Annotated in this window: 48 protein-coding genes (1 of these 48 only partly in view); 19 read left to right on the top strand and 29 right to left on the bottom strand. The window is 62.2% G+C overall.

The annotated features are described in order from the left end of the window. Nucleotides 1–380 carry the 3' portion of a CHASE domain-containing protein gene (locus GM668_RS23645; protein ID WP_155441426.1) on the top strand. Its footprint begins 2,698 nt before the window's first position, so the window shows 380 of its 3,078 coding nt (coding positions 2,699–3,078); its start codon lies beyond the left edge, outside the window; the stop codon is at nt 378–380. 49 nt (nt 381–429) lie between these two features. Here the strand turns inward: GM668_RS23645 and GM668_RS23650 are convergent, their stop codons facing one another. Then, a complete protein-coding gene (locus GM668_RS23650; RefSeq protein ID WP_155441427.1) occupies nt 430–810 on the bottom strand; it encodes a hypothetical protein in 381 nt (126 codons plus the stop codon). 574 nt (nt 811–1,384) lie between these two features. Between GM668_RS23650 and GM668_RS23655 the strand changes: the two genes are divergently transcribed. Beyond that, nucleotides 1,385–1,879, top strand: a complete 495-nt coding sequence (locus GM668_RS23655; protein ID WP_155441428.1) for a hypothetical protein — start codon at nt 1,385–1,387, stop codon at nt 1,877–1,879. Nucleotides 1,880–1,990: 111 nt separating this feature from the next. After that, nucleotides 1,991–3,949 (top strand): GAF domain-containing sensor histidine kinase, encoded by a 1,959-nt coding sequence (locus GM668_RS23660; RefSeq protein WP_155441429.1) that lies wholly within the window; start codon nt 1,991–1,993, stop codon nt 3,947–3,949. Nucleotides 3,950–4,015: 66 nt separating this feature from the next. Here the strand turns inward: GM668_RS23660 and GM668_RS23665 are convergent, their stop codons facing one another. From GM668_RS23665 to GM668_RS23675, 3 genes are all read right to left on the bottom strand, one after another. Then, on the bottom strand, nt 4,016–5,656 hold the full coding sequence (locus GM668_RS23665) for an FKBP-type peptidyl-prolyl cis-trans isomerase (RefSeq protein ID WP_155441430.1): 1,641 nt from the start codon (nt 5,654–5,656) through the stop codon (nt 4,016–4,018). Nucleotides 5,657–5,765: 109 nt separating this feature from the next. Beyond that, on the bottom strand, nt 5,766–7,271 hold the full coding sequence (locus GM668_RS23670; RefSeq protein WP_155441431.1) for a response regulator: 1,506 nt from the start codon (nt 7,269–7,271) through the stop codon (nt 5,766–5,768). A gap of 238 nt (nt 7,272–7,509) precedes the next feature. After that, entirely contained in the window at nt 7,510–9,489 is a 1,980-nt protein-coding gene (locus tag GM668_RS23675) for a PhoX family protein (protein ID WP_155441432.1), read from the bottom strand. A 156-nt stretch (nt 9,490–9,645) separates the two neighbouring features. Between GM668_RS23675 and GM668_RS23680 the strand changes: the two genes are divergently transcribed. Then, on the top strand, nt 9,646–10,140 hold the full coding sequence (locus GM668_RS23680) for a DUF3016 domain-containing protein (RefSeq protein ID WP_155441433.1): 495 nt from the start codon (nt 9,646–9,648) through the stop codon (nt 10,138–10,140). A gap of 24 nt (nt 10,141–10,164) precedes the next feature. Here GM668_RS23680 and GM668_RS23685 read toward each other — a convergent pair whose 3' ends face one another. Together GM668_RS23685 and GM668_RS23690 are read right to left on the bottom strand one after the other, a co-directional pair. Next, on the bottom strand, nt 10,165–10,908 hold the full coding sequence (locus GM668_RS23685) for a substrate-binding periplasmic protein (protein ID WP_170305787.1): 744 nt from the start codon (nt 10,906–10,908) through the stop codon (nt 10,165–10,167). A gap of 28 nt (nt 10,909–10,936) precedes the next feature. Beyond that, a complete protein-coding gene (locus tag GM668_RS23690) occupies nt 10,937–11,458 on the bottom strand; it encodes a winged helix-turn-helix transcriptional regulator (protein WP_155441435.1) in 522 nt (173 codons plus the stop codon). Nucleotides 11,459–11,626: 168 nt separating this feature from the next. On the opposite strand from GM668_RS23690, the gene GM668_RS23695 reads away from it, so the two are divergent. Then, on the top strand, nt 11,627–12,427 hold the full coding sequence (locus GM668_RS23695; RefSeq protein WP_155441436.1) for an SDR family NAD(P)-dependent oxidoreductase: 801 nt from the start codon (nt 11,627–11,629) through the stop codon (nt 12,425–12,427). A gap of 49 nt (nt 12,428–12,476) precedes the next feature. Here the strand turns inward: GM668_RS23695 and GM668_RS23700 are convergent, their stop codons facing one another. Next, nucleotides 12,477–13,175 carry a dienelactone hydrolase family protein gene (locus tag GM668_RS23700; RefSeq protein ID WP_155441437.1) on the bottom strand — a complete coding sequence of 233 codons (699 nt, stop codon included), beginning with the start codon at nt 13,173–13,175 and terminating at the stop codon, nt 12,477–12,479. Between the two features lie 143 nt (nt 13,176–13,318). Here GM668_RS23700 and GM668_RS23705 point away from each other — a divergent pair, with 143 nt between their 5' ends. Further along, the gene (locus tag GM668_RS23705; protein ID WP_170305788.1) at nt 13,319–16,189 is read left to right on the top strand and encodes a bifunctional diguanylate cyclase/phosphodiesterase; all 2,871 of its coding nucleotides are present in this window, start codon (nt 13,319–13,321) and stop codon (nt 16,187–16,189) included. Nucleotides 16,190–16,203: 14 nt separating this feature from the next. Continuing rightward, nucleotides 16,204–17,238, top strand: a complete 1,035-nt coding sequence (locus tag GM668_RS23710) for a class I SAM-dependent methyltransferase (protein ID WP_155441438.1) — start codon at nt 16,204–16,206, stop codon at nt 17,236–17,238. Between the two features lie 9 nt (nt 17,239–17,247). Here GM668_RS23710 and GM668_RS23715 read toward each other — a convergent pair whose 3' ends face one another. The 3 genes from GM668_RS23715 to GM668_RS23725 form a co-directional block, all read right to left on the bottom strand. Next, complete coding sequence (locus tag GM668_RS23715; RefSeq protein WP_155441439.1) at nt 17,248–18,006, bottom strand: FecR family protein; 759 nt, start codon at nt 18,004–18,006, stop codon at nt 17,248–17,250. Between the two features lies 1 nt (nt 18,007). Further along, nucleotides 18,008–19,666 carry a ShlB/FhaC/HecB family hemolysin secretion/activation protein gene (locus tag GM668_RS23720; RefSeq protein WP_155441440.1) on the bottom strand — a complete coding sequence of 553 codons (1,659 nt, stop codon included), beginning with the start codon at nt 19,664–19,666 and terminating at the stop codon, nt 18,008–18,010. 103 nt (nt 19,667–19,769) lie between these two features. Next, nucleotides 19,770–21,404 carry a M28 family peptidase gene (locus GM668_RS23725; RefSeq protein ID WP_155441441.1) on the bottom strand — a complete coding sequence of 545 codons (1,635 nt, stop codon included), beginning with the start codon at nt 21,402–21,404 and terminating at the stop codon, nt 19,770–19,772. A 139-nt stretch (nt 21,405–21,543) separates the two neighbouring features. Between GM668_RS23725 and GM668_RS23730 the strand changes: the two genes are divergently transcribed. Continuing rightward, nucleotides 21,544–22,371, top strand: a complete 828-nt coding sequence (locus tag GM668_RS23730; RefSeq protein WP_155441442.1) for an SDR family oxidoreductase — start codon at nt 21,544–21,546, stop codon at nt 22,369–22,371. Between the two features lie 14 nt (nt 22,372–22,385). Here the strand turns inward: GM668_RS23730 and GM668_RS23735 are convergent, their stop codons facing one another. Continuing rightward, a complete protein-coding gene (locus GM668_RS23735; RefSeq protein ID WP_229499796.1) occupies nt 22,386–22,790 on the bottom strand; it encodes a nuclear transport factor 2 family protein in 405 nt (134 codons plus the stop codon). Nucleotides 22,791–23,001: 211 nt separating this feature from the next. On the opposite strand from GM668_RS23735, the gene GM668_RS23740 reads away from it, so the two are divergent. Then, a complete protein-coding gene (locus GM668_RS23740; RefSeq protein WP_155441443.1) occupies nt 23,002–25,203 on the top strand; it encodes a DEAD/DEAH box helicase in 2,202 nt (733 codons plus the stop codon). A gap of 4 nt (nt 25,204–25,207) precedes the next feature. On the opposite strand, the gene GM668_RS23745 is transcribed toward GM668_RS23740, so the two are convergent. Then, nucleotides 25,208–25,906, bottom strand: coding sequence for an aspartate/glutamate racemase family protein (locus GM668_RS23745; RefSeq protein ID WP_155441444.1), 699 nt, complete (start codon nt 25,904–25,906; stop codon nt 25,208–25,210). Between the two features lie 76 nt (nt 25,907–25,982). Between GM668_RS23745 and GM668_RS23750 the strand changes: the two genes are divergently transcribed. From GM668_RS23750 to GM668_RS23760, 3 genes are all read left to right on the top strand, one after another. After that, nucleotides 25,983–26,762: a helix-turn-helix domain-containing protein gene (locus GM668_RS23750; RefSeq protein ID WP_229499798.1), complete on the top strand. Its 780-nt coding sequence runs from the start codon at nt 25,983–25,985 to the stop codon at nt 26,760–26,762. A gap of 181 nt (nt 26,763–26,943) precedes the next feature. After that, nucleotides 26,944–28,755, top strand: a complete 1,812-nt coding sequence (locus GM668_RS31810) for a TnsB C-terminal domain-containing protein (protein WP_170305789.1) — start codon at nt 26,944–26,946, stop codon at nt 28,753–28,755. Nucleotides 28,756–28,801: 46 nt separating this feature from the next. Then, nucleotides 28,802–29,671 (top strand): alpha/beta hydrolase, encoded by an 870-nt coding sequence (locus tag GM668_RS23760; protein WP_229499800.1) that lies wholly within the window; start codon nt 28,802–28,804, stop codon nt 29,669–29,671. Nucleotides 29,672–29,699: 28 nt separating this feature from the next. Here the strand turns inward: GM668_RS23760 and GM668_RS23765 are convergent, their stop codons facing one another. Further along, a complete protein-coding gene (locus GM668_RS23765) occupies nt 29,700–30,059 on the bottom strand; it encodes a nucleotide pyrophosphohydrolase (RefSeq protein ID WP_155441446.1) in 360 nt (119 codons plus the stop codon). Beyond that, a complete protein-coding gene (locus GM668_RS23770) occupies nt 30,056–30,508 on the bottom strand; it encodes a GNAT family N-acetyltransferase (protein WP_155441447.1) in 453 nt (150 codons plus the stop codon). Before GM668_RS23770 ends, GM668_RS23765 begins: the two co-directional genes overlap by 4 nt. A 198-nt stretch (nt 30,509–30,706) precedes the next feature. Between GM668_RS23770 and GM668_RS23775 the strand changes: the two genes are divergently transcribed. Both GM668_RS23775 and GM668_RS23780 read left to right on the top strand, forming a co-directional pair. Next, on the top strand, nt 30,707–31,117 hold the full coding sequence (locus GM668_RS23775) for a hypothetical protein (protein ID WP_155441448.1): 411 nt from the start codon (nt 30,707–30,709) through the stop codon (nt 31,115–31,117). Between the two features lie 195 nt (nt 31,118–31,312). After that, a complete protein-coding gene (locus GM668_RS23780) occupies nt 31,313–33,376 on the top strand; it encodes a S9 family peptidase (RefSeq protein ID WP_155441449.1) in 2,064 nt (687 codons plus the stop codon). A gap of 74 nt (nt 33,377–33,450) precedes the next feature. Here GM668_RS23780 and GM668_RS23785 read toward each other — a convergent pair whose 3' ends face one another. After that, complete coding sequence (locus tag GM668_RS23785) at nt 33,451–35,691, bottom strand: putative bifunctional diguanylate cyclase/phosphodiesterase (protein ID WP_371868772.1); 2,241 nt, start codon at nt 35,689–35,691, stop codon at nt 33,451–33,453. Between the two features lie 223 nt (nt 35,692–35,914). Between GM668_RS23785 and GM668_RS23790 the strand changes: the two genes are divergently transcribed. Both GM668_RS23790 and GM668_RS23795 read left to right on the top strand, forming a co-directional pair. Next, nucleotides 35,915–37,315: a M16 family metallopeptidase gene (locus GM668_RS23790; protein ID WP_229499802.1), complete on the top strand. Its 1,401-nt coding sequence runs from the start codon at nt 35,915–35,917 to the stop codon at nt 37,313–37,315. A 1-nt stretch (nt 37,316) separates the two neighbouring features. Beyond that, nucleotides 37,317–38,756, top strand: coding sequence for a M16 family metallopeptidase (locus tag GM668_RS23795; protein ID WP_155441452.1), 1,440 nt, complete (start codon nt 37,317–37,319; stop codon nt 38,754–38,756). Between the two features lie 12 nt (nt 38,757–38,768). Here GM668_RS23795 and GM668_RS23800 read toward each other — a convergent pair whose 3' ends face one another. The 7 genes from GM668_RS23800 to GM668_RS23830 form a co-directional block, all read right to left on the bottom strand. Continuing rightward, nucleotides 38,769–39,701: an alpha/beta fold hydrolase gene (locus tag GM668_RS23800; RefSeq protein WP_155441453.1), complete on the bottom strand. Its 933-nt coding sequence runs from the start codon at nt 39,699–39,701 to the stop codon at nt 38,769–38,771. Between the two features lie 91 nt (nt 39,702–39,792). Continuing rightward, on the bottom strand, nt 39,793–41,124 hold the full coding sequence (locus GM668_RS23805) for a DUF58 domain-containing protein (RefSeq protein ID WP_155441454.1): 1,332 nt from the start codon (nt 41,122–41,124) through the stop codon (nt 39,793–39,795). Then, nucleotides 41,121–42,116: an AAA family ATPase gene (locus tag GM668_RS23810; RefSeq protein ID WP_155441455.1), complete on the bottom strand. Its 996-nt coding sequence runs from the start codon at nt 42,114–42,116 to the stop codon at nt 41,121–41,123. Before GM668_RS23810 ends, GM668_RS23805 begins: the two co-directional genes overlap by 4 nt. Further along, nucleotides 42,094–43,395, bottom strand: a complete 1,302-nt coding sequence (locus GM668_RS23815; protein WP_170305790.1) for a DUF4350 domain-containing protein — start codon at nt 43,393–43,395, stop codon at nt 42,094–42,096. The genes GM668_RS23810 and GM668_RS23815 overlap by 23 nt, the downstream gene beginning before the upstream one ends. Next, on the bottom strand, nt 43,392–44,975 hold the full coding sequence (locus GM668_RS23820) for a DUF4129 domain-containing protein (protein ID WP_155441457.1): 1,584 nt from the start codon (nt 44,973–44,975) through the stop codon (nt 43,392–43,394). Before GM668_RS23820 ends, GM668_RS23815 begins: the two co-directional genes overlap by 4 nt. Continuing rightward, nucleotides 44,965–45,930 carry a stage II sporulation protein M gene (locus GM668_RS23825; RefSeq protein ID WP_155441458.1) on the bottom strand — a complete coding sequence of 322 codons (966 nt, stop codon included), beginning with the start codon at nt 45,928–45,930 and terminating at the stop codon, nt 44,965–44,967. Before GM668_RS23825 ends, GM668_RS23820 begins: the two co-directional genes overlap by 11 nt. Further along, complete coding sequence (locus GM668_RS23830; protein ID WP_155441459.1) at nt 45,927–46,604, bottom strand: RDD family protein; 678 nt, start codon at nt 46,602–46,604, stop codon at nt 45,927–45,929. Before GM668_RS23830 ends, GM668_RS23825 begins: the two co-directional genes overlap by 4 nt. 183 nt (nt 46,605–46,787) lie before the next feature. On the opposite strand from GM668_RS23830, the gene GM668_RS23835 reads away from it, so the two are divergent. Next, nucleotides 46,788–48,257 carry a M61 family metallopeptidase gene (locus tag GM668_RS23835; protein ID WP_155441460.1) on the top strand — a complete coding sequence of 490 codons (1,470 nt, stop codon included), beginning with the start codon at nt 46,788–46,790 and terminating at the stop codon, nt 48,255–48,257. Nucleotides 48,258–48,277: 20 nt separating this feature from the next. On the opposite strand, the gene GM668_RS23840 is transcribed toward GM668_RS23835, so the two are convergent. The 5 genes from GM668_RS23840 to GM668_RS23860 all read right to left on the bottom strand — a co-directional run bounded on the left by GM668_RS23840 (nt 48,278) and on the right by GM668_RS23860 (nt 53,152). Next, a complete protein-coding gene (locus GM668_RS23840; RefSeq protein WP_155441461.1) occupies nt 48,278–49,096 on the bottom strand; it encodes a substrate-binding periplasmic protein in 819 nt (272 codons plus the stop codon). After that, complete coding sequence (locus tag GM668_RS23845) at nt 49,093–49,845, bottom strand: substrate-binding periplasmic protein (protein WP_155441462.1); 753 nt, start codon at nt 49,843–49,845, stop codon at nt 49,093–49,095. Before GM668_RS23845 ends, GM668_RS23840 begins: the two co-directional genes overlap by 4 nt. 8 nt (nt 49,846–49,853) lie before the next feature. Then, nucleotides 49,854–51,080, bottom strand: coding sequence for a TIGR04552 family protein (locus GM668_RS23850; protein ID WP_155441463.1), 1,227 nt, complete (start codon nt 51,078–51,080; stop codon nt 49,854–49,856). 147 nt (nt 51,081–51,227) lie between these two features. Continuing rightward, nucleotides 51,228–52,619 (bottom strand): sensor domain-containing diguanylate cyclase, encoded by a 1,392-nt coding sequence (locus GM668_RS23855; RefSeq protein WP_155441464.1) that lies wholly within the window; start codon nt 52,617–52,619, stop codon nt 51,228–51,230. A 167-nt stretch (nt 52,620–52,786) separates the two neighbouring features. Further along, on the bottom strand, nt 52,787–53,152 hold the full coding sequence (locus GM668_RS23860; RefSeq protein WP_155441465.1) for a hypothetical protein: 366 nt from the start codon (nt 53,150–53,152) through the stop codon (nt 52,787–52,789). A 186-nt stretch (nt 53,153–53,338) separates the two neighbouring features. Between GM668_RS23860 and GM668_RS23865 the strand changes: the two genes are divergently transcribed. After that, entirely contained in the window at nt 53,339–54,439 is a 1,101-nt protein-coding gene (locus GM668_RS23865; protein WP_155441466.1) for an ATP-binding protein, read from the top strand. 7 nt (nt 54,440–54,446) lie between these two features. On the opposite strand, the gene GM668_RS23870 is transcribed toward GM668_RS23865, so the two are convergent. After that, on the bottom strand, nt 54,447–55,208 hold the full coding sequence (locus tag GM668_RS23870; RefSeq protein WP_155441467.1) for an SDR family oxidoreductase: 762 nt from the start codon (nt 55,206–55,208) through the stop codon (nt 54,447–54,449). A 100-nt stretch (nt 55,209–55,308) separates the two neighbouring features. Between GM668_RS23870 and GM668_RS23875 the strand changes: the two genes are divergently transcribed. Beyond that, nucleotides 55,309–56,190: a LysR family transcriptional regulator gene (locus GM668_RS23875; protein ID WP_155441468.1), complete on the top strand. Its 882-nt coding sequence runs from the start codon at nt 55,309–55,311 to the stop codon at nt 56,188–56,190. Between the two features lie 5 nt (nt 56,191–56,195). On the opposite strand, the gene GM668_RS23880 is transcribed toward GM668_RS23875, so the two are convergent. After that, nucleotides 56,196–57,416: an erythromycin esterase family protein gene (locus GM668_RS23880; protein ID WP_170305791.1), complete on the bottom strand. Its 1,221-nt coding sequence runs from the start codon at nt 57,414–57,416 to the stop codon at nt 56,196–56,198. Between the last annotated feature and the right edge of the window lie 255 nt (nt 57,417–57,671).

Genomic DNA, 57,671 nt, shown 5'->3' on the forward strand with positions numbered 1-57,671 from the left:
CGGTATTGCGCCACCTGGCAGCGCAAATGCGCGATTGCCAGCGCAAGATCGACATGCTGGGCCGCGTCGGCGGCGAGGAATTCGCCGTGCTGCTGCCCGGTGCAGACGTGCCGGCCGCGATGGCGTTTGCCGAGCGGCTGCGCCAGCGCATAGCCAGCACGCCGCTGGAAATCGATGGCCACGTGCTGGCCGTGACGGTCAGTATCGGCATCGCCGCCATGCATGCGCGCGATCCGGGCGGCGATGCGGCATTGATCCGCGCCGACAAGGCGCTGTACCGGGCGAAGCGGGGAGGGCGGAACCGGGTGGAACTGGCCGGCGAGGGAAATGATCCGGACCTGGAAGACAAGCCGGAGGCGGTGGCGCCCCCGGCCTTTTAATTCTATGGGTGCAGGGCCTTCAGGCCGGGCATCCACATTTTTCAGCTGATCACACAGCGTGTTCGTACGCAGCTTTTTCGCGGTGCTTGCGGTTGCGCGACATGATGAACCAGACAATCGCGGCAGGGATCAGCAGCGGCAGCGTGAAGGGGGCAATCACGGCTGCCAGGATGATGCCCACCAGCGCCAGCGCTACCACCATCAGCACGCCCAGGCCGGCAAACACGCAGCCCACAAAGACCGCGGCGCACGTGACGGCAATCGCGGCAATCACCATGCCCAAGCCGCCGAAGACCAGGCCCAGCAAAGCGCCCAGCGGGCCGTGAATTTCATCGCCATCGATGTTGACGGTCATGCCGTTGGTGTCGATGGCATTCCATGCGCAGATGGCCAGGATAGCAAGGATCGCGATGGCAATAAACTTTTTCATTTTGGTTCCCTCGTTGTAGTGGTTTGTTCGGTGATTCGTTTTGGTATGGTGAAACTGTACGCTTCACCCCTTTGCGCGGCCACAAACGTGCGATAAACGGTGGAATTGACGGGATAAATGGGGCGCTGGCGCGGATGGGCTGCGGCCATGGTGGGGGCTGCTGAAAAACTAGGCAATTTTTCCTTGAAATAAAGTCATGATTACCTATACTAACTACCTAACCTGCACTTGGAGGGCTATATGGCTTGGCTTGAAATTAGCGAGGGTCAATCGATATCCTCGGGATTCGGCAGTGAAATGCGCCAGCGCAGCGCACAGTGCTCAGGTGGACCCAAAGGGCCGCCGTCTGCACCGCCCAGTATCCCGCCGATCATCATCAACCCGTTTACCTACCATATGCCGGAACCGGCAATTGATCCGCGCCGCACGCCGCTGGGGCCGCCTATAGCGCCGCCGCCCCGGCCAGCATGCCGTTTGTGATCAAACAAAGCCCGCTCACGCAGCGGGCTTTTTGTTTGCCAGGTAAAAATAACTGTATATAATTACAGTATTCTCAGCCAAGCCGGAGTTTTGTATGACCGATGATTTAATGGAATTTGCAGACGAAGAAGTACTGGTGCAGGAAGACCGCGTGTGGCAGGGCAATGGCTGGACTGCGCGCGTCATCAAGAATGAAGAAGATGAAGGCTGGGCCGTGGCCATGATCAAGGATGGCGAGCCGGAACCGGCGCTGGTGGGGCCGTGGACCATGGGGCGCGACAAAAAAAATCCCAAGCCGCTTGATATCAATGCCTTCAATACGCTGGTGAAAACCGCCAGCGAAGTGATCCGCCGCCACGAACAGCAATTGCACGCGCAATTGCACAAGAGCGTGCGGGTGCATACGGTAGGCGCAGCCTACATTACCGTCAATCTCGACATTACCGCCGATGAAGATGATCCGTATGCGACGCTGACGGCGTTTGACCCGTATGGCGAAGAACAGGCGCAAGTACGGGTGGCGCCAAACTTCAAATTGACGGTGGCGTCGGCCACGGCCTGGATGGAATCGGGCTACCGCAAGCCGTGATGGGGGGATGGGAAGGCATCCGGGTGTTGCATCGGGGTGCAATCCGCTGGCCTGGACAGTTGCCGCCTGCTAGTATTTCCTATGCGCATTTTGCCCAATAGGAAATCATAGATGGAAAGCCGCCTCAGCCGCCTGGAAGCCGTACAAAGCATGTTGCTCGAAATCGGGCAAAAATCAAGCACTTGCACCGACATCGCAGAATTCCTGCAAGCCGTTCACGCGTCGCTGGGCCGCATCATGTATGCGGCCAATTTCTTTGTCGCGCTCAGCGACCTGGACGGCAAACCCAATGCTGTGCGCTTTGTGTATTTTGTCGATGAGCTCGACGAAGCGCCGGGCCGTGGCGAACTGGTGACCTTGGCGTCGCCGGACCAGTCGCCCACCGCCTGGGTCATCTTGAACCGCCAGCCGCTGATCATGACGGCGGAAGAACACAACCAGCATGAACAGGATGGCAACACGTGGGGCTGGGGCACGACAGCGGAACACTGGATGGGCTTTCCCTTGCTGGACCAGAATCACCAGGCGCTGGGCGCCATCGTGATCCAGAGCTATGACAAGGAACACACCTTCAATGAAGAAGACCAGGCGCTGTTTTCTTTGATTGCCAATTACGTGTCCAGCGCACTGCAAGGCTTGCAAAGCATGGACCGGCTGGAACGGGCCGTGCACGAGCGCACGGCCGCGCTGGAATTCGAAGTGGCGGAACGCCGCCGCGCGGAAAGCTTGCAGCGCGCACTGTATGAAATCGCCAGCCTGTCGGCCGGCGCGTGGGATACGGAAACCATCTGGGGCCAGCTGCATGAAGCCATCAGCGAAGTGGTGACGGCGCCGAATTTCCTGATTGCGCTGTACCAGTCCAGTTCCAACGAAATCACGATCCCGTATTTTGCCGACGAAAAAGATGCGGATGCGCCCGTTAAGCGGTTCAAGTATGGCATCGGCATGAGTTCATACATCCTCAAGCAGCGCAAACCGTGCCTGCTGGACCGCGACAGTTACCGTGAATTGCTGGCGCAAGGCGCGATTGACCACCCGCTGGGCAATGAAGAGATTGCCAGCTGGATGGGCGCGCCCATGATGCTCAACGATTACGCGTATGGCGTGCTGATCGTGCAGAGCTATGACGACAATGTGATTTATGGCCAGTCGGACCTCGACATCCTGGCCTTCATGGCGAACCACGTGGCCGTGGCGATTTCCCGCCTGCAAAACGAGCGCGCCATCCGTTTGGCCAAGGAAACCTTGGAAGAGCAAAACGTGTCGCTGAACAATGCGCTGCACCAGTTGCAGGAAGCGCAATCGGAATTGGTGCGGCAAGAAAAGCTGGCGTCGCTGGGGCGGCTCGTGGCCGGTGTCGCCCACGAAATCAATACGCCGCTGGGCATCTGCGTGACGGCCACCAGCCATCTGGTGCAGGAATTGAAACTCACGCGGGAAGACTTGGCGGCGGGCACGCTGGACGAAGAAGGGTTAAATCAATTCTTCGACATCATCGACCAGTCGCTGCGCATCATGACCACCAATACGCAGCGCGCGGCCGCGCTGGTGCGCAGCTTTAAGCAAGTGGCGGTGGACCAGTCATCGGACAGCGTGCGCGCCTTCAACTTGCGCAAATACCTGGATGAAGTGCTGCTGTCGCTGCAGCCCAAATTGAAGGGCAAGCCGATCAAGGTCGATGTCGACGTGCCGCCCGATATTCAAATGGAAAGCTTCCCCGGCGCCGTATCGCAAATCATCACGAACATGGTGGTCAATTCGCTGGTGCACGGTTATGGCGACGGGCAGGAAGGCACCATCAAGATCAAGGGCCGCGTCGATGGCGAGCATGTGCTGTTTGACTACAGCGACGACGGCATCGGCATGGACCAGACTACCTTGGCGCAACTGTTCGACCCATTTTTCACCACCAAGCGCGGCTCGGGCGGCAGCGGGCTGGGGGCGCACATCTTGTATAACCTCGTGACAGGCGCGCTGGGCGGCACCGTCAAAGCCATCAGCGCACCGGGGATGGGGCTGCATTACAGCTTGAAGTTCCCGAAGGTGCAGCATGGGAAGATTGCCGCGTGATGCCGGCTGGTTTCATCGATCCGCAAGCGCATGTGTCGGGACGGCATGGCCGCCCCTCATGGCGTATTACCTCACGCTGATCAGCTCCACATCGAATACCAGCGCCGTATTCGGCTTGATGATGCTGTTCGAACCGTATGCCCCGTAGCCCAGCGGGCTCGGGATGACCAGCGTGCGCTTGCCGCCCGCGCGCATGCCCAGCATGCCCTGCTCCCAACCGGAAATGACCTTGCCAGCGCCGAGCTGGAATTCGAAGGGCTGACGGCCGACGGATGAATCGAATTTCTGGCCTTTCAAGTCGGGCGCTTTCGGGTCGTACAGCCAGCCCGTGTAATTGACGGTCAGCGTATTTTTGTTTTGCGCGACGGCGCCCGTGCCCGCCACGGTGTCCGTCACGATCAGCTTGGCTGGCTGGACTATCGTTGGGTCTGGCGTGTACACCAGGTACGCGCCATCGCCATAGCGCTCATCCACCGTCAGCAATTGCAGCGTGCCATCCGTGCCTGCGCGGTAGCGGGTGGTGCGGGTCAGCGTGGTTGCATTGCTTGTGTCCGTGTGCACGGCCGTCAGCGTCAGGACCGCCTTGTCGAACGCGTCGCCATCCGCATCCAGCGCATAGCTGAGTGTCCGCTTGCCGGCATAGATTTTCTTCGTGCTGTCGGCATACGCGGTTTGCGTCGCATACACACCCTTGTCGCCTATCCTTGCCGCTGCCGGCAGGCTGCCGCCGCCCACATCGTATTCCCTGTTTTGGCGGAAGAAGCCCTGCAATACCGCGTTGCTGTCGTAGTAATCCGTTTGCGTCCAATACAGCCGGACCTGGCACGCGTTCAGGCCGACATCGACAGTCGTGGCCAGCGCCGTGCTGGCCTGGTCTTCAAACGTGGTGGCAACGGGCGCCGCATACGTCAGCGCCGCATTGCCCGGGCATGTACCGGCGACAGTCAGGAAATCCGTGTGTTCCGCCGACATGCTTTGCTGGTAAGCCGCGCGCAGCGGATACGTGGTGGCCGGATAGCGCACGCCATATTCCACGTAGCGGACACCGGCAGCAATGGCGGCCGCTGTGCCATTCTTGTTTTCCTCGCCTTCACTGAAATAGCGTAGTACGCCGCTCGGCGTTTCTCTCTTGTCGTCCAGAATGCCGGTCCAGTAATCCATGCCGCTCTGTTCGCCCTGCCGTTTCAGCACATTGACGTAATATCGGCTGATGATGTCGCGGTTGGTTTTGGCGCCCGCATACAGGTTTTGGAATTCTACGGAATTGGTAAAGCCGCCCGCCACGTCATACAGGCTGGCGCCGTGGTCCAGCGCGCCGATCCAGTAGCCCAGCCCGCCCGCATCCGGTTCGCGTGCAAAGGCTGCGCGGTACAGGCGGTAGGCTTGGCCGGGTGTGCCCTCGACATCGAACGCCATCGACATGTCGGCAAAGCGCAGGCGCGCCGTGGCCGCCACCGTGCGTGGCGCATCCGCGCCCGTGCTATCCGTGACAACGTAGCCGGCATCGGTTTTCGTGACGGTGTAATTGGCGATGACGCCGCTGAAGATCACCGGCTGCACTGTTTCGGCAGCGGTAGCCGCCACAGCGGCGCCCATGTGCGCACGGCCGGACGGCGCTGCGCCATTTTGCCCATCGCCGCAGCCCGTGATAACAAATGCCGTCAGCAGGCTGGCGCAAATGAGGGAACGGCGGAGGGTAGGGCGCATGGCAGGGCTTTCACAAGTTGAAAGCCGACGAGTTTAGCGCATTTTCAATGCAGAAATATGTCGCGGATTTGTAACCGCAACAGTCTGTTACGCAGCTGGCCAGTTCAGCTTAATCCGGGAAGCGGTCGTTAATGGCCAGCGCTTTATCGATGTTATTGACCAGCACTTCCACGTACGCCGGATCCAGGTGCTTGCCCGCCACTTCGCGCAAGTGCGCGACGACTTGCTGCACCGGCCACGCATCCTTGTAGCAGCGCTTGTGCATCAGTGCATCGAACACGTCCGCCACGGCAACGATGCGCGCATACTGGTGGATGTCTTTGCCTTTCAAGCCTTGAGGGTACCCGCTGCCGTCATATTTCTCCTGGTGCTGGTGCGCGATCACGGCCGCCGCTTTCAGGATGGGACGCTGCGAACCATCAAGGATCGACAGGCCGACCGCCGGGTGCTGCTTCATGATTTCCCATTCCGCTGCGTCGAGCTTGCCCGGCTTCAGCAGCACGGCGTCCGGCGTGGCGATCTTGCCGATGTCGTGCATTGGCGCGGCATGCTTGAGGACGGCGGTTTCTTCTTCCGGCATGCCCGACTCGATGGCCAGCATATGGCAGATTTCCGACATGCGGCGGACGTGGTTGCCCGCTTCGTTGGAGCGCGATTCCACCACGTCGCCAAGGCGCAAGATCAGTTCGGCCTGCGTATCGGTAATTTCCTGCGTCAACAGGATATTGTCGAAAGCGATGGCCACGCCGGAGCAAAACACTTCCAGCAGTTTCGCATCGATTTCAGAAATTTCTTCCACGCCTTTCAGCACCAGCAGGGAAATCTTGCCGCTGGCATTCGGGAAGTAGCCGACATACGTGTCGCCTTCCAACTTGGAAATGCGGTTGCTCTGCGCCGCATGCAGCTGGTTCAGCAATTCCGGCGTCAGGATGGAATTGCCTTCATCGCCGATTTGCGCCAGCACTTCGTAATCATTTTCTCCGCTGATGGCAGTGGCGGCGCGCAGGCGCAGCAGCATGCTGTTTTCCAGGCGCAGCAGCGCCACCACTTGCTGCAGCAAGCCATTGGCAAAGTCTTTCAGGTTGCGCTGCTGGAAAATGTGCGCGGAAGCGGCAATCACGCGCTCCAAGCCTTCGCGGTAATTAGCCTGGGCGATGCGCGCTTCTTCGACTTTCATGATGTCGCGGTAAGCGCGCAGGGCGGCAAAGGTGGTCGTAAACAGCTTGGTGCGGTCCAGTTCCGTCTTTTCCTTGTAATCGTTGATGTCGTAATTGACGATCACGCGTTCTTCGGGCGCCTGGCCCGGCTGGCCCGTCCTGAGGACGATGCGGGTGAACTGGTTATTTAATTCCTGGCGCATCCAGCGCGCCACTTCCAGGCCGCTGTCTTCCTGTTCCATCACCACGTCGAGGAAAACCAGTGCAATGTCTTTTTCACGCGCCAGCACTTCCTTGGCCTCGGCGCCGCTATAGGCGTGCAGGAAGGTCAATGCGCGGCCGTCCAGGCGGAAGCGGGTCAGCGTCAGCTTGGTAACGTCGTGGATATCTGGTTCATCGTCTACCAGCAATACCTTCCAGGGTGCGAGTTTGGGCGACGCAGAAGACAAAAAAGACATAGGGACCAATTTCCGAAATGTGGCATTGCAACAAAGACTTACGCGCATTTTTTAGGCGCACTTTTTTGATTGTAGACTCAGCTTCGTTGAATTAACAACTGGCAACAGTCTTTGCGCGGACGCTAAACAACAAACTCAAGCGTTTGGCTGATTTTTGTAACCTTTTTGCAAATATTTCAATGCAAAACGCCCGTGCAAGGCGGGCAACCTTGCACGGGCGTCATGGGAAAAAGACGAATTATTTCAGCGCTGGCAGGCCGGTCAGGTAACCCACTGCGGCGCCAAAGCGGTCGCGGTAGTTGGCGCGGATCAGCGGATCCAGCGTGGTCACGACTTTCGAGTGCAGGCCGCCGGTCACGTTGCCGCTGGCATCCTTCGTCAATTCCCAGTCGCCCGGGTGCTGGAAGTTGCTCATGATGTAAGCAAAGCCATTGATGTCATCGACAGCATGCAAGCCGGTCGATTCCGCGCCCGACGGCGTCGACAGCAGGCGGGTCAGGGTTTTCGTGTCGACGTTATACGCCCACAGGAAGTTATTCACGTGCAGGCCGGAATCTTCGCCGACAAACAACGTGCGCAGCTTTTCCGAGAACTTGATGTTGTCCGGATTGGCGACTTTTTCCGGATTGGCCAGGTTGCCCAGCGCATCCGGCGCCGCCAAATCTTCGCCCGTCAGGGCCGCCACGGCGCCCATATCGACCGGCACCCATTCGCTGTCGATGGCAGCGCCCGTGTCATCCTTCTGGCCGCCTTTCAAGTTCAGCGCGTACACGGCGCCTGCATTCGGCCCTTTGACGGCGATGCCGCCGGAACCGTTGGTCATGGCGGTGGCAATGTAGCTGATGGCCGAGTAGGCGATCTTGTCTTTGGCGTTGACCGTCGTGCCTTCCATTTTCGTGAAGCCCATGCTGCCGCCTTTCAGCGCAGCGTAGCGGTGGGTTTCCAGGAAGGCCGCAGCTTTTTCCTGGCCTGGCAATACTTTGACCCAGTTGGTTTTGCCGCTGAACGGGATCTTCGTGTAGCTGGCATCGGCCGGGTCTGTAGTTTTCACGGAAATAATGTCGGCCGCTTTCAGCGTATCGGCCAGCGCCTTGATTTCCGCGCTGGTGGCTTTGCCCAGCTTGATCCACGCCAGGTCAGCGGAGCCGCCGTTTTCCGTGGTTTTTTGCGCCCACTTGGCCACGTACAAGGTACCGCTGGACAAGTCGCGCGCCTTGTCGGCCACGAACATGAACAGGCCGCCGTTGGTGGCGTCGTCGCCCATCAGCGCGGTGCGCTCGTCCGGCATCACTTGCACCAGTTCGTGCGAGATACGGCCCATGCAATAGTGCTTCTTGATGCTGCCCGTGCCGTCCGGGTTGACGGTGATTTCCGGCAGATGGCCATAGTGGTAGGGGTTGGCCTTGGCGGCGTCGCCATACAGGTTTTGGCTGAAGTTCTGGAATTGCGCGTTGGTGGCAATGGTGGTGGCGTCCGGCTCATATTCTTCGGACGACAAATGCGTGTTCCACGGCGAGCGGGACGCGCCGCACGTGATCCACAGGCCGTTGACGCCGGACGTATCGACGTTGTGGTATTTGACCAGTTTCAGCGCGCCCGTGGTTTTATCCTGGTCCAGCGTCAGCACGGCGATCGGCGACGGCAGCATGCCGTACATGGAATCGCCCTTGACGTTGCGGGTCGTATATTCAAACTGGACCACGGCAAACACGGTATTGCCCGTGACACCGGCAACAGCCGGGTTATCCAGTTTCAGCAGCGACGTGCCATCCGGGCAGTCGGAAAAGAATTGGCGCTTGCCGGCATCGGTGGTGTCCAGGATCGGCTTGTTGTTGATATCGTAGTAGCCGCCGGACAGGATGGTGCCGCCCGAACCATTGGGCACCTGGGCGCCCGTAATGAAGAAGGTTTCGTATTTCAGCGCATAGGCTTGTTTGCTGCCGTCGCTGAAGTTGGCCGTCAGCGACGAGCCCACTGTGGTGGTCGCCATTTTTGCCGCGTCAGCCAGACTGGGCGCCGCCATCGAAGTAAACGTGACCGATGCCAGCGTGGGGGGGACCGGCGTCGGCGTCGGGGCCGGCACGGTGGCTGGCGTTTCCGTGCTGCCGCACGCGGACAGCAGCATTGAAGCGGCACTGCCGCCCGCCAGCGGTAACAAAGGAGCGCCCGTCAGGTACTTGATCAGGCGGCGGCGGGAAGCGTCGAAGGACTCGGTCATGGTGTTCCAGTTATTCAAGGGTTAACAATGGCCGACATGCTAGATGATGGTTATGACAACCATGTGACACACAATCGTAAGCAACTATTTCAAACCTGTATGACGCGGATCAAGCGGCGTATATTATTTGCATCAATCCTTGAAAGGAATTCCATCATGCGTGCCTTGCCCTTTTTGATTGCTGCCGGAGTGGCAGCGCTGACGGCAGGCGCCGCACATGCCGGCGCCACCGTGACGTATATCGAGCCGGACAAATTCATCGACGTGCCGCTTTCCCCGATTGACCGGGAGCGGGTATTGAAAGAATTGACGCAGCACTTCGAACAGCTGGGCAAGCAATTACCAGCCGGGCAAGACGTGAAAATCGAGGTGACGGAAGTGGACTTGGCCGGGCGCATTGAACATACGCGCCGCACCGGCAATGAAATCCGCTTGCTGACGGGCGGCGCGGACTGGCCGCGCATGCATTTGCGCTACACGTTGACGCAAGATGGCAAGGTCATCAATAGCGGCGAAGCGGATCTGGCCAGCATGAATTACCTGAGCGAGATGAACCAATATGGCGGCGGCGAATCGCTGCGCCATGAAAAGCACATGATCGATGACTGGTTTGGCAAAACGTTCCACGTCCAGGTCAAGCGGCACGTCTGATGGTTGCGGAGCCGGCGCTTCGGGTCACCGCTTCATATATTGCTCAAGAAACGCTTTGAACTGGTCATTGGCAAACGCGGCGGCGGCTGCCTTGTCGAACCGGGCGACGGCCTCCTTGTCGGCTTTGGAGGAATACGCCATCGCGAATTGCCGCTCCGGCATCGGCAATTTGACGAGGTGGATTTCCAGGTTTTCGCTGGCCGCGTAATAGCGGGGCGAATATTCATTTTCAAAAAACACGGCCTGGATGCGGCCCAGCTTCAGCTTGCGCAAATTTGCCGTCTGCCAGTCTTGCACGGTCAGGAATTGCCACTGGATGGGGATATCCGCCAGAGGGGGCGGCACCAGCGTGCCGCCAGCCCAGCCGATTTCCATGCCGGCCAGTTGCTGCAATGATTGCACGGCTTGCAGCGGCGACGTTTTCAGCACGGCCAGGTGGGGCTGCGTGCGCAGGTAGTGCCAACTGGTAGCGGTGGCGCCGGGCGTATCGATGCGGCCGCTGGTCAACAGCAAAATATCAATGGCGCCCGTGCGCAAATTTTCAAACGCGCGGGGTACGGTGGTCGGGGCGGTCCACACCAGCGCGATGCCGGCACGCTTCACGACTTCCTGCTCCAGGTAATCCCGCAGCGCCCCCTGCAGCGGCGCCGTGGGGTGGCCCGTGACCAGCGGCGCCACGACAAAACCACCCACTTTCAAGGGCGCGGCCGGTAAGGCCAGCGGCCATGCGGCAGCGGCAAGTAAGGCTGTGAGTTTCCAGAATGACATGTGCGGCATTGTAACGCACAGCTGAAGCTCAGGAATCGCTGGCAGTCCCGTGCTTTTTCGCCGCCTGGAATGCCTCCATGCGCTCGCGGCGTTCCGAGACGAATGATGCGCTGAACGTGGTGTCCACGTCGGCCCGTGTAAATGGTTCGCCGCAGGCAAGGCACGCCAGTCCCGTTTCCACTTCATGGCCGCAATGCCGGTGCGTGAGGTTCAGGGCAGGGGGCAGGCCATCCAGCCCGCCCCATTTGCGGCCCCAGCCGGCCAAGGTCATCAGGACCGGATACAAATCATGGCCGCTGTCCGTCAACACATATTCGTGGCGCGGCGGTTTTTGCTGGTAAGCGTGGCGCGCCAGCACCCCATCCGCTTCCAGCCGCTTCAGCCGCGTGGACAGCAAATGCGGCGACATGCCGGTCTGCGCCTGCAAACCGTCAAATCGGCTATTGCCGAAAAACAATTCACGCATGATCAGCATGGTCCAGCGGTCGCCGACCACGGCCAGGCAGCGTGCAATGGGGCACTGCGATGCCCCGCTTTCAGACCAGCTCATACCCTCACCCCGCGCGATTCTATCGATGAGGGCATCGTAGTCCAAATACCGAAAAATAACTACAAATTTTGAACTTATTACTTTTCAATCGCTGCCATGAATTTACAGATTCAAAATTTGAAGTTACATTGAAGCCCATGCCCACCCCACTAGAAAAGGAACTTCACCATGGCAACTTCGAATAGCAACGGCACGGCCCTGATCACGGGCGCTTCGACCGGCATCGGCGCAACGTACGCAGACCGCCTGGCCCGGCGCGGCTATGACCTGGTGCTGGTGGCGCGCGACCGGCAGCGCCTTGACAGCGTGGCGGTGCGGCTGCGCAGCCAGTACGGCGTGCAAGTGGATGTGCTGCAAGCGGATTTGACGGACCGGGCATCGCTGGCGCACGTCGAGCAGCGGCTGGCCACGGACAGCCGCATCAGCCTGCTGCTGAATAATGCCGGCAATACTGTCGAAGGCAGCTTCGTCAGTTCGGATATCGACAAGGTGGAAAACATGATCACGCTGAACGTCATTGCCCCGACCCGGCTGGCCAAGGCTGCCGCTGCGCGCATGGCACAGGAAGGCAAGGGCGCCATCATCAATATCGGTTCCGTGACCGCCATGATGGCGGAAACGTTTTCCGGCACGTACAGCGGCACCAAGGCTTACATGCTGAACTTGACGCAAGCCATGCAGGTGGAACTGGCGCCGGCCGGCGTGCGCGTGCAAGCCGTGTTGCCGGGCGCGACCCGCACGGAAATCTGGGAACGGGCCGGCATCGACATCAATGCGCTGCCCAAAGAAATGGTGATGGCCGTCGATGACATGGTCGATGCGGCGCTGGCAGGTTTCGACCAGGGCGAAACCGTGACCCTGCCTGCGCTGCCGGACATGGCCGACTGGCAGGCATTTACTGCCGCGCGGCTGGCGCTGCAGCCAAACTTATCGCGCAGCACGGCGGCGCCGCGCTATCTGACGGCCTGAGTGGCGGCCTGAGCCTGAGGCCGGAGCACCGGTGCTCCGGTAACGCTGGTTACAGCATCTGGCTCAGGAACAGCAGTGTATAGCCATGCGCCAGCGCCGCGGATTGCTGGTGGTACGTGGAACGGTGCGAGCAATTGAATCCATGTTCCGCTTCCGCATACAGGTGGATTTCCACGTTGTCGTTGTCATGGAAGCGTTCCACCACTTTATCGATGGCGTCGCGTGGAATGTGCTTGTCTTTGCCGCCGTAGTGCAGCATCAGCGGGATGCGGATATCGTCCGCGCGGCTCAGCGCATTTTGAATGCCGCCGCCATAGTACGCGACAGCCGCATCGACCAGGTCATCGGCTGCCGCGTGATACGACAGCAGGCCGCCCCAGCAGTAACCTATCGACGCGATTTTCGGTCCCACTCCCTGCAGTGCGCGCAATGCCTTGGCGGTTGCGCGGACATCGGCTTGCGCCTGGTTCAACGTGGTGGCTGCCTTGAGTTCGGTTGCACGCTTCCAGTCGGCGTCGCCATAACCCAGTTCGATACGGTGGCCCTGGCGCCAGAACAAGTCGGGCGCCAGCACGACATAGCCGTCGGCAGCGTACTGGTCGGCCACGCTGCGGATATGTTCATTGACGCCGAAAATTTCCTGCAGCAATACGATGCCGGGACCACTGCCGCTGCGCGGCAATGCCAGGTAAGCGCCAAACGCGCCATCATCGCCATCGATCTCGATCCATTTGGAAGTGCCGTTCATTGCGTGTGTCCTTGCGATGGGAAGAAAGGACGCCATGCTACCGCAGATAAGTGGCGGGTGCTGCACGGATGGCAACGATGCTTGCATGTTGAAATCAGCGTTTTCACTGTAGGGGGCAGGCCAGTATCGTCCGCGTGGTTTCCATGCTAACCTTGCGTTCTTCTTATATCGTTACGCCTGTGATTTCCATTCGCGCTGTTCCTGCTGTCCCGCCTGCTTCACTGCGCCTGCGCTCGATGGCGCTGGCGCTGATGTGCGGCCTGGGATTGACGGCGCTGCTGTTTGCGGGCGCCAGCCGGCTGGAACACGATAAGGCCGCGCTGAGTTTTGAACAGCGCGCCCATGCCCGCCTGTTCCTGCTGCAGCAAGGCGTGGCCAATACGGTCGGCAGCCTGGCCTCCGTCAACCATTTGTTTGCCAGCCGCGAGGCAGTGAGCCGCGCAGAATTCCATTTGTTCACGAAACCGCTGCTGGAGCGCTATCCCTATGTGCAAGCCATCAGTTACCTGCGCGTGCTGCCCCATGAAAGCCGGGCCGCCTACGAGCAGGCGCTGGCGCAACTGAAGCCGGGCGCCGTGATGACGGAGATGCGCGACGGCAAGCCGGTGCCAGCCGGCGTGCGCGCGCAATACCGCGTGGTGCAATATATCGAGCCGCAAGCGGCCAACGAAGCAGCGCTGGGCCTCGATACCGCGTACCCGGCGCAAGACGGCAATGCGCGCCGGATTGCTTATGCGACAGGGCAGCCGATGGCGGGACCGCTGGTGCCGCTGGCGCAGCAGCAGGGCCAGCCGGCGTCCGCGCGGCGCGGCGTCATTATTTCCATGCCGGTGTACCGCTTTGGCGCAACGCTGGGCAGTGAAGCGAGCCGCCTGGCTGCGCTGCAGGGCGAAACGGCAGCCGTGCTGCGGCCGTCCGACATGATGGCGCGCATCCTCGATGAAGAAGGCAGTCACGCCGATGGCCTCGCCATGCGCGTGTATGCAGCCGCGGCAGCCGATACGGCCAGCCTGGTGTATCAATCCGCAGCGACGCCAGGGAGCGGCCGTATGGTCTTGCCGCCATGGCTGGCGTGGCTGTACCCGCAGCGTCCGCTGACGTTCCAGAGCCACATCGATGTGGCGGGCCAGACGTGGCTGATGGCTGCCGATGTACCGCCCGCCACGTATGCGGGCGACCATCTGGCGTCGCTGTTCACGCTGGTGCTGGGAACGCTGGTCAGTGCGCTGGGCGCGGCGTGGGTGCATGCGCTGGCGTCGCGCAACCGCTATGTGCGGCGGCTGGTCGACGAACGCACGGCGGAATTGCGTGAACTGTACCGCACCAGCCATTTGCGCGAACGCGCCATTGAAGCCAGTGTCAATGCCATTTCCATTACAGCCGCCACGAAAGGCACGCCGGTTGTATACGTCAATCCCGCGTTTGAACGGTTGACCGGCTACACGCGCGCCGACATGCTGGGCCAGAGCCCGCGCCTGCTGTATGGCGGCGACCTCGACCAGCCTGGCGTGCAAGAAGTGCGCGCCGCCCTGCGCGAACAGCGCGACGTGCATACGGTGGTGCGCTGCTACCGCAAGGATGGCGCGATGTTCTGGAACGAGTTGTCGATTTCGCCGGTGCGCGATGAACACGGGACTGTCACGCATTACGTATCGTTCCAGCATGACATCACGGCCCTGAAAGCGTATGAATCGGAATTGCGCCACCAGGCCACGCACGATGCGCTGACCGGCTTGCCGAACCGCGCGCTGCTGGCAGACCGGCTGCTGCAAACCATCCACCATTCAGAACGCAAGGGCCACATGCTGTGGCTGGTATCGTTTGACGTGGACCGCTTTAAATTCACCAACAGCCGCCTGGGCCACAAGGGCGGCGACCGCTTGCTGCAAGCGGTGGCTGAGCGCGTGCAATTGGCTGTGCGTCCCGTTGACACGGTGGCGCGCATGGGTGGTGATGAATTTGCCCTGATGCTGTTGCCGGAGCCGGGCGCCATGAGTCCCCGCGCCGACCAGCTGCAGCGCGTGCTCGATTGCCTGGCGGCGCCGCTGCACATCGATGGCCAGGAATTGTTCCTCACCTGTAGTGTAGGCATTGCGGTTTATCCGGATGACGGCCGGGATCCGGGCGTGTTGATGGAGCGGGCCGACATCGCCATGTTCCGCGCCAAGGAAACAGGCGGCGACAACGTGCAGTTTTATACGGCTGCAATGAATGACCGCCTGGGCGAGCGCATGCTGATCGAAGGGGCGCTGCGCTCGGCGCTGGAGCGCAATGAACTGGTGCTTCACTATCAGCCGCAAACCGACATCACCGCAGGCTGCATTGTCGGCATGGAAGCGCTGATCCGCTGGCAGCATCCGGAACTGGGCATGGTAGCGCCTTACCGCTTTATTCCGCTGGCGGAAGAAACAGGTTTGATTGTGCCGATCGGCGCCTGGGTCATGCGCACTGCGTGCGAACAGCTGGTGGCGTGGCGCCAGCTTGGCCATGACGGCTTGCGCATGGCGGTCAATGTGTCGGCGCGGCAGATGACGGAAAAAGATTTCGTGCAATCGGTGGCGCAAGTGCTGGCCGATACCGGGCTGCCGCCGCACTGCCTGGAACTGGAATTGACGGAAAGCCAGGTGATGAATGATGTCGAGCATGCGATCGCCGTCATGCACGAATTGAAAAAACTGGGCGTGCTGCTGGCCATCGACGATTTTGGCACCGGCTATTCCAGCCTCTCGCATTTGAAGCGCTTTGAAATCGATGTGCTGAAAATCGACCAGACGTTTGTGCGCGACTTGACGGTGGACCCGGACGATGCAGCCATCGTCACGACCATTCTTGCGCTGGCGGCCAACCTGGGCCTGGAAGTGATTTCCGAAGGGGTGGAAACAGCGGAACAGCTGGAATTCCTGCGCCAGCACGGGTGCCGGCAAATGCAGGGTTATTATTTCAGCCGTCCCGCACCGGCAGGCGCCATTGAAACCATCTTGCGGGACGACGCGGCGCACACGGCTGCCGTTTAAAGACAGGAGAGAGCATGGCCGGATTGGCGGATGTACTGGAAGCGCTGCAGCGCACGATTGAAGATGGCGAGCTTCACCGGCGCCAGCATCTGGAAGCGGAAATGGGCTCGCAGTTTGGGCGCCACGTGGAAATCGGCCTGGCGCTGCGCGAAGCGTTTGAACAGCCTGAGTTGCGCGACAAATTTATCCGCCGCCTGAAGCCCTTGCGCCGCCTGATCATTGGCAACCTGCCGGCCGGCGTGCAGCGCCAGGGTTTGCTGCCGGAATTGTCGCCGCAGCAGCGGACCGCGATGGGACACCGCCGCCTGGACGATATTCCAGACAGTGAACTGGAACAATGGCTGATCGATGACGGCCGCATGATTTATGGCGAATTCAAGCCGCATGAATTGCACCATTACTTTACGGCGATCGCGCCCTATGTGAAGCCGGGCAGCGCCATGATCGACCTGGGCAGCGGCTTGGGTAAAGTCGTGCTGTCGGCGGCGCTGTCGCTGCCGTTTGGTTCGTGCACGGGGGTGGAATTGCTGCCTTACCGGCACGCCATGGCGCAGCAGCGTTTTGACGCCATGCTGGCGGCGGGCGACGCGGCGCTGGCAGCGCTGCCAGGTCCGCCAACGCCGGACGAAGTGGTGGCGCTGCCATATGGCGGCCACGCGGACGCCAGCCACGTGCTGCGCTTAAAAGAGCGGGTCCGCTTCATCAATGGCGACTTGTTTGACGCGGACGTCAGCCAGGCTGGCTTGATCTTCATGTATTGCACCTGCTTTGCGCCGCTGATGGACCGCATCGGTGAAAAACTGGCGCGTGAATTGCCGCAGGGATGCCTGGTCTCCACTACCACATTCCAGTTGCGGCATCCGGCGTTCCAGGAAGTGGCGCATTTCCCGTCCGGGACCGTGGCCTGGACTTCCGTGTACCTGTATGTGCGCGCCGGGGAACTGGAGGGGTTGCCGCCGGCGCCGGCATCGTATTTATATGAGCCGCCGGAGGAGCAGTGGGAAGCAGCCGTGCGGGAGCAGATGGCGGCGCTGGATGCCGGCGCCTGACGTGGCAGCTTACTGCACCACACACTCTGGCTCGGAATTGCGCCCCGCCGCTCCCGCCGCCGGCGTGTTCTGGCTGATCGACGCCGGCATGCGCACTTGCGGCGCCTGATTGGGCGGCACCAGGATCATCGGCGGCTGGATACCGTTTTGCGTGGGCGGCAAGAAGCCGAATTGGCCCGCATTTAAAATCGCCGGCTGCATCGGCGGCGCACCGGGCGGCGTCACGGGCGTAACGGAAATCCCGCCTGCCGCCACGTCGAGGTGCAAGCCATTGGCCGGCGTCTGCCCGCTTGGCGTCGGCACGCCGCCGCAGTCATTCTGGCAAAACAGTGCGCCCAGATGCGTGCCACGGATACCGATGGTGGCCGTGGGCAGGCTGAAACTGACGGATTCCCGGCTGCGTTTCCCGACCATGCCGGACACGGCGCGGAAACCGCCTTTCAGCATTTCCAGCCGCACCTTGTCGCCTTTGGGATCCGGTTCGCGGAACGTGAATTCTGAAATCTTCAGCACGGAATTCGGCCGCAGCACCATTTCCGAATGGTCGATGAATTTCAGCCGTGCGTACGCTTCATTTTCCGTCGTCAGCACGTCGCCTTCGCGCACGGGTGATTTCACGGACAGCATTTTGGTATTGCCATCGGCCTGCCTGGCCGTCAGCACGCCGGACAAATGCGTGACTTGCGCCACCGTGTCGCCGGGGGAAGCCCAGACGGCGGACCATGCGCATCCGCACAGCAGCAAAGAGTAAATTTTCAGGGGCGCCATGTCAGTACCCGACCGTCACGAAAATATGGGCGCGGGTGTCGCCGCGCGCAATGCCCAGGGCGTGGCCTGCATCGAGTACGCGCGCCACATCCACCCTGATAGTAACGCTTTTTCCCAGCACTGCGCGCAAGCCGATGCCCGCACCGGCGGCCGACACGCTGCCCGGCACGGGACTTTGCGCGGCCCGGTTCTGGCCATAAGACGCGTCGATAAAGCCCAGCAAGCGCACACTGCCATCGACGCCGATGACGGCGGCCAGATCCGGCCCATATAGTTCGCCATTGGCGATAATGCCGCTGTCGGCCGACAGCGCCCGTTCATCAAAGCCCCGCACGGCATTGGCGCCCGTCAGGCCAAAGCTTTCCGCCGATACCAGCGGCTGCAAGGCATATTGGGCGCTGCCTGCCACGCGCGCCTGCCAGTCATTGCTGAAACCCTGCATCCAGCTGGCGGCGCCCCGCACGATGACGAGGCGGTCACGCGTGTCGCGGTTGCCGCTGGTCAGATACGAATAACGGTCGCTGCGTCCCGTGATGTTGGTGTAGCTGGCGCCGCGCGGCAGGTTGACGGCCAGGCCCACGCTGGCGTCCAGCTGCGACAGGCCGCTGCGGGCCGACATCGAATACGTGGCCGACAGCGGCATCACCGTGTAAGGCACACAGCTGGCCAGCGGCGGCGTGGGCGGCGCCGTGCTGACTGGCGTGCCATCGACCGCCGTGCAGCGCGCATCGATGGCTTTATAGTCAATTGCCGCCACCAGCTTGCGCGTGGTTTCGCCGGCGCGGGGGAAGTTGTGGTTCAGGCGCAGGCCAGCCACGTCGCCCTTGCCGACAATATTCAGCGAGCCGCCCAAGGTCGGCGTGGAGCTGGGCGTATTCGAGCTGGATTTGCCGTAAATGACGTCGATGCTGTCGCCCCACGCGTACAGGGGCAGCCGGTAGCCGATGCTGTAGTTATGGATTTTCACGCCGGCCGGGCTGTCCGGCGACGTCGTGTACGCGATGCTGGCGGCGTGGTCGCGGTCAAACAGGTTGGCATACTGGTAAAACACGCCGGTACGCCATTTGCCGGTGGCGTCCGTGCCGGTATTATCAAAGGAAATGCCGCCCTGGTGCGGGCTGCGGTCCGTCACGCGCACGTTGGCATCGACCACGTAATCATCGTCGCTGGCCGCCAGCGACACTTCCACCTGCTTTGCGCCGTTTTCATTCGACAGCTGCACGTTTTCCGACAGCCGGCGCAAATTCGGCGTCGTTCCCTGCTTCAGCGCGGGCAAGCCGCGCCGCACGTTATCGGCGCTGTAATAGCGGTTACCCAGCACGTTGACTTTGCCGATTTTCGCTTCCATGACGTCGAAGCGCACGGCGCCGGATGTGGCTTCCTGTTCCGGCAAGCCCACTTGCACGGCGCCATAGCCGGCCGCGCGGTAAGCATTTTCCAGCGCATCGAGCGCGCGCTGCACATCGGCGAAATTGCGGCGGCTGCCCGTGTAGGGCGCCAGCAGCGCCTGTATTTGCGCATCGGGCAGCAGGGTATTGCCCACCACGTCGAAGCGGGTGATGTCGAAGCGCTGTTCCTCGGCCCGCACACCGGCACATGCGGACGCCAATGCCGACGCCAGCACCAACGCGTTGCACGCTGCGGGCAGCCGAGTCGTCATGATGCCAAAAGGAAAAGGGAATAACCTAGAGTAGTCTGATCCGGCCTTCCCGGCAAGCCAATGTGGGGACCTGGCCACAGGCCCCACAGGGCTGTTCGGGCGCTTAACGCTTGACATTGGCGAACGGGTCACCCTTCTTGAAACTCGCCATTTTCGCGTCATTGGCCACGGCATAGCCCAGGTTCAGCGTGAATTGCGCCTGCTGCACCATGCCGGACAAATCCCAGTCCGCGTGGTATTCATCCGTTACCTGGTGGTAATCCTTTTTGAAGGCCACCAGCTTGTCGCTGGACGCTTGCTGGTTTTTCTCAAACGTGAAGTGGCCGTCGCCGGAAAACACGGCGGAACCCACGTTGAAGGCAGGGATGCCTGCCTTGGCAAAGTTGAAATGGTCGGCGCGGAAGTAGGCGCCGGACAAGTCCGGGATCAGGGGCGCCAAGGTCAACCCCATTTTCTTTGCCACCACGCCGGCGGTTTCATACAGCGAACTGCGTTCCGCGCCGGCCACGCCGATATCCCTGGTGCGGCCCACGAAATTCATGCTGTCCAGGTTCAAGTCCGCGCTGGTTTGATTCAGCGGCCAGGCCGGGTTGGCGACGTAGGCGGCGCTGCCCAGCAAGCCCTGTTCTTCGGCGGCCGGCCACAGGAAAATTTGCGTGCGCTTGGCCGGGGATTTGACGGCTGCCGCCGCCATGGCCAGCAGGGCGGCCGTGCCGGACGCATTGTCGATGGCGCCATTGTACGTATGGTCGGTCTTGCCTTCGCGGCGCACCCCTTCGTCGATGCCCAGGTGATCCCAGTGCGCGGAATAGATGACGGCCTGCTCTTTGAGTTTCGGGTCAAGGCCGGGCACGATCCCCACCACATTGAATTGTTCGACCTGGCGCACGGCGCTGCGCAATTCCACATGTGCCGTGGTTTTCAAGTCGACCGGGCGGAAATCGCGCGATTCCGCTTTTGCCCGTAACTCGTCGAGGTCGAAACCGGCGGACTTGAACAAGTCGCGCGCCGTGTCTTCATGCAGCCAGCCTTCGACCTGGTTGCCTTCTTTATTCAAGTGGAAGCGTTCATGGCCGAAGCCATTGGCCGGCACGCTCCACGGATACGATGCGGACGGTGTCGTGTGGATCAGCAGCGCACCGGCTGCGCCACGGCGCACGGATTCTTCGAATTTGTACAGCCAGCGGCCGTAATACGTGTAAGCCTTGCCGGCGAAGCGGTTCGGTTCTTCCGCGGTCGGCTGCGGGTCATTGACCATCATGACGAGGATTTTGCCTTTGACGTCCACGTCCTTGTAGTCGTCCCATTTTTCTTCCGGCGCCGTTGCGCCATAGCCGACGAACACCAGCGGCGCATCAAAGCTCAGCGATGCCTTGCCGCTGCCGGTGCCGATCAGCACACCCTCGCCGACGATCGGTGTCATGCGCGTATTGCCGGTCCTGAACGCGATCGAACTGCCCGGCAGCAGTTTGGTGCCACGGAAGTGCACGGGCTGGCGGTACGATCCGTCTTGCAGCGGCTTTAACCCCATCACGGCAGCCTGGGTTTCCAGGTAGTGCACGGCCAGGTCGCCGCCGCGCTGGCCCGTGCCACGGCCTTCCAGCAAATCGTCGGCCAGGAAGGACAGGTGGGCGCGCAGCGGACCTTCCGTCACGACAGGCGCCTGCTGGGCACGGGCAGGGACGGTGTGGAAGGCGGCTGCGATGGCGGCGGTGGTGACTAACAGTCGAGTGCGCATAGGGGCTCCGTAGTGAAAAGGTGACAGGTTCGGTGGCCGTACCGCTCGAAGCAGGCGGTGCGAGGCGCCTATCTTACTCTTGCTGTAGAGAACATGTTAGCCTTTGCTGGAACGATAACAACAAGTAGCAGGAACGAACATGCGGGTCATTATCATCACGGGGGCATCGGACGGGATCGGTGCGGAAATGGCGCGCCAGCTGGCGCAGCGCGCAGCTGGGAAAATAGACCAGGATGGCCACCTTGCGCTGGTGCTGGCCGCGCGCAACCGTCCCATGCTCGATGCGGTGGCGGCCGAATGCGCCACCTATGGCGCCCGCACGTTGACCGTGCCAACGGATGTCTCCGACCAGAACCAGTGCAAGCAACTCGTGCAGGCGGCTGCCGATGTGTTTGGCCGCATCGATGTGCTGGTCAACAATGCGGGCCGCTCCGGCCATGCGCTGTTCGAAGACGTGCAGGATTTGGGCTGGTATGAAGAGATGATGCGGATTAATTTGTGGGGCAGCGTATGGTGCACGCATGCGGCGCTGCCTTACCTGAAGCAAACGCGCGGCAGCGTGGTGGCGGTGGCGTCGCTGGCGGGGCTGGTCGGCGTGCCGGGACGCACGGCCTACAGCGCCAGCAAATTCGCCATGTCCGGTTTCTTTGAAGCGTTGCGGGCGGAAGTCAAATCTGCCGGCGTGTCCGTCACGACCGCGTATCCGGGCGTGGTCGACACGCGCATCCGCTACCGCGGCTATAACGCGGCGGGCGGCGAACTGGGTTCCAGCAGCCTGAAGGAAGATGGCGCAATGCCCGTGGCGGAATGCGCGCGGCTGATCATCGAAGGCATGGAGCACCGCAAGCGCGAAGTGGTGATGTCGGCGAAGGGAAAGCTGGGGCGGTGGATGAAACTGATCGCCCCGGGCCTGGTGGAGAATATGGCGTTAAAGGCGGTCAGCGAAGAACACCGGCCGCACAGCTGATTTGCAACGATGCGTTACGCGGCGGTTGGCTCGCCGTGGAAGGCTTTGTTGGCGATCTTCCAGCCATCTGCGGTTTTCAGCAGCACGAAGTAATCGGTAAACGTGGTGGCGCCGTGGATCAGGCGCAGCCGCACGGAAGCTGCTGTGCCATGCACGTCAACCCAGTCCACGATGCGCTGGCGCTCGGATTCGTCGGCGGCAGGGACGCCATTGAAGCGCTGGCAATACACATCCAGCGGCCACGACGTGAATTCGCCGTCGCGCATCGATTCAATGTGGGCAGTCGGCAGGAAGGCTTTGCGCATGAAGGATGCGTCGTTGCGCGCGTGGCCTTCGATGTATTGCTTGACCGGGTCCATCACCGCGGCTTGTTCTTCGGTGAACTGGGGACGGAAAATGACATTCATAGACAGGGACATGGCTGGCTCCTTGGTGGAGCCCCATGATGCCCCGCTTTGCGCCGGTTGGCTGCGTCATAGGGCAGATACCGGGTATATGCCGCGCTTTATGCTTAAAAAGCAGGCAGATTGCAGGAAAAGAGCCGCTTTCCGTACGCTGTATGCGGTAAAAGGGTAAACTGGCACCTTTGTTTCGCATTGGGCGATTCGATCATTAACTGTGAGTGCCGCCATGTCTGGAACACCTGAAATTCTCTTTGCCGACCTGAATTTGTCGGCCCCCATCCTGAAATCGCTGAAAGAAGTGGGCTATGAAAGCCCGTCGCCGATCCAGGCCGCCACCATTCCTTATCTGCTTGACAACCGCGACGTGCTGGGCCAGGCGCAAACAGGCACCGGTAAAACCGCCGCGTTCGCGCTGCCGATTTTGTCGCGCATCGACTTGAAGCAGGCAACGCCGCAGGCGCTGGTACTGGCGCCCACGCGTGAACTGGCGATCCAGGTGGCGGAAGCTTTCCAGCGCTATGCCGCGCACATCCCGAAATTCCATGTGCTGCCGATTTACGGCGGCCAAAGCTATGGCCCCCAACTTGCCGCGCTGCGCCGTGGCGTGCACGTGGTGGTCGGCACCCCGGGCCGCGTGATCGACCACCTGGACAAGGGTTCGCTGGACTTGTCCGCGCTGAAAACCCTGGTGCTCGACGAAGCGGATGAAATGCTGCGCATGGGCTTTATCGATGACGTCGAGCGCATCTTGCAAGAAACGCCGGAGTCGCGCCAGACCGCGCTGTTCTCGGCCACGATGCCGGCGCCGATCAAGCGCATCGCAACGACTTACCTGAACAATCCGCAGGAAGTGGCGGTGGCCGCCAAGACCACGACGTCGGAAAACATCCGCCAGCGCTATTGGCTGGTGTCCGGCATGCACAAGCTCGATGCGCTGACCCGCATCCTGGAAGCGGAACCGTTTGACGGCATGATCATTTTCTCCCGCACCAAACTGGGTACGGAAGAATTGGCGGAACGCCTGCAGGCACGGGGCTTCTCGGCTGCCGCCATCAATGGCGACATGCAGCAGGCGTCGCGCGAGCGCACCATTGCACAGCTCAAGGAAGGCAAGATCGACATCCTCGTCGCCACCGACGTGGCAGCGCGGGGCCTGGACGTGGAACGCATCAGCCACGTGGTCAATTACGACGTGCCGTATGACGCGGAAAGCTATACGCACCGTATCGGCCGTACCGGCCGTGCTGGCCGCAGCGGTGAAGCGATCCTGTTCATCACGCCGCGCGAGCGCAACCTGCTGAAGATCATTGAGCGCGCCACGCGCCAGCCGATTGGCCGCATGGAATTGCCGACCTTGGAAGCCGTCAACGACGTGCGGATCGCCCGCTTCAAGGATGAAATCACGGAAACCCTGGCGCAGGGCGGGCTGGAACACTTCCAGAGCCTGATCGAGGAATATGAAAACGAACACAATGTGCCGGCGCTGGAAATCGCTGCCGCGCTGGCGCTGATGGCGCGCGGCGGCAAGCCGCTGTTGCTGGACAAGAAGCGTGAAACGGGCTGGCATGAAGATGGCCAGCCGCGTCCTGACCGCCCTGAGCGCGCCGACCGTGGCGACCGTTCGGACCGCGGCGAGCGCGCCGAGCGTCCGAAGAAGGAACGCTTGCCGCGCACGTCCGAGCCGGGTATGCAGACGTACCGCATCGAAGTGGGCTACCAGCATGGCGTCAAGCCGGGCAATATCGTGGGCGCCATTGCCAATGAAGGCGGCGTCGATTCCAAGTACATCGGCCGCATTGAAATCTACGATGACTTTTCCGTGCTGGACATGCCGGATGACTTGCCGCCGGACTTGATCGAGCACTTGCGCGGCATCCGCGTGGCGGGGCAGGCGCTGCGCATCAGCCGCGATGGCGACCCTATCCCTGCTGCGCCGGTTGCTGCTGCCCCTGCGCCGCGTAAGGCGGCCGACGAGCGCGCGCCGAAGAAGGCTGCCAAGCCGGAACCGGAGATAAGCGCCCGCGCCGACGACGATGAACCGGCGTTTGATGATGAAGCGCCGAAGAAGAAAAAGAAGGACAAGCACAAAGTCAACTTGCCCATGACGCCGTTCCGCCTGGAAGTGGGCATCAAGCACAACGCGACGCCATCGAACATCGTGGGCGCCATTGCCAACGAGGCGGGGCTGGAAGCGAAGTACATCGGCCGCATTGAAATGTTCGATGACCACACGATGATTGAACTGCCCGATGGGATGCCGGACGATATCTTCCGCCACCTGGGCAAAGTGTGGGTCGGCGGCCAGCAGCTGCGCATCAGCCATGCGGACAGCATGCCGCCGATGTCGGGCAAGCATACGCCGCCCAAGGAGCCGGTGAAGGCGGCCAAGGGCGGCGCCAAGGCGGGCAAGGGCGCCAAGGCCCGCTAAGCCGTTATCCCTGCGCCAGCGCCCACTCCGCGGCGCTGCGCGCATGAATGGCCGTCGTGTCAAACAGCGGCAACGGCGTATCCTGCGCCCCGATCAGCAAGCTGATTTCCGTACAGCCCAGGATCACTCCCTGGGCGCCTTGCGCCGCCAGCTGCCCGATGATGCGGCGGTATTCGGCGCGTGAAGCTTCCGACACCACCCCCACGCACAACTCTTCGTAAATGATGCGGTGCACGATGGCGCGGTCGTTTTCATCGGGCGTCAATACGGTCAGCCCATGCCGCTGCTGCAGCCGTTCGCGGTAAAAATCCTGTTCCATGGTAAAGCGCGTGCCCAGCAGGCCGACAGTTTGCAGCCGGGCGGCGCGGATCGCGCGCGCCGTCGGATCGGCGATATGCAGCAGCGGCAATGTGCAGGCGGCCATGATGGCATCGGCGACTTTATGCATGGTATTGGTGCACAGGACAATGCAGTCAGCGCCTGCCGCTTGCAGGCGGCAGGCGGCATCGGCCAGCACTTGTCCCGCCGTGTCCCAGTCGCCGGCGCGCTGCAACTGCTCGATGTCGTGAAAGTCCACGCTATACAGTACGGCGCGCGCCGAATGCAGGCCGCCCAGGTGTTCGCGGATGGTTTCATTGATGTGGCGGTAGTAGGGCACGGTGGATTCCCAGCTCATGCCGCCGATCAGTCCTATGGTTTTCATGTGGCTCTCCGTTGAGGTGACGCTAGAATAGGCTGGGGCAAAGTAACCGGTCTATCATGAAATTTCAGCGGAGCCAATGATGGGGACAGTGGAACTGGATGTCGGGTGGGCGCGCATTGCGCTGCTGCCGTCCGCGCCCTATTCCGCCGATGGCGCGTCATCGGCATGCGTGATGGGCGTGGCGCTGGAGCGGCAGCAGGGCGTGCATGCGGTGGCGGGGGAGGCGCGCCGGGATTTCGATGCGTGGCCGGGCGAGTTTGCGCTGGCGGCGCCGGGCGTGCCTGTGTTTTCCGAATCCGCGCATGGAGGCGAATACGTGCTGGTGGCGGTGGAACCTGCCGTGGCGCCGCATGTGGCAGGGGCGCCGCGCCGCCTGTTCCGGGGCCAGCGTGACGCGGTGGCGCTGGCGCGCAATTTACGGCGGCTGTTGCTGGCGCAGCAGCCGGATGTGCAGCAAGCGGCACAGCAGGCGGCGCAATTGTTGGCGCATGGCGCAATGCTGCTCAATGGTGCACCGGAACGTGCCGGCGCCTACGGCCACGACCGGATCAAACATGCCCGGGTACTGGACGCCATCGAAGCCGGCCTCGCCACGCCACTGCAGCTGGATGCATTGGCGGCGCTGGCCGGCATGCCGCTGCTGCGTTTCCTGCGCAGTTTTACCCACGCGACAGGCATGACGCCGCACGCGTGGATCACGGAGCGCCGCCTGCAGCGCGCGCGCCATATGCTGCGCAGCACCAATCTTCCCCTGGCCGACGTTGCCGCTGCCTGTGGCTTTACGCACCAGTCCCATTTGGGGGCATTGCTGAAACGCGAAATTACCCACAGCCCCGCGCAATACCGTTCCCGATAGAAGGGACCAGGCGCTGAAATGCCGTGTTTACAGTTGCCACGCACCATATTGGTGCAATATGAATGCTGCGCTGCACCAAGAGGTGTCCGATTACGGCATAAACGCTGATTTTTCGGGGGAAAACAGGGTGGCCCGGAAATTGCATAGACATGTGTATTTTTCCTGTCTTGCGAGGGCACCAGTGATTACCCGTAACGACCTGATCGAATATACCGGTCCGCAGCGCAAAGTTTTCCGCGTCCTGTGGGTGGATGAAGCCGGTGCGGCTGCTTATATTTTCAACGTCTTGCCGAAGGCTGCGGAAGCGCAGCTGGCGCGCGTTGCCATGCTGGAGGCTGACTTGGCCGCCGGCCGGGCCCGCCGCCTGACGGACGACCCGTGGCCGCTTCCCGAGCAGCCATTGCGCCGGCCGGCCAAGCATCTGCAAATCCGTGACCGCGCATGGGAAGTGGTGCGCGATCTGGTGGCCATGGAGCCGGCCATTTATGAACCGCGCCGCCGCGGCCAGCTGGTGCAGGCTTGCATGGCGCAGCACGACGTCTCGCACCCCACTGTCTACCGCTACCTGCGGCGCTACTGGCAGCGCGGCCTGGCGGCCGATGCGCTGCTGCCGGATTACGCCAATTCCGGCGCGCGCGGCAAAATCCGTGCGGTATCGGAAGGCGTGCAGCGCGGCCGTCCACGCAAGGCCGGTGCGCCGCCCGGCGTCAATGCCGATACCGCCATGCGCCGCATCTTCCGCATTGCCGCCACCCGCTGGCCGGACAGCGCCGCGCCGTTTGCACGCCGCGCAGCGTACGACCAGATGCTGGCGGATTTCTTCCAGCAGCGCACCATTGAAACGGAAACCATGCGCGTGCAATCCGGCGTGCGCGACCAGGCATTGCCAACTTATGGCCAGTTCAGCTACTGGCTGGAGCAGGACGGCCTGCTGGCAAAACCGCAGGCGCTGCCGCCGCTGCCGGCAGACATCGATCCTGGCCGCCCCGGCCGGCCGGCGGCTGCCTTCCGCCTGGAAGCAATCCCGGCCGACGTCCGGCTGGTGTCGCGCGCTGACCGCAGCCAGGCCCTGGGCCGCCCCGTGATTTACGTCGCCACCGATGTTTTCAGCGGCATGGTAGCCGGAATCTACGTCGGCATGGACCGCCCCATCTGGCGCCATGCGCTGCTGGCGCTGGCCAATGCGGCAGCCGACAAGCAGCGCTACTGCCTGCGTTTCGGCCGCGATATCGGCGCCGCACTGTGGCCGGCACAGCATCTGCCCGGCCTCGTGTTTGCCGATGCGGCGCTGGCGGCAGGCGCCGATATTGAACACGACAATTTGCTGAACCAGTTCCAGACGCGCTGCCTGGTGGCGCCGCCGCACGAAGGCCACGCCCCCGGTTTGCACGCCGAGCTGGCGCGCCGCATTCCCCTGCTCAGCGGCGCCGCCAAAGATGATGGCGAAGGCGATACGTTGCGCTGCGCGCGCATGGATGGCGTGCTGGATCTGGAACAGTTCACCCGTCTCGTCATCGACAGCGTGCTGCACTACAACCACAGCAACCCGCAAGGCGGACCCACGCCGCAGCAGCTGTGGACCTGGGGCGCCGCGCAGCGGGGCGCCGCATTGCGGCAATTCCCGGAAGACCTGGTGCGCTGCTGCCTGCTGCCGGTCACGGATGCAATGGTGACGGCGCAGGGCATCCGCGTGCAGGGCAGCCACTACGAATGCGTACGGGCGCTGGATGAGCTGTGGTTCGAGCGCGCCGCCCGGCATGGCCAGTGGCCCGTCAAGGTCGCCTACGATCCAGCCAGCCTGGATATGGTGTACCTGCTGGATCCGCGCGCACCGATGCATTTCCATGCGTGCCACCTGGCCGATGGCAGCAGCGCGCACCGCCGCCTGTCGTCGATGGAACTGTCGCTGCTGCGTGCGGCACAGCAGCGCACCTATGCGGACCCAGTGCACAGCGTGGTGTTCGAGAAAATGGTGGCGGCGCTGGCGCGGTAAAGACGTAAGCGGTATGCTGCGCGCTTAGACTTGAAAGGAAGCGCGCATGCAGTTCAAAAAAGTTTTGATGGCTGGCGCCGTGACTGCCCCCATGACGTTGCAGGATTACCTTGCCCTGAAAGGCCCCCAGCCAGACGCGCACATCGCGTATGGCGCGGCGCCGTCGCAATTCGTTGAGCTGTTCAAGCCTGCCGGCAACGGGCCGTTCCCCGTGCTGGTATTGATCCATGGCGGCTGCTGGACTGTTCATTTCGGTGGCATCGAGCAAATGCGCAATATGGCGGGCGACCTGGTCAAGCAGGGCATCGCCGTGTGGAACGTGGAATACCGCCGCGTCGATGAAGAGGGCGGCGGCTATCCGGGCATGTATGAAGATGTCGCTACCGCCGTGGACCGCTTGAAGACCGAAGCTGCCGCGCACAGCCTGGACGTGGCGCGCGTGGCCGTTATGGGCCACTCCGCCGGCGGCCATCTGGCGCAATGGGCGGCATCGCGCCACCGCTTGCCGCCGGCAAGCCCCGCGTGGCGCGCCAATCCGCTGCCGATCCCGCACGTCATCAGCCTGGGCGGCCTGGCGGATTTGCGCCACGAAGAAAAACTGATCAAGTCCAGCTGCGAACGCGATATGTGGCAATTGGCGGGCGCCGCCAGCGCCGCGCGGCCTGACATCTTTGCCGATACGTCGCCGGCGGAAATGCTGCCGGCCGGCGTGCACACGACGCTCATTACCGGCGAGCTGGATGACATTTCACCCGTGCGCGTGGCGCAGGATTATGCGCGCCGCGCGCAGGCTAAAGGCGACCAGGCCGAAGTGGTTGTGCTGCCCAACGCCAGCCATTACGATGAAGTGGCGGCCACGTCGCCCGCGTGGAAACTGATCACGCCGCACATCCGCAAGGCGCTGGGCATGCAGTGATCACACGGTAATCACCGCATTAATCGTATTAATCGTATTGATCGTATTTACGGGAATCGCCTTTGACTTGCCCGGCAGGATACTTGGCGGCATTGAGGGCGATTTTTTCCACCGCCGCCGCGTGCAAGTCCACGCCGGTCTTGTCGGCCAGCTGCACCAGGTAAAGCAGCACGTCGGCCAGCTCATGGCGGATACCTTCGCGCTTGCGCGCATCAAGTTCATGGTCCGCGCCAGTCGGCAGCCACTGGAAATGCTCAGCCAGTTCAGCGGCTTCCACCGTCAGCGCCATGGCCAGGTTTTTCGGCGTGTGGAATTGTTCCCAGTCGCGCTCGCGGGCAAACGCACGCGTCAAGTCACGCAAGTGCGCAAGGCTGTCTTGCCCGCTCATTGCGCGGCCTTTTCCATGAAGACGCTGTGCGGGTCATCGGGGTAATCGCCGTAAGGCCCGCGCACCGTATAGCCGCGTTTGACATACAAGGCCAGCGCTTCAGGATTGTCCGGCCCGGTCTCCAGCATGAATTGCGTACAGCCGCGTTTTGCTGCTTCGCCTTCCAGCAAATCCATCAGTTTGTGCGATAAACCCTGGCCCCGCCCGGCAGGCCGCACATAGATGCGTTTGATTTCACCATATTCCGGCGTCAACATGATGGCGCCACAGCCGAGCGCCGCGCCGGCGCCGTCCCGCGCGACGGCAAACAGCACATCAGGCCGGTCAAGCGACGCAATATCAAGGGCATACACGCTGTCGGCAGGGTACAGCGAATACAGATAGGCATCCAGTTCGGCAATCAGGGACACGACGTCCGGCTGGTTAGGGGTCTCAAAGGAAATATTCATGTTTTCCATTGTAGCGCAGCATTCTGTATCAGGATTGCCTGCGCACTATGTGGCCCAAGCTTTGGTGAGAAAAATACTATGATGCAAGCCCTTCCAAGCGCAGTAAAGCTGTCTATGATGAACTTTATGCAGGGCCTGCCTTAGACAAACGACCCTGCTGCCATGTAGTCCAACCCGTTCAGATATGGAGCAGCCATCATGAAAAAACTTAGCCTGATTGTTTTGCTTGCCATTGCCGCCCCCGCCGCATTTGCGCAGTCCCAATCGCCTCAGTCCGTGAAAGTCCCTGGCTATAACATCTCTGCCCCGGAACGCACTTTCAGCAAAGCCGCAGCAGGGTTCGATAACTATCGCGGCGCCTATGATTTATCGAATGGCCAGGTCCTGTCGCTGATGGCCCATGGGGCATCGATGTTTGCTCAGCTGGACGATGGCGACCGGCACGAACTTGCAGCAACCGGCTATGGCAAGTTTGTGGCCAAGGATTTGTCGTTGAAGATCACGCTGGAACGGAAGGCGGATGGCGATGTCGGCGGTGAGATGTTGATTGCCAAGTCGTCTTCGGTAGCAGGCCAGCCGATGGAATACGTACGGATCGCGTTGCGCTAGCGCCGTACGATTAACTGCTCGTAGTTTGTAGCAGCGCGCGGGCGGGTCCGTCGTCCGCGTAGTCTCCCTTTGCCGCCGGCCCCCGTCAGGTCCGGCGGTATTCTTTTGTACAGGGGCGCTTCCGGGATTTGGTATGATGTCCGGCTGCCAGCCAAAAGCTGGCATTTTTTATAAATACCACTCGGAGATACCCGAATGAAATTACGTCTGCTGGTAGTCGCGGCTGCAATTGCTGCGGCCGGTGTACAGCAAGCCCAGGCCGCGCCACGCGGCTTGACCATTGAAGACCTGGCGTCCATGGAACGCGTGGGCAGCCCTGTTCTGTCGCCTGACGCCTCCAAGGTCGTGTACACGGTGCGCACCACGAATCTGGATAAAAACCGCGGCAATACCCAGCTGTGGATGATTGATTTACGCGCTGCCAAACCCGTGCCGCAGCGCCTGACCCAGGCCGATGCCAGCAGCACCGATCCAGAATGGTCGCCGAATGGCGACGCGATTTACTTCCTGTCGGCCCGTTCCGGCAGCAACCAGGTGTGGCGTTTGCCGCTGGGCGGCGGCGAAGCCGTGCGCGTGACGGACTTCCCGCTCGACGTCGACAACTTCCGCCTGTCCCCGGCGGGCGACCGCCTGGCGTTCAGCATGGCGGTGTTCCGTGATTGCCCGGACTTGGCCTGCTCGAAGCAGCGCGCCGATGAACAAGCCAAGAACAAGGCCACCGGCAAAGTATATGACCGCCTGTTCGTGCGCCACTGGGACACGTGGAATGATGGCCGCAACGCCGTGCTGTACAGCGCAGCCATTGGCGCCGATGGCAAGGCAGTAAACCCGGTCAGCCTGTCCGGCTCACTGGATGGCGATGTGCCATCGAAGCCGTTTGGCGACCATGAAGAATACCACTTCAGCCCTGACGGCAAGACGGTTGTCTTCAACGCCCGCGTTGCTGGCAAGACGGAAGCGTGGTCCACCAATTTTGACATCTACACGGTGCCGGCAGCCGGTGGCGCAGAACCGCGCAACCTGACCCAGGATAACCAGGCGTGGGACACGAAGGCGCAATTCTCGCCCGATGGCCGCACGCTGGCGTATGCGGCGATGGACCGCCCGACGTTTGAAGCAGACCGCTTCCACCTGGTACTGATGGATGTCGCGACGGGCAAGAAACGCGCGCTGACGGCAGACTGGGACCGCTCCGTATCGGAATTCCACTGGGCGCCGGATGGCAAATCGCTGCTGGCGACCGCCGATGACGTGGGCCAGCACCGCCTGTTCTCCATCGATGCAGCCAGTGGCAAAGTGACGCCGCTGACAGGCCCCGGCTATGTGTCCGCGTTCACGATGGCGCGCGATACGCTGGTGATGGCGCAAGCGAACCTGGCGTCCGGCGCACAGCTGTTCAAGATGAAGCTGGGCGTAGCGAACAAGGCCGACAAGCTGACCGCCAACAATGAAGAAAAACTGGCGGACGTGCGTTATGGCGAGTACGAGCAATTCTCGTTCAAGGGCGCCAATGGCGAAACGGTGTATGGCCACGTGATGAAGCCATGGAATGCGGAAGCAGGCAAGAAGTACCCGGTGGCCTTCCTCGTGCACGGCGGCCCGCAAGGCAGCTTTGGCAATTCGTGGAGCTACCGCTGGAACCCGCAAGTGTATGCGGGCGCCGGCTATGCGGCCGTGTTCATTGATTTTCACGGGTCGACTGGCTATGGCCAGAAATTCACGGATTCCATCAGCAATGACTGGGGCGGCAAGCCGCTGGAAGACTTGAAACTGGGCCTGACTGCTGCCGCTGCCAAATACCCGTGGCTGGACCGTGAAAAGAGCTGCGCGCTGGGTGCATCGTATGGCGGCTACATGATGAACTGGATCGAAGGTAACTGGTCAGACGGCTTCAAGTGCATCGTCAACCACGACGGCGTATTCGACATCCGCGGCATGGCGTATTCGACCGAAGAAATCTGGTTCACGGAATGGGAATATGGCGGTTCGTACTTCAAGAATCCGGAAGGCCATGAAAAGTTCAACCCGGTGCACCACGTGGCGAAGTGGAAGACGCCGATGCTGGTAGTACAGGGCGACCAGGACTTCCGCATTCCAACGGCGCAGGCGCTGGCGACCTTCACGGCATTGCAGCGCCAGGGCGTCGAGAGCAAGTTGCTGATGTTCCCGGATGAAAACCACTGGGTATTGAAGCCTGCCAATTCCATCCTGTGGCACCACACGGTGCTGGATTGGCTGGGACGGCATTTGAAGAAATAAGCTGCTTGCCGTCCCCGAACGCCCGCTGATGTAGCGGGCGTTTTGCTTTCTGTGGCGCAGCGTTAATCTGTGATTCAGGCAGCCGTCGCCTGGGGCGACAGCGCCGCCAGCAATTGCGCAAATGGAGCAGGGCGTGAATACAGGTAGCCCTGCATGCAGTGGCAATTGCTGTCGATGAGGAAGCTGGCTTGCGCCACTGTTTCCACGCCTTCCGCCACCACGCGCAAGCCCAGGTGGTGCGCCATGGCCAGGATGGTTTGCACGATGGCCTTGCCGCTGGCATCGGCCGGTGTATCCATGATGAAGCTGCGGTCGATCTTCAATTCGTACAGCGGCATGCGCTTCAGGTACGCCAGGCTGGAATAGCCGGTGCCGAAATCATCGATGGAAAAGCGGATGCCCAGCGCCGCCAGCACATTCATGCGCTCCACGGTTTCTTCCCATTTTTCGACCAGCAAACCTTCCGTCACTTCGAAAATCAGCTGCGATGCGGGCGCTCCCGTTTCTTGCAGTACGGCTTGCACCTGCTCGACGAAATCGGCGTGGCGGAACTGGCTGGGGCTGACGTTGACAGACAGCGGCAGCGTGTGGCCCGCATTGGCCAGTTCCACCGCATACAGGCACGCCTGGCGCAATGCCCACGCGCCCAGTTGCAGGATCTGGCCCGTGCCTTCGGCCAGCGGGATAAACAGCGATGGCGGCACCCAGCTGCCATCGGCGCGCTGCCAGCGCATCAATAATTCCGCCCCGACCGGGCGGCCGTCGCAATCGACTTGCTGCTGCGCGTACAGCGCCAGCTGGCTGTTTTCAATGGCAGCCGCCAGTTCCCGTTCCATATTCAGGCGCTGTTCGACTTCCGCCTGCATGCCCGCTTCAAAGAATGCAATGCCGTTGCGGCCTTCCGCTTTGGCGCGGTACATGGCGATATCGGCTTCACGCAGCAAGTCCTGCGGATTCTCGCCGCCTTTCGGCAGCAGCGTCACGCCGATACTGGCCGATGAACTGTAGGTCTGGCCCTCGATGACGAATTCCTGCGCAATGGCCACGCGGATTTTTTCCGCCACGGCCAGCGCGGCATGGGCTGCCGCGGAGTGCGCACTGCCGAGGTGCGCCAGCAGCACGACGAATTCATCGCCGCCGATACGCGCCACGGTATCGGCTTTGCGGATCAGTTGCGCCAGGCGGGACGCGGCATTTTTCAGCAATGCGTCGCCGGTCGCGTGGCCCCGCGCATCGTTGATGGTCTTGAAGTTGTCGAGGTCAATGAACATGACAGCGCTGAACGTCTGGTCGCGCTCCGAGCTGGCCTGCAGCTTTTCAATGCGGTCCATCAGCAGGCGCCGGTTCGGCAATCCTGTCAGCACATCGAAATAGGCGAGGCGGTGAATATCGTTTTCCGAGCGCTTGCGCTCCGTGATGTCGCGCTCCACGGCGACCCAGTGCGTATTGTTGCCGCCTTCATCGGCAAACGGCACCAGTTCCATTTCCACCCAATACGGTTCGCCGGCGCGCGTATAGTTCAGCAATTCCGCGCGCACCGGCTCGCTGCGCTGCACGGCGCCGGCAATGCGCTCCAGCGTGGCGGGCGAGGTGTCCGGGCCTTGCAACAGGCGCAAGTCGCGTCCCAGTACTTCGTCGCGGCGGTAGCCGGTACGGCGCTCAAACGCCTTGTTGACGAAGATGATGTGCTGGCCTTGCTCCGTGACTTCGGCAATCAGCACCATGTCGTTCAGGCGCGCCACGGCTGCCGACGTCAGGCGCAATTCTTCATTCAAGCCGCGCAGCGCGCCAATCGAACTGTCGAGGCGTTTCAGCAGCACGCCGCACCCCAGGGTCAGTACGGCCATGATGAAGACATAATTCAGTGTGATCACGCACCACTGGATCAGCGATGCCGTCTGCGTTTGAGGGTCAGGCAAGGACGGGTTGGTGAAATAACCCATCACCAGCAGCGCCAGCGCGGAGGCGATCAGCGTCCACATGCCGGAGCGCAGGCCCAGCAGCAGCGCGGCCAGCACGGGCACGGCGGCCAGGTAAATCTGCGAAATGGGGCCGATTTTCAGCATCAGGCCGATGCCGACCAGGAAGGTGACGCACAGGAAGTTCAGCACGCGCGCGTGATAAGACCACGTGGGAATGCGCCAGATGGCCGTGATCCACGCAATCGCCAGCACATCGACGACGGCAATCGACCAGATGCCTTCGGACAGGCTCAGCATGATGCTGGGCAGCGCCGTCACGAGGCCGAGCGCCAGCACCACCTGCAAGATGCGTGTGAAGATTTGCGCGCGCCAGTGAGCGACTTCCTTTTGCACCGTCAAAATACCAGTCTCCTATTGCAAGTTGCACCGCCCGGAGGGTAACCGTAATTCACTATGCTGTCCAACTGCCGATGGACGATATGCCCGGGGATGCACGGGCGCGACACTATGGAGCATCAACTGACATGATACTCCTTTTCAATCTTGCTTTTTTAGTCACCACTACGCAGAATTGGCGATTCGATCAACTGTTTGAACACCGAGGATGTCTATGCGCATGCGCAAATTTTCCGCCTTGCTGGCGGCAGCCACGCTCTCGCTGTCCACGCAAGCTGCCGGCACGGACCGCTGGGACTTGCCCGTCAACGTGAAAAAACTCAGTAACGGCCTGACCGTCGTTGTGACGGAAGACCACAGTTCGCCGACAGTCGGCGTGTCCGTCGTGTACCACGTGGGCATGCGGCTGGAGCCAAAAAACCGGACCGGCTTTGCGCACCTGTTCGAGCACTTGATGTTCCAGGGGACGCCAAAAGCGCCGAAAGGCGTTTTTGACAAAGCCATCACGGCTGGTGGCGGCCGCAATAATGGCTCCACCCGCGCGGACTTCACCAACTATATAGAGACGGCGCCCGTGTCGGCGCTGGACGCCATCCTGTGGCTGGAAGCTGACCGCATGAAGACGCTGGACTTCAACGAGAAATCCTTGAAGAACCAGCAGGATGTCGTCAAGGAGGAAATCCGCGTCAACGTGAAGAACAAGCCATACGGCGGCTTCATGTGGATCGACATCAACCAGCAGGCTTTTAAAAAGTGGGAAAACAACCACGATGGCTATGGCAGCTTTGAAGACCTGGAGGGCGCCAGCCTGACGGACGTGCGCAATTTCCACCGCGATTACTATGGCCCGAACAATGCCGTGCTGGCCATTGCGGGCGACGTGACGCCTGAACAGGGCTTCGCACTGGCGCAGAAATACTTTGGCGCGATTCCGAAACGCGCGGTGCCGAAGGGCGGCGATTTCACTGAAGCGCTGAATACGGAAGAAAAACGCACGGTGCAGGGCGATGCGCTGGCGCAGGTCCCCGCCATCGCGGCAGGCTGGAAGGTGCCGGCCCGCGGCAGCCGCGACCAGGCGCCGATGGCCGTGCTGGGCGAAGTCCTGGCCGGCGGCGACGCATCGCTGTTCTACCAGGGCCTCGTCAAAGGGCGTGAAATCGCGCTGAACGTGTCTTCGTTCTGGGGTTTGACGGGACCATGGGAATACGATGGCCCGACCTTGTTCACCATCTTCGGCCTGTATAAGCCGAACAGCAGCGCTGACGCGATGCTGGCGGCAATGGATGAAGAAATCGCGAAAATCGTCAAGGATGGCGTCGATGACGCGACCCTGAAGCGCGTCAAGACCAGCATGCTGGCCGACTGGAACAACCAGCTGGAAAGCTATATCAACCGCGCCGATACGCTGGCCAAGCTGCAAACGCTGTGGGGCGACGCGAAGGTCGTCAACAAGATTCCAGGCTGGATCGAAGGCGTGACGTCGGCTGACCTGCAGCGCGTGGCCGCCACGTATTTGACCAAGGCTAACCGCACCGTGATCGACCGCAAGCCGCAAGCGATGCTGACGCCGCCTGCCGCGCATTTCCACGGCGATGACGAACAACCACACGGAGGCCAATAACATGAAAAAACTGATGATTGCTGCTGCAGTCACCGCGGCTGTCGCTGGTGCGCCTGCGGCGTTGGCCAAGCAGGGTAAAGCCGCCGCTGCGGCAGCGGCGCCAGTGGCGGCCGGCATGCCGGCCTATGGCGCGGACAAGCCGCTGCCCGTGCCGAACATTGCCCGTAAAACCCTGGCCAATGGCCTGGAAGTGTGGGTGGTGCCGCGCAATGGCGTGCCGCGCGTCGACTACGTACTGGCCGTGCGCGGCGCCGGCTTTGCCGCCGACGATGCGCAGCATCCAGGCTTTGCCGGCCTGCTGGCGTCGCTGCTCAATGAAGGCACGGCGGCGCGCAGCTCGCGCGCCATTGCCGAAGCGGCGCAGGCGCTGGGCGGCAGCGTGGGCGGCAGCACGTCGCAGGATGGCATCACGGTATCGGCCAATGCACTGGCTTCCGGTGCCGCCGGCATGATGAAGCTGCTGGCGGAAGTCGCGCGCACGCCATCGTTCCCTGATACGGAAGTGGCGCTGGCCAAAGCCAATGCGCTGCAATCGCTGAAAGTCGCGGAAACCCAGCCGGGCTTCCGCGCCGACCGCGCACTGTCACGCGTCATCTATGGCGAGCACCCGTATGCCCGCACCACGGGCACGGTGGAATCCATCAATTCCACGGATGCGGCGCTGCTGCGCGCCGAACACGCGAAGCGCTTCCGGCCTGACCGCGCGCTGCTGGTGATCACGGGCCGCTTGTCCGAGAAAGAAGCCATGCAAATGGCGGAAGCGGCATTCGGCGGCTGGAAAGCCACGGGCGACGCGCTGCCGCCAACCCCGGCGGCCCGCACGTCGGCGGAACCGGCGCGCCTGTTGCTGGAGCGTCCGGGCAGCGTGCAATCGACCGTGCGCCTGGGCCGTCCAGGCGCTCCCGCCACGGTGGCGGAACAAGTGCCGCTGCGCCTGGCGTCGACCATCCTGGGCGGCGGCTTCTCCAGCCGCGTCAACCTGAACCTGCGTGAAGACAAAGGTTATACATATGGCGCATCGGCCGGTGCGCGCCTGTTCCGCGAGGGCGGCGCGATTATCGGCGGCGCAGACGTGCGCAATGAAGTGTCGGGCAAGGCGCTGGCGGAATTCTTCAAGGAATACCGCAAGCTGGGCGAAGAACTGGTCAGCGACGATGAAATGCGCATGAACAAGCGCTACGTGGCCGGTACTTACCTGATCACGAACCAGATGCAGCGCGCCGTGGCCGGCACGCTGGCCAACAACTGGCTGATCGGTTTGCCGCCGGAATTCCTGGGCCAGTACGTGCCGAAAGTGCAGCAAGTGACGGCGGAACAGGTGCGCGACATCGGCAAGAAGTACTTTGATCCGGCCACGCAATCGATCGTCGTGGTGGGCGATAAGGCCGCCATCGCTGAACAGTTGAAAGAGTTCGGCGAGTTTACCGTGACGGACAAGTAACACTGCGCATTGTCAGGCGGCGCTGATGCTCCGCCTGAATGCCAGGTAATCGCTGGCCGTCTCGCGCGGCTTTTCCACCATCGGCAAATGGCCGACACCCGGCATCATGATGGTGCGGCTGTTTGGGAACAGCGCGGCAAAGGCTGCAGCGCCGTCCGGATGCAGGATGCGGTCTTGCTCCCCCCACACGATCAATGCGGGGATCGCCGCATAAGCCGGCTGCGGCTGCAGCAGCGGCGCTTCCTTCATTTGCTTCAACAGTGCCGTGTGCAGCGCGAAGTCCGCCGCGCCGCGCCGGCCCAGCAAGACGCGCACACTGTGCGGCAGGAACGGTTCCTTGTCCGTGCAGGCGGCAATCAATGCATGGAAATCTTCTTCCTTTTTCACCAGCAGCGGCATTTCCCCGGTCGCGTCGTAGTGCTTGAGGATGTCCGAACTGTGCGACGCTTCCGTTCCCGCTGCATCGAGCAGCCACAGTGATGCGGCCCGTTCCGGGTACATGGCGGCAAATTGTCCGGCAATGAAGCCGCCCATGGAATTGCCGCCAATGTGTACGGGACCCGGTGCAACCTGGTCCAGCAGCGCGGCCAGCCGGCGCGCCTGGTCTGCCATCAGGTACGATGCGCGCGGGTCGCGGCCCGCATCGCCAAAGCCGGGCAAGTCGGGGATGATGACCCGGTAGTGCGGCGTCAGGTAGCGGGCGATGCGCGTGAAGTTATCCTTGTCGCCGGCAAAGCCGTGGATCAGCACCAGCGGCGCGCCGCTGCCGCCTTCCAGATACGGCATGGCGAAGCCTTCCGCGCTGCCCTGGCGCAGGCGCAGGCCGGACAGCCGCTGTTCCAGCGCGAGTCCGAGGCGTCCGGCCGTCAGCGGGGCGAAGCGGTCGAACAGCAGCAGGGCGGCCGGGACGGCCAATACAGTGAAGAGAATATCGGTGGCAGTCAAATCAGGCTCCAACAGTTACCCGCGCAGTGTGGCACCATCAGCAGCGGGCTGTAAAGCGTTATGATTGCTGCTTAATTTCCTGCCAGGCGCCTTACAGCTGCCCGCTTTCCTTGATATCCAGATAGCGGTTCAGCAGCGCGCCGGGCAGCCGCACGGGCGCCACGTCGACCAGGCTGGAAGCGCGCAAACCGAGGCGGTGGATGGCGTCGCGCCGCTGCTGCAAATAATGCACGGCGGCCGACTGGCGCAGCGCCTGCGCAAAATCCCCGACCTCTGCCGCCACGGCGGCATCGAGCGCCTGTTCACGCAGGCTGGCGCACAGCACCATGTGGCGCGTACCCAGCAATTCACACGCGTTGCGCATGGCCAGGTCATCCTCATCGCGCAAGTTCGTGATCAATACGACGAACGCGCGCTTGCTTAATTTGCGCATCAGCGCACCGGCAGCCTGCACATAGTCCGGCGCCTGTTCTCTCGGGTGCAAATCGTATATCCCCGCCAGCAGCCGGTCAAAGCCTGCGCGGCCTTTGTGGGGCGACAGCCAGCGCGGCCCTTCATGGCCAAAGCTCATCAAGCCCACCGCGTCGCCCTGTTTTTGCGCGACGAAGCCCAACGTCAGCACCGCTTGCAGTGCATGGCCGAAGTGTGTGCCGCCTTCATCTTCGGCTGCCATGCGGCGGCCGCAATCGAGCAGGAACACCACTTGCTGGTCGCGTTCTTCCTGGTATTCGCGGCTGATCGGCTTGCGCTGGCGCGCCGTGGCTTTCCAGTCGATGGCGCGCAAGCTGTCGCCTTGCCGGTATTCGCGCAACTGGCGGAAGTCCGTGCCTTCGCCACGGCGGCGCCTGCGGATCGCGCCGGCCGCCGGTGCGCGCCGGTCGGTGGCCATCAGCGTCTGGCCCAGCAGGCGGGAAAAGTCCGGGAAAACTTTGACATCCAGTTGCGGGCCAAGCCTGTGGCTGCGCAGCCAAAAGCCGAATGGTGTGGCGACCCGCACATGCGGCTGGCCGAAATGCGCATCGCCGCGCCGCTGCGGACGCAGGCGATAAGTGACGGTGACAAACCCGCCCGGAGCGATAGTGGATGCATGGGGCAAGCCTTCCATGTCCCAGCCGGCCGGATAGTCATCAAACAATTCAACATGCAGCGGTTGCGCGCCGCCGTTGCGCAAGGTGATCGCCACGTTGTGCCAGACACCCACGGGCCAGACGCCCTGCGCCTGGCGTTCCACCAGCAGCAGCGGCGCAGGCCAGCCGCGCCACATATCCACCACACAAGCGGCCAGCAATGCGGCGCCCGCCGGCCAGAACGCCATGGCCAGCCAGCTTTTCAGCGCAGGGGCGAATGCCGCCAGTACACTGAAAACCAAGCCGATGCCGCCCCAGGCGAGCACCCATTGCAGCAGCTTGCGGGCAGGCGTCATGCGCGCGGCGCCGCAGTCTGTTGCACCAGCGCGTCCAGCAACTGGTCGGCATTCAAGCCATCGAGTTCGCTTTCAGGTGAAATCGCAATGCGGTGGCGCAGCACGGGCAGCGCGGCTTGCTTGATGTCGTCCGGCGTGACGAAATCGCGGCCGGCCAGCAGCGCCATGGCGCGCGCCAGCCGCACCAGCGCAATGCTGCCGCGCGGCCCCGCTCCGATGGCAATGCCGGCCCAGTCGCGCGTGGCCCGCACCAGCCGTACCGCATAATTGGCAACGCTGTCATCGATGCGGATGCGCGCCGTCAATTGCTGCAGCGCGACGATGGTATCGGGCCGCACCAAGGTAGCGACCGCCGCCACGTCGAGGCCATCGCCCACGCGGTTGCGCGTGACGGCAGCCAGCATGTCCTGTTCTTCCTGTTCCGATGGGTAGCCGATGCGCACCTTGATCAGGAAGCGGTCCAGCTGCGCCTCCGGCAGCGGATACGTGCCTTCATTTTCCAGCGGATTTTGCGTGGCCAGCACCATGAACGGCGGCGCCAGCGGATGCGATTCGCCTTCGATCGTCACTTGCCGCTCCTGCATGGCTTCCAGCAGCGCGGACTGGGTCTTGGCCGGGGCGCGGTTGATTTCATCGGCCAGCAGCAGATGCGCAAATACGGGGCCCTTGCGCACGGAAAAACTCTGGTTCTTCAAATCGAACACGGCATGGCCCATGACGTCGGCCGGCATCAAGTCGGGCGTGAACTGGATGCGGGAAAAGTCGCCCGCAAACGTTTTTGCCAGCGCCCGCACCAGCAGGGTTTTGCCGAGGCCCGGCACGCCTTCGATCAGCACGTGGCCACCTGCCAGCATGCACGCCAGCACCTGGTCGATCACATCTTGCTGGCCAACCACGGCGCGGCGGATTTCCTCGCCGATGCGGCGCACGATGTCGAGCGCCTGCTGCATGCGCTCAGGGCTGATGGCGTCACTGTCGTTCGGAATGCTCATACGATTTTCTCACTTGTTGTAATAGCCGGATCTGGCGCGTAAAGATGGATGGCTGCGGGCTGGCTTCGCCGTGCAGCGCTTCTTGCAGCGCGGTTTCATCGAGACGGTGCAGGCGGGCCAGCCGCGCGCATAATGCGTTGCCGTCGAGCTGGCGCAATTCCGGCGCGCGGCGCGCCAGCAGCGACAACGTTTCCTGTCGTGCGGCAGCCAATAGCAAGGCGCGGCCGCCCGGCGCTTTCCACAGCCAGTTGCCGGATGCTTCGATATGTTCCAGCAGTGCGCGGCGCGCGCCAGCCGGTTCCGGCAACAGCGGGCCAAAGCGGCGCATGGCTCGCGACAGCAGCAACACCAGCAGCACGGCCAACGCGGACAGCGCCATGCTGCCGCTGCGCCACAGCGCCAGGTACCATGGCGTGGCGTTCACGTCCTGCACGATGACCGCGTGTTTCGCATTGCCTTGCAGCGCAGCCAGCGCCAGCAACAGTTCCGCATGGTCGTAGCGGGGCAGGCGGCCATTGTTGAAGAAGTTTTCCGACACCATCACCAGCTTGCCCTGTCCTTCCGCATAGACGCGCAGCGCCACCGCATCGGGATCGCTCCATTGCGGCTGCTTTGCGCCGTTCAGCGACGACAGGATTTCATCGGATGTTTCCAGCACCAGCGGGTAGCGGCCGCCCGGGACCGTCACGCACGTGAACTGGTATTCGCCTTCATATTCCCGGTCATCGTCTGCGTCATCCTTGGCTTCGGCCGGGGCAGTCTTGCGCTTGCGTGGCGGCGCAATGCCGGTGTCGCAACTGTCGCGCATGTCGTGGGCAAACGTCATGGTGACGCCTGCATGGGCGCCCAGCGGGTCTTCTTCATCGAGCCGCTTCAGGCGGAATTTTCGCTTGGGGCCCGGTTGCGGACGCTCTTCGTCATCGCTGCCATCGCCGGACCAGCGCGGCTGCGCCACCAGCGTATTGCCGCGCCGTACCCACGCCAGCAATTGCTGCGCTTGCGCATCGCTCATGCGGCCATTGTTGTCGGCCAGGATCAGCGTGCCATCAGGCAGCGCATCCAGGTTGGCGTCGCCCAGCAATTTATACACGTCAGTCTTGTAGCCGCGCCGTTCCAGCAATTGCGCGGCAGCCAGCATGGGTTTTCCGGCCAGGTTGACCGACTGGCGGTGCTGCGGTTCCCACACTTCTTCCATGATTTCAAACCACAGCCATGTACACAGGGTGGCCACCAGCAACACGGCTGCGGCCACCAGGCCGCGACGGACGGCAGGCTTCATGCGGCGCTCCCCGCTGGAGCGCGCCAGCGGCCATCCCATGCCGCGCAAGCGCTGGTGACGGCAGCGCTGTCCGGCCAGCGGCCCGCGTAGGCGCCTTCCTGCCACAATTGCGTGACGGTAGCCATCACGGCATGGCCCGCGTCATCGAACTGCTTGCGCTTGACCGCCAGTGCCGCGACGCGCAGGCAATCGCCTTCGGTGGCGCCTTGCGCCAGGTGCAAACCGTGGCGCTGCACCAGCCGTGACAGCGTGGCGCGGTACAGCAGCGCCAGCGCATTGCGCCGTTCGCCCCGCTCCCATTGCGCACGCACTTGCGCCGTGACGTCAGCGGGCAAGCTCTCGGCGCGGATATCGAGGCCGGCAATTTCCGTGGCCGCCATGGGCGCGGCGGCGCGCGGCAGCAATGCCAGCAACCGGTCGCGGTAGCGGTACAGCAGCCATGCGCACGCGCCGATGGCCGAGGCGATCAGCACGGCGCGCAGGATCCCCGCCAGCAGTGGCCACGCAGGCGTGTCTTTACGATTGACGGGCTGTTTCTGGTCCTTCGCCCCTTTCAAGCGCCACGTGGGCGCGCAGTCATAGCCGCGCAAGTCGTCGCCCGCATAAACCTGGTCAACGTCGTCGCGCAAGGCGCGCTGTTCCGCGTCATGCGCGGGGAAGCGTTCGGCCGGGAACAGTACCGGCATGCTGGCGCAATTGGCGGCCTGCGATGCGGGCGCGCCGGCGCCATTGTCGGCAGCTTGCGCGGGCGGCGCCTGCAGCGACGCCGCCACGGCGAAGGCCAGCGGCGCCAGCAGCCATGCTGCCGCGGATTGCGTGCGGCGTTCGCCCGGCGGGTGAATCTGGCGCAGCACCAGTTCGATATCCCAGGCTTCCAGCGTGGCGCGGCGGTTCAGGTACAAAGTGAAGCAGCAGGCGATATACATCGGTCCGATAATGGCGCCGCCGACGGCATAGCAGGCCAGCGGCAGCATTTGCATGGCCAGGCTGTCATTGCCCTGGCCCATGACGTAAGCGAGGATTTTGAACTGGTCTTCACTGGTGAACATGCCGACAAACGCCAGCAAGCCCACTTGCAGCACGGCTTCGAAGTGCGCGCAAGCGACGCCGAACATGTAGGCGGCGCGTCCGGCGCCATCGCGCCCGATGACGGCGCGCCGCCTGCCGGCCGCCTCGCCGCGCGCCCGCTCCAGCTGCCAGATGGGCTGGTACAAGCCGCGCCCCGCCATGAAAGGCCGCCACCACGTCAGCATCCGCACCCAGCCGCCGCCCAGCTGTCCCGGCCACGCGCGTACGGCTTGCAGCCACGTGACGTCTTCGCCGAACACCTGGCGCGACAGCACGTACAGGGGGGCGCGCTCCAGCAAGGGTTTGAACCACCACGGCAGCAAGATCCACAGCGCCGCATGGTCCGGCATGGCCGCCGTCAGTGCGGCAGCCACGGCGATCAGCGGCAGCCATAGCGCTAGCCAGGCGGCATAGACGGTGGCGGCGCGCGCATGCAGCAGCGCGAAGCCCATGTCGAGCGCCTGGCGTGCGGGCCGGGGCCGCAATGCGATGGTGATCTGGTCAAGCTGCATCGCTGCCTTTCGCTTTCGTGCGGCCCGCCAGCACAAGGAATGCAATCACGGCAATCCAGCAGCCCCCGCCCACCGCGTATTTGATGACGGGACTGATGGCTGTGCTGGCCGACCAGAAGGCTTCGACAAACGCGGCCAGTACCGTCAACAGGGCGGCGCCCACGGCAACCGGGAACATGGCGCGGCTGGCCGTGACCAGCGCATGGCGGCGCGTCATGCGTCCCGGCGCCAGCATGGCAAGTCCCATGCGCATGCCGGCCATGCCGGACAAGACCAGGCCCGTGATTTCAAAACTGCTGTGCGTAATGACGAAAGACCAGAAGTTATTGGTGGTGGCGGGATCGCGCGACAGCCAGCTGGCCACGATTCCCAGGTGGACGCCATTGAAGGCAAGGCTGAACAGCGCCGGTAAGCCGCCGAAAATGCCGCCGGCAAAAGTGCGGAAGCCGATCGATACGTTATTCCAGATATAGTAGCCAAACATCATGACGTCGCCTTCGGCGCCGCCCCGTCCCAGCCGGATGCTGCCCGGACTGTACATGTGGCGCATGTGCTCCAGCTGGTCCGGATCCATGAAGCTGTATGCCCACTGCGGCTGGTACCACACCAGCAAGCCCAGTACCAGCGCGGTCGCCCAGAACGCCAGCATGGCCGCTACCAGCAGCCGCCACTCCGAACGTACGCGGCAAGGAAAATCGTGCAGCATCCACTGCATCAGAGCGCGCGGCCGTTCCGCCACCGTGCCATACAGCCGCATGTGGCATTCGGACGACAGCGCGTGCAGGTAATCCGTCAGTGCAGGCGAATAGCCGCGCTGCTCGGCCAGCGCCAGGCATTGCGACAGGCGCCGGTACAGCGCCGGCAAGGCGCCCGGCTGTGGCGAACGGTTTTCCAGGATGGCGCTGATCTCTTCCCACAGCGCGCCATGCTGCTGTTCGAATTGCTGCTGCTTCATAGGCGTAGCCCTGCTGCGAAGCTTCTCAGGCGTTCCAGCGACGCCGCGCCCGTGGCCCCCGTCAATGGCTGCGCAATATCGCCCAATTCTTCCAGCCGCGCGCGGGGCAGCACGCTTTCCCGTTCAAACAAATCGGCCAGCGCCCGCTGCTGCTGTGGCGGCAGCGGAAAAGGCAGCGGCAGCGGCGTGGCGGCTTCGCCTTCCGTCTCTACGCGGCGCGCAGGCGGTTTGTCGCGGTATACCACCAAGGTGCCCGCCACGATATCGCCCAGGCGGCGGAACTGGCGGTCGAACAGCATGGACAGCAGGCCAGTGGCGTAAAAGAAGGGCATGAAATCCGCCACCAGCATCAGGTTGCGCAGCATGGAGTCGCGCCAGCCCACCGGCAAGCCATTGGCGCGCCGCACTTCCAGGCCCATGATGCGCTTGCCCAAGGTCTGGCCCCGGCAATAGACTTCGCACAGGATGGGGTAGCCCCAGTAGCTGGCAAATAACAGCAGCGCAAAAATGCCTTGCGCGAGTTTGCCTTGCAGCGCCGTCGCGCACACAACGATAAAGATGATCCACACGAGGAAATCAATCGACCACGCCCACGCGCGCGCGGCGGGGCCGGCCGGCGTCAGCAGCAGGCGCGTGCCTTCCGGCGTCGTCAGCGATAAGCGGCCATCGATCAAGGTGCGCGTCGTGAAAAGAAAAGGAATTTGATTGTAGCGAAGAAATAGTTAAACAAAAAGCAAAGAAAGGTCATTTTCCTTGATTTTCGCCGCCTGTTCCGCCAATTGTGCAGTCTGTCGCGCAACACTGGCTGTCAAGCCGCTAGCCACATACAGTGCGGGCCTTAAAACAAGGAGACGCATATGAAAAAAACCATGCTGGCAGTATTGCTGGGTTGCGCACTCAATCTCGCGCATGCGTGGGACCAGCAGCCCAACCACTACAAAGTGCGCATCGATGCAGATGCGCAGCGCGCCCACGTGGAGGCGGACGTGTGGATCGAGGGCAAAGAGCTGGCCATGTTCAATGCGTTTGCCATCCCGGGCCTGAAAGATGGCCAGGCCACGTTCATCGACAAGCTCGATGCGCGCACGATGGATGGCAAGCCGCTGCCCATCAAGGACAAGGGCGAGGGCGAATACGAGCTCGATGGCGACCGCCGCGTCAAGCTCAGTTACGACGTGCGGCTGGAACATGACAAATACGACTGGCCCGGCGGCCAGGAAGAAGTGCTGTACCACACGGATGAAGGCGTGATGGCGATCGGCTATTACCTGTTCCTCGTGCCGGGCGAAAAAATGCTGGGCCAGACCCGCGTGGAATTCGACTTGCCGCAAGGCTGGGTGGCCCGCACGCCATGGAAGCAGGCCGGCGCGCCGAATGTCTTTACGGCCGATACGCGGCGCGAGCTGGTGAATAACGCGCTGTTCCTCGGCACGGCGCAGCAGGAACAGTTCACGTCGGGCGGCATGCAGATTTCCATGGTGCTGGGCAAGCGCAACTGGCCGCAGCGCGCCATGATGCGCGAATTGATCGAGCGCCAGCTGGCCAGCTACGTAAAACTGTTTGGCCGTCCGCCGCTGGCTGACCGCTACCTGATCATTGCCAATCCCGGCGCCACCGGCGATGGCGGTGCTTTTGCCGGCAGTTTTTCGCAATTTCTCAAGGGCGACATCAACGCCATGACGCGCCCGTTCTGGGGCCGCGTGATGGCGCACGAGTTGCTGCACTTCTGGAATGGCCATTCACTGGTGCCGGCGCAGCCGTCCGAAGAGTGGTTCAAGGAAGGCGTGACGGATTACCTGACCGTCACCACGATGGCGCGCAACGGCATGTTCAACCAGGCGCACGTGACACGCTTCCTGGAAAACCTGGGCCGTGGCCAAAGCGTGGCGCGCCAGGGGCAGGGTTTGACATCCACGGTGCAGGATGCCGTCAAGGACAAGCACAACGCGTGGCTGCTGGTGTATGGCGGCGGCTCCATCGCGGGGCTGGCAATGGATGTGGAATTGCGCCGCGCCACCCAGAACAAGGTGGGTTTGCCGGACGTGATGAAGGCGCTGTATGCGGAATTTGCACAGCCGGGCAAGACCTATACGCATGCGGACATCGTGCGCGTGGCGAAGCAGGTGGGCGGTGTCGACCTGGGGCCGATGCTGCAAAAAATCGTCGCCACGACGGAACCGTTCGACTTGAAGCCCGTCATGCAGGAAATGGGCTTCGAGTATGAGCATTTCCTGTTCATGCTGGAGCATGACATTACGCTGCGCCCTGACGCCACGGCTGCGCAAAAGCAGCGCTTCAAGGATATCTTCGGCTTCAGCTACAAGTAAGCATGGCGTTCCTGCCTTCGTTAATCCGGCACGCCGGCGTCGTGCAGTAATTGCCTGTATTCGTGCGACTGCCGTACCGACGCAATGGCGCGCCACACCGCTTCGATGCGGCGCGGGTCGCGCGCATAGACCGCGCGGTTGAACGGCAGGTACAGCATGAAGACTGCATACGGCTGGGGCGCCTGTTTCACCAATTCGCTGAAGCGGGGATCGGTGCGCGCCAGGCTGCTGGCTTCCAGGCCCTGCAGGATGGCGACATCGAACAGGCCGGCGGCCAGCATGCGCAAGCCATCATCGGCGGACTTTACCAGTTCACGCACGTGGTAACCGCGCTCGCGCAGCACTGCAGCCACCAGATAGCCGGATTGCACGGCCACTTCGTTATTCGGCGCCACGAGATGCTTGCCATCCCAAGTGGCGCTGCCCGCTATGCGCAGGAACACGTGCGCATAATCGGAACCAATGGCGCGCGCCGGATCCAGCGCGCCGCCGGACGTGGTCGGGTAGATCGCGAACGAACGCCGGTCCGGCGCATCGGCCGCACCGATCACGGCATCGACGGCGCCCGTCCGCAATTCGTGCATGCAGCGCCGCCATGGCTTGGCCACGTACGTGAATTGTTCACCCAGCTGCTTTTCCACCCGCCGCAGCAATTCGAAATTCAGCCCGCCGCCGGATGGCGTAGTCCACGGACGCTGCACCACGTCTTCGTAGCACAGCACCAGCGGCTTCGATGGCCCCGCATGGACGGCGCCTGGCAGCGCCAGCGCACAGGCAGCCGCCAGCGCCGGCAGCGCATGCCGGGCGAACCATTGGCCCACAAGCGGGGAAGCGTTCATTCTTCCTTATAAGCGGCGTAGATTTTTTTTAATTCACCACGTTCAGCCAGATGCTGCAGCGCGCTGCGCAGCATGTCCACGGTCGGCGCGGGCAGGCTGCGGGATACGGCAAACAGCAAATTGTCTTCTTTCAGCACGGCAGGCAGCAGCTTGACCTGGCTGCCGAGCTTTTCACTGTCAATATAACGCAGCAGCGCATTTTCCGTGTGATAAAGAAAACGTCCGCGCCCATGCGCCAGCTTGCGCAAGTTGACATCAAGGTTTTGCGAACTGGCGTCCAGCGACAGGCCGCCATAGCGGCGCAGCGACTCTTCATGCGCCGTGCCCTTCAGCACAATGACGACATTGCCCGGCCCCAGTTTGCGGATGTCGTCCAGGCTGCGCACCTGCACATCGTCATTGGCGCGCACGGCCAGCCTGTGGCGTACGGTATACACCGGCACGTCGAGGAAGGCGAATTTTGCTTCCCGCGCCGGCGTGCGGATCAGCGCGCAAAACACGTCGAGCTGGCTGTCGGCCAGTGCGTTTTCCACGCGGGGCAGCGACATCGGCTGCTCCCATCCGGTAAAGCGCAAATTCGGTTCCAGCCGTTCGATGGCCTGGAATACTTCCACGCAGATGCCTTTGCGCTCGCCTTTCGGATTAAATTTGATGGTGTTGTTGTCTTGCGCGGCCGTGCGCAACGTGGCTGCCGCGGCGGGCAGCGCGAGGAAGGCGGCCACAATAACAAGTATGGGCAGCCGCAGCATGGCGCAGGCTATGCAGCCGATGCCGCAGCCGGCGCGTCTTCGCGCGGCTGGCTGGCGACCCAGCGCAGCAGTTCGCGGCCGAATACGCGGATGCGGGCCGTCTCGACCTGGCGCCGTTTATACGCCTCATGACTGGCTGGACCGCTGAGGCTGCGGTCGTGGCTGGCCTTGTCCATCAGCTGGATTTCATATTCAAAGAAGAAGCCTACATCATAATCCGGTTCGGCCGGCGCTTCGACGCCATCTTGCGCCGCATACGCGGGCAGGCTGGCGCCTCCCACGTCGTCCGCGTGCAAATGTATCATTTTGCGGACAGTGACCTGGATACTGGAAAAACCTTCGCCGCTGTGCGGGTTGTCGCTGCGCGTCTGTTCCTTGGCAATGGCAGCCAGTTCCAGGTCCATTTGCTGCAGCAATTCGGCCGGGTAGTCGTCGCAGCGCTCCAGCTGCGCGCGGTACTTGGTGAACACGGTTTTGGCGGCATCCATGTCCAGCAGCGTGTTGCGCGTGCGCTGGCTATCCACGTTGGTCACGGACAGCAAGTGCGCGTGCTGCAAGGTTTGCAGCGCCAGCAGGCATTCAAAGCGGGTATTGAAAATCATGCGCACGCCCAGGTGGTCGTACACGTCGGCCGCCAGGTAAGCAGCTTTTTGCAGCAGCTTCAGCAAGATACTGTTGCGGCCTTTGTTGTTTTTGCGGTCGAAGTGCAGCAGCGGCAGGCACGCGCCGTCGTAGCGCAGGTAAAAGTGGCCATCTTCGCAGTGGATCAATTCATCCAGGGTGGCAAACACTTGTTCGCGGATGGTGTTGAAGTGCCGCAGCTTCAAGTTATTGTCGATGTAGAAGATGCCATGCATGACTTTCAGCACGGCGCACGACCACATGCGCAACGTATCGGCTTGCATGCCCCGCCGCGATGCATACACGAGCAATTGCAGCGGGTCGTCAGGGTGGCGCACGGCGTCTGGAATCAGATTATGCTGCCACGGTTCCAGGAAGGTATTGGTAATAAACGCCACGGCTTCGCGGTGCGCGCGGGCGATGACGCCGGGCGCGGCAGGCTGGTCCAGGTCGAAACCGTATTCCAGCACGAACTGGCGCGCATCGTGCAGGTTGCGCAGTGCGAGGCCCTCCAGGTCGATTGCCGACACGCCGCTGGCGATGGCGTTGAGGTAGCCCCAATTCAGTGAAAACTTGCGCGCGCCGCCGTTGAGCGATGCATGAATTTCTGTCATTTCTTTATGCCATCAGCCCTGTCTGATAAGAAAGTATCGCAGCCTGCCTGGCGGCGGTCAATCAATGTCGATTCTGCGCTGCAGCATGGTTAATGCCAATAAATGTTTGGCGGAATCTGCAAGATCCCGTGCAGCTGTACGGCAGCATCAGGCGGCCACAGCATCCACGATACTGCAATTGCGGCCGGCCTGCTTAGCCTGGTAGAGTGCGCGGTCTGCGCGGGCCGCCACAGCGTCCGCCGTGTCGTTTACGCCGGTAAACGAAGCGATGCCGATACTGACCGTCACGGACACGCGCTGGTCTGCCACGGCAATTTCCAGTTCCTCCAGCTTGCCCCGCAAGCGCTCCAGGAAGGGGCGGGCTTGCGTGCCGCTGCATTCCGGCAGCAAGATGGCAAATTCTTCGCCGCCCACACGGGCCGGGGTATCAATCATGCGGCAATTGTCGCGCAATACCGTGGCGACGGCGTCGAGCACGCGGTCGCCAACCGCATGGCCATGGCAATCGTTGATGGCTTTAAAGTGGTCGAGGTCCAGCATGGCGATGGCATAAGGTTTGCCGCTGCGCAGTGACCGCTGGTGTTCCAGCTGGACTTTGGGCATGAACAGGCGACGGTTCGGCAAGCCTGTCAATGCGTCGTGTTCCGCCGCGTCTTGCCACTGCTGGCGCGTGCGTTCGGAATGCTCCAGCTGGCCGCGCTGCAATGCGGCGCCCAGCAAGGTCAACGCGCTGGAAAAAGCCAATGCTGCGACGCGAAACGCGGTATCGGAAGCTGTTGTCTGGGCCGCAAAGGCTGGATGGGCAGCGGAAGCCATGACACCCACGATCGTCAGGGCCGTGACGGCTGTGATACCCAGCAGGCTGGTATGGAATGACAACACCAGCAACACGGGGACAATGAAGTATTCCATGCCCGGCATGCCGGCCCGTGATGCCAGCAACAGCGCCAGGACGGCGGCAATGGCGGCCAGCAATGGATGCGCCTGCAGCGGTGGCGCGGTATGGCGCTGGCGCCAGCCCTGATAGGCGGGGTAGACCAGCAACAGCCCCAGGCTGTCGGCCAGCACCAGCACGCGGGCCAGCGCACCGGCTTCGCTCCACGGCAGATAGCCGCCCGCCGCCAGGTTCGCCGCCAGCAAAACGCTGGACACCGCTGTCGGTATCAGGCACACGTACAGGATAAAGGGCAGCAAGTCCGCCGCTCGCGCCAGGCCGCCAGGCAGCATACGGCGGAACATGTGCATGGCCAGCACGCCAGCCAGGCCATCGGTCATGGCCGCCAGCATGGTGTGGGCCAAATGCGCCGGTGAAGTGGCGGCGGCCATGCCGTCAAAATTCGCCGCCAGGCTGGCTACGACAATAAACGGTACGGCGCGCCATCCCCATTGCAGGCACATGGCCAGGGCGATGCCCGATGGCAGCCACAGCAGTGTGAGGTTGGAAGGTTTCAGTGCAAAAATCGCCATGCCGAAACGGGCCAGCGCAAAGTAGGCGAGGGCGGCTGCAATGAGACCGGCGGGAGATTTTGCTGCGTTCATGGCGCTTAGCCTGGGCCGGTCATAGGGGGACGGGTATGTACTGGATTGTAGTAAACAGATTGATGCCGGGCAAGCAGATTGCAACCCCGGCGTGGCGGGAAAGTAAAGACGCCGCAGCGCGCATACGTGCGCTGCGGCGGCGGTAACGGATCAGGCAGCGGACTGTATTAGCGTTCGATACGCGGCTCGCCAGGTGGCGTTTCACGGTCAGGCTGGCCCGGTACATCTTGCGTAACCGGCGGAGGGACTTCCGTGCCGCTGCCGGTCACACCGGCAGCGCCGCTGGCGCCCATGCTGGACGTGGTGCTGTCATATGGCTGGGTATCCGCGGAGCGGTGCTTCTTGCCATGCTTCTTGTGCTTGGGCTTGGCGTATAAGCGGTCAGCCGCGGTGGGCGGGCCCTGGTCGGTTTCCATGACGTCGAAGGCGCGTGAATCGCTGGGGTTGCGCGGGTTGACTTGCTGCGCACCCGCCTGGGCGGCGCTGCCTGCGGCCAGGACGGCGGCCAGCAGTAAAGTAGCTTTGGTACTCATGGGCATCTCCTGCAACAGTGTTCGAGTGCACATTATTCAACCAGGGCAGCGCGCACCGGGTAGGACTACGCCTTGTGGCCCGGTCGGAGAACAGCGGGTCTGGTGTTGAAAAAAATGCATTGTTGTGCTCGCATTAACGAGTTTTGTCGGTTAAGGTGGTAGACATATCCAGACAGGGAGACCGCCATGCTGAATGAATTTGTACTGACCCATCAGGATGAACTGGCCCGGCGCTGCGGCGCCCGTGTCTATCAGCGCAATCCAGGCACTGCAACGAATGTCATGCAGGGAATCGAGACCTTTATCCGGCAACTCGTTGCCACGCTACAAACCGAAGAGGAGGGGGCACGGCAAAAAAATTTCCAGCTGGTGGGAGACAAAGGCGGCGTGGAAATGCGCAGCGACATCGGCGATGCGGCCGCACTCACGGGCAAAGACTTGCTCCGCCAGGGAATGCAAATCCATGAAGTGGTGCACCATTACGGCGACGTGTGCCAGGCCATCACGGACATGGCCATTGAGCATGGCGTACAAGCGTCCGTTGATGAATACCGCATCCTGAACCGCTGTCTCGACAATGCCATTGCCCATGCCGTCTCCGAGTTCAGTTTTCACCGCGATGCAGTCACCGCGCAGGAAAGCGTGCTGCTGTCGAACGCCCGTACCGGCGAGTTCCTGCTAGAGTTGCGCAAGCTGCTGGGAACGGCCAGCCTCGCGTTTTCCGCCACGCGCACGGGTAGTTTGCCGGTGAACGGCGCCACCGGCGCAATCCTGGAACGTACCTTGCAGCAGATCGGCAAATTGATAGAAGATTTTTCCGCCGACTTGCTGGGGGCCCCGTCAGCCAATATGCTGGAAGTCTTTTCGCTGTCAGGCTTGATCGAAGAGGTTGCGACAACGGCAGCGCCTGCCGCGCGGGATTACGCCTGTCCTCTGGCCGTGCCGCCGGTGGACCGCGCGCTGGGCTTGCGCGGCAACCGCGATTTGATTTTTGCCGCACTGGTGAACTTGCTGCAGCGTGCATTTGCATTTTACCCGCCCGCTGCGGAAGTCACGCTGACTGCCTATGCGTCGGGTGAGCGCATCCGCATTGATATCCTGAGCCAATGCGGAGCAGCGCCGGATGGCGCGGCGCCAGGGGCGCCGGACAATAGCAAAGGCCACGAGACGGACTTGGCGCTGGCCCGGCGATTCGTGGCATCCAGTGACGGCGTCATCACCACGCGCGTACTGGACGGTGCGTACATGTTTGCCATCAGCCTGCCGCGCCACGCGATGCCGACGTGACAGCCCGTCACACCTGGCTGAATCCGCCATCGGCCACCAATTCCACGCCATTGACATAGCTGGCGGCGGGCGACGCGAGGAACAGCACGGCGGCAGCAATTTCTTCCGCGTCGGCCATGCGGCCAGCGGGCGACATGTGCGCGAGCATTTGCGATACCCCTTCGATTTGCGCGTCGTTCATGGCCAGGCCCGTCTGCAGGATCGGCGTGCGGGTCACGCCAGGGCTGATGGCGTTGACGCGGATGCGGCGCTCTTTCAAGTCGCTGGCCCACGAACGGGCAAATGAACGCACGGCAGCTTTCGACGCGTTGTACAGGCTCAGGTTCGGCATGCCGAGATTGCCGGCAATGGACGCATTGAGTACGACGGCGGCGCCATCGTTCAGCAACGGCAGCAAGGTTTGCACGGTAAAGAACACGCCTTTGACATTGATGTCGAACAGCGTGCTGTACGCAGCGGGCGACGTATCGCCAAACGCATTGTTGGTGGCCACACCGGCATTGGCGAACAGGACGTCGAGGCGGTCGCCGCGCTGGGCAATGGCGGCGTGCAGTTGCGCGAGGCTGGCGGCGTCGGCGCTATCCGCTGCAACGGGGAGAGCGCGCTCGCCCAGGGTGGCGGCAGCGCTGTGCAATTTATCGTGGTCGCGGCCCGTGATGTAGACGCGGCGGGCGCCCTGTGCCAAGAAGGCTTGTGCGGTAGCGAAGCCGATGCCGGACGACGCGCCCGTGACCAGTGCGGTTTTTTGCTCGAATGGGAGGGTTGCCATGATGGTCCTTAGTTGAATTGTTTGAAAGACCAGTATCGAGGATGTGCATTGTGCGAACAATCGGCATAATGCTCATTAATCTGATGAGAAATTTTCACCAATGAATGTTGACTTGAATGGGCTTGACGCGTTTGTCCGCGTGGCGCAAAGCCGCAGTTTCCGCAAAGCCGCAGCCGGCATGGGCGTATCGCCGTCCGCGCTGAGCCATGCAATCGGCAAGCTGGAGCACGACCTTGGCGTGCGGCTGTTGAACCGCACCACGCGCAGCGTCAGTCCCAGCCCGGCCGGCGCGCAATTGCTGGCGCGGCTGCAGCCGGCGCTGGCCGATGTGGCGGCAGCGCTCGATGAATTGAATGAGGAACGCAGCGCGCCCCGCGGGCGCTTGCGGCTGAACGTGCCGCGCGCCGCCGCGCAACTGGTGCTGGCGCCTGTGCTGGCGCGCTGGCGCGAACACTGTCCGGACGTGGCGCTGGAAATTGCAGCCAATGACGCCGTCGTCGATATCGTCGAACAGGGCTTCGATGCCGGCATGCGCTTTGGCGAATTGCTGCAGCAAGATATGGTGGCGGTCCCGGTCGGGCCGGATATCCGCTTTGCCGTGTGCGCATCGCCGGATTATCTGAAGCGTCATGGTGCGCCTTCGACGCCGCAAGAGTTGGCGGCGCATGAATGCCTGCAAGTGCGCTTCCCCAGCGGCGCGCTGTTTAAATGGGAATTCCGGCATGGCGGCCAGCCCTTGTCCGTGGCAACCAGCGGTAGCCTGGCCATGGATGATTTGCCGGGGCTGCTGCAGGCTGCGCTCGATGGCGCGGGCTTGTGCTACACGTACGAAGCGTATGCGGCGCCGTGGGTGGCGCAGGGCAGGCTGGTTTATGTCATGCAGGAGTGGATGCCGCCTGCTGAACGTATGTTTTTGTATTACCCCAGCGGGCGGCATATGAGCGCCGCGCTGCGGGCGCTGGTGGACTTTTTGAAGGGTTAGCAGGATTAGCGGGTCATGTGCACGGGTGTCATGGTGCGCACGTAAAACAGCACGTCCCAGTTCTGGCCGAGCCGGCCGGTCATAGGTTCTGCATAGTCAAAGCTCGATTGGGGAAGCGTGACCGGCGATGTCGCGGATAGGCCCAGCAATGCCTTGCCGCTGTCCGCTAACTGTGCTTCCAGGCTGCCCGGTACGGGCTTGGGAATTTTGAATGGCTGCATGCTGGCAAATTCCACCACGTCGCCATCGGCTGCCGTGAATTGCGCGACCTTGTAATCGCTGCCCCAGTGGCGAAACATGACTTCACCCGCCTGCAAATTTTCCGGCGTTCGCTGGAAGCCTTTGGCCACGTGGATCGTGTGCGCCCACACGACGATTTTTTTACCTTTGAAGAGCGTATCGGCCAGCCAGATGGCGTTGTCGCCCATGGCATTGTCGCGCTGGTAGTTTTTATCGCCGCTCCAGTACGTGGCAGCTTGCGCCTGCACACTGCGGCTGACGCGGCACCACCATGCGGCGCCGCCAACCGAGGCGTCCTTGCTGGCGCACAGCGCGTTATCGATGGCGGCTGCATGGCGTTCAAATGCCGCGCGTGCTTCAGCGTTTGGCGCCGCGCGGTTCATGGCGAACAGCGGCTGCGCGGCCTGCCGGTACGCATTCCAGCCCGGTCCTGTGGAAAGTGCTGGCGCCTGTTTTGCAAGGAAGGCTTGCAGGCCGGGCAGCAAATCGCTGATGCTCAATGCACCCGTGTGCTGGCTGTCGATGCCTGCCAGCGCCATCGGTTTGCCCAGCGCACGCTGGTGGTCCAGGTATTGCAGCAGCATGCGGCCTTCCGCGCTTTTCGCGTACATGTAAAACACGTTGCCGGGCGCCATGTCGTCGAGCTTTTCCCCTTGTTCCATGCGGGTAGCCAAACGGCCCATGTCGTAAAAACCGCTTTCCAACAACAGCACGTCAAAGCCCATATGCTCGTGCAGGTATTTGACGAGGCGGGTCTTCAACAAGAATTCTTCCGCACCGCCGTGCGTTTGCTCGCCCAGCGCCACCACGCGGGCATTGCCGATGGCTTGCGCGAAGGGTTGTAAATCGCGGTCATCGGCATGGTCTGGCTGGATGCTGGCCAGTGGCCATTGGGTAATGCCGGGGATGTCTGCTGCGTGCGTTGCCGTGATCAGGCCGGCTGCCAGCAGAGCGGCAGCGCACCGGGATTTGAAACCAATTTCCATACCAGTCTCCATATTTGAATACCAAATTAATACCAATATTTGAAGGGTAGCATGAAAATCCGGATGGCGCGTGGTAGGTTGTGTCCTCCTCAAGTCTGTCTGGTAAACCGTCTGTGTATCCTTCTGTTTTGGTCTGCTTCTTTCTTTCACGGTCTGTCTTTTCAAAACGCAGAACAAAGGGAGCAAGAACAGACAGAAAAAGACATGAGAACAGACCATTCGCCAGACAGACTTTGAGGGGACACCCCGCCCAGC

It is taken from the genome of Pseudoduganella ginsengisoli, assembly GCF_009720865.1.
GTDB classification, from domain to species: domain Bacteria; phylum Pseudomonadota; class Gammaproteobacteria; order Burkholderiales; family Burkholderiaceae_D; genus Rugamonas; species Rugamonas ginsengisoli.

Excerpts from the sequence above, each read along its gene's own strand:
- GM668_RS23695 (WP_155441436.1), top strand. The coding sequence starts at position 11,627 with ATGGCAACTTCGAATAGCAACGGCACGGCCCTGATCACGGGCGCTTCG.
- GM668_RS23845 (WP_155441462.1), bottom strand. The coding sequence starts at position 49,845 with ATGCTGCGGCTGCCCATACTTGTTATTGTGGCCGCCTTCCTCGCGCTG.
- GM668_RS23780 (WP_155441449.1), top strand. The coding sequence starts at position 31,313 with ATGAAATTACGTCTGCTGGTAGTCGCGGCTGCAATTGCTGCGGCCGGT.
- GM668_RS23725 (WP_155441441.1), bottom strand. The coding sequence starts at position 21,404 with ATGCGCACTCGACTGTTAGTCACCACCGCCGCCATCGCAGCCGCCTTC.
- GM668_RS23715 (WP_155441439.1), bottom strand. The coding sequence starts at position 18,006 with ATGGCGCCCCTGAAAATTTACTCTTTGCTGCTGTGCGGATGCGCATGG.
- GM668_RS23665 (WP_155441430.1), bottom strand. The coding sequence starts at position 5,656 with ATGCGCCCTACCCTCCGCCGTTCCCTCATTTGCGCCAGCCTGCTGACG.
- GM668_RS23705 (WP_170305788.1), top strand. The coding sequence starts at position 13,319 with ATGCTAACCTTGCGTTCTTCTTATATCGTTACGCCTGTGATTTCCATT.
- GM668_RS23710 (WP_155441438.1), top strand. The coding sequence starts at position 16,204 with ATGGCCGGATTGGCGGATGTACTGGAAGCGCTGCAGCGCACGATTGAA.
- GM668_RS23810 (WP_155441455.1), bottom strand. The coding sequence starts at position 42,116 with ATGAGCATTCCGAACGACAGTGACGCCATCAGCCCTGAGCGCATGCAG.
- GM668_RS23765 (WP_155441446.1), bottom strand. The coding sequence starts at position 30,059 with ATGAGCGGGCAAGACAGCCTTGCGCACTTGCGTGACTTGACGCGTGCG.
- GM668_RS23730 (WP_155441442.1), top strand. The coding sequence starts at position 21,544 with ATGCGGGTCATTATCATCACGGGGGCATCGGACGGGATCGGTGCGGAA.
- GM668_RS23660 (WP_155441429.1), top strand. The coding sequence starts at position 1,991 with ATGGAAAGCCGCCTCAGCCGCCTGGAAGCCGTACAAAGCATGTTGCTC.
- GM668_RS23805 (WP_155441454.1), bottom strand. The coding sequence starts at position 41,124 with ATGACGCCTGCCCGCAAGCTGCTGCAATGGGTGCTCGCCTGGGGCGGC.
- GM668_RS23760 (WP_229499800.1), top strand. The coding sequence starts at position 28,802 with ATGCAGTTCAAAAAAGTTTTGATGGCTGGCGCCGTGACTGCCCCCATG.
- GM668_RS23690 (WP_155441435.1), bottom strand. The coding sequence starts at position 11,458 with ATGAGCTGGTCTGAAAGCGGGGCATCGCAGTGCCCCATTGCACGCTGC.
- GM668_RS23880 (WP_170305791.1), bottom strand. The coding sequence starts at position 57,416 with ATGGAAATTGGTTTCAAATCCCGGTGCGCTGCCGCTCTGCTGGCAGCC.
- GM668_RS23740 (WP_155441443.1), top strand. The coding sequence starts at position 23,002 with ATGTCTGGAACACCTGAAATTCTCTTTGCCGACCTGAATTTGTCGGCC.
- GM668_RS23870 (WP_155441467.1), bottom strand. The coding sequence starts at position 55,208 with ATGGCAACCCTCCCATTCGAGCAAAAAACCGCACTGGTCACGGGCGCG.
- GM668_RS23685 (WP_170305787.1), bottom strand. The coding sequence starts at position 10,908 with ATGTCATTCTGGAAACTCACAGCCTTACTTGCCGCTGCCGCATGGCCG.
- GM668_RS23650 (WP_155441427.1), bottom strand. The coding sequence starts at position 810 with ATGAAAAAGTTTATTGCCATCGCGATCCTTGCTATCCTGGCCATCTGC.
- GM668_RS23840 (WP_155441461.1), bottom strand. The coding sequence starts at position 49,096 with ATGAACGCTTCCCCGCTTGTGGGCCAATGGTTCGCCCGGCATGCGCTG.
- GM668_RS23735 (WP_229499796.1), bottom strand. The coding sequence starts at position 22,790 with ATGTCCCTGTCTATGAATGTCATTTTCCGTCCCCAGTTCACCGAAGAA.
- GM668_RS23835 (WP_155441460.1), top strand. The coding sequence starts at position 46,788 with ATGAAAAAAACCATGCTGGCAGTATTGCTGGGTTGCGCACTCAATCTC.
- GM668_RS23795 (WP_155441452.1), top strand. The coding sequence starts at position 37,317 with ATGAAAAAACTGATGATTGCTGCTGCAGTCACCGCGGCTGTCGCTGGT.
- GM668_RS23770 (WP_155441447.1), bottom strand. The coding sequence starts at position 30,508 with ATGAATATTTCCTTTGAGACCCCTAACCAGCCGGACGTCGTGTCCCTG.
- GM668_RS23700 (WP_155441437.1), bottom strand. The coding sequence starts at position 13,175 with ATGAACGGCACTTCCAAATGGATCGAGATCGATGGCGATGATGGCGCG.
- GM668_RS23670 (WP_155441431.1), bottom strand. The coding sequence starts at position 7,271 with ATGTCTTTTTTGTCTTCTGCGTCGCCCAAACTCGCACCCTGGAAGGTA.
- GM668_RS23790 (WP_229499802.1), top strand. The coding sequence starts at position 35,915 with ATGCGCAAATTTTCCGCCTTGCTGGCGGCAGCCACGCTCTCGCTGTCC.
- GM668_RS23655 (WP_155441428.1), top strand. The coding sequence starts at position 1,385 with ATGACCGATGATTTAATGGAATTTGCAGACGAAGAAGTACTGGTGCAG.
- GM668_RS23720 (WP_155441440.1), bottom strand. The coding sequence starts at position 19,666 with ATGACGACTCGGCTGCCCGCAGCGTGCAACGCGTTGGTGCTGGCGTCG.
- GM668_RS23775 (WP_155441448.1), top strand. The coding sequence starts at position 30,707 with ATGAAAAAACTTAGCCTGATTGTTTTGCTTGCCATTGCCGCCCCCGCC.
- GM668_RS23820 (WP_155441457.1), bottom strand. The coding sequence starts at position 44,975 with ATGCAGCTTGACCAGATCACCATCGCATTGCGGCCCCGGCCCGCACGC.
- GM668_RS23855 (WP_155441464.1), bottom strand. The coding sequence starts at position 52,619 with ATGAACGCAGCAAAATCTCCCGCCGGTCTCATTGCAGCCGCCCTCGCC.
- GM668_RS23675 (WP_155441432.1), bottom strand. The coding sequence starts at position 9,489 with ATGACCGAGTCCTTCGACGCTTCCCGCCGCCGCCTGATCAAGTACCTG.
- GM668_RS23825 (WP_155441458.1), bottom strand. The coding sequence starts at position 45,930 with ATGAAGCAGCAGCAATTCGAACAGCAGCATGGCGCGCTGTGGGAAGAG.
- GM668_RS23850 (WP_155441463.1), bottom strand. The coding sequence starts at position 51,080 with ATGACAGAAATTCATGCATCGCTCAACGGCGGCGCGCGCAAGTTTTCA.
- GM668_RS23875 (WP_155441468.1), top strand. The coding sequence starts at position 55,309 with ATGAATGTTGACTTGAATGGGCTTGACGCGTTTGTCCGCGTGGCGCAA.
- GM668_RS23680 (WP_155441433.1), top strand. The coding sequence starts at position 9,646 with ATGCGTGCCTTGCCCTTTTTGATTGCTGCCGGAGTGGCAGCGCTGACG.
- GM668_RS23745 (WP_155441444.1), bottom strand. The coding sequence starts at position 25,906 with ATGAAAACCATAGGACTGATCGGCGGCATGAGCTGGGAATCCACCGTG.
- GM668_RS23750 (WP_229499798.1), top strand. The coding sequence starts at position 25,983 with ATGATGGGGACAGTGGAACTGGATGTCGGGTGGGCGCGCATTGCGCTG.
- GM668_RS23860 (WP_155441465.1), bottom strand. The coding sequence starts at position 53,152 with ATGAGTACCAAAGCTACTTTACTGCTGGCCGCCGTCCTGGCCGCAGGC.
- GM668_RS23815 (WP_170305790.1), bottom strand. The coding sequence starts at position 43,395 with ATGAAGCCTGCCGTCCGTCGCGGCCTGGTGGCCGCAGCCGTGTTGCTG.
- GM668_RS23865 (WP_155441466.1), top strand. The coding sequence starts at position 53,339 with ATGCTGAATGAATTTGTACTGACCCATCAGGATGAACTGGCCCGGCGC.